The 57,671-nt window shown below is 72.7% G+C and carries 45 protein-coding genes; 28 read left to right on the top strand and 17 right to left on the bottom strand.

All coding sequences use genetic code 11. The features are described 5' to 3' along the window. Positions 1–3 precede the first annotated feature (3 nt). Entirely contained in the window at positions 4–1,473 is a 1,470-nt protein-coding gene (gene der / locus ACWCSV_RS27715) for a ribosome biogenesis GTPase Der (protein ID WP_327174969.1), read from the top strand. A 91-nt stretch (positions 1,474–1,564) separates the two neighbouring features. Here der and ACWCSV_RS27710 read toward each other — a convergent pair whose 3' ends face one another. From ACWCSV_RS27710 to ACWCSV_RS27700, 3 genes are all read right to left on the bottom strand, one after another. After that, on the bottom strand, positions 1,565–2,446 hold the full coding sequence (locus ACWCSV_RS27710; protein ID WP_451146788.1) for an IS30 family transposase: 882 nt from the start codon (positions 2,444–2,446) through the stop codon (positions 1,565–1,567). Between the two features lie 341 nt (positions 2,447–2,787). Then, the gene (locus ACWCSV_RS27705; RefSeq protein WP_451146729.1) at positions 2,788–3,108 is read right to left on the bottom strand and encodes a hypothetical protein; all 321 of its coding nucleotides are present in this window, start codon (positions 3,106–3,108) and stop codon (positions 2,788–2,790) included. A gap of 137 nt (positions 3,109–3,245) precedes the next feature. Next, positions 3,246–4,028 (bottom strand): hypothetical protein, encoded by a 783-nt coding sequence (locus ACWCSV_RS27700; protein ID WP_451146727.1) that lies wholly within the window; start codon positions 4,026–4,028, stop codon positions 3,246–3,248. A gap of 467 nt (positions 4,029–4,495) precedes the next feature. Here ACWCSV_RS27700 and ACWCSV_RS27695 point away from each other — a divergent pair, with 467 nt between their 5' ends. Both ACWCSV_RS27695 and ACWCSV_RS27690 read left to right on the top strand, forming a co-directional pair. After that, a complete protein-coding gene (locus ACWCSV_RS27695; RefSeq protein WP_451146725.1) occupies positions 4,496–5,479 on the top strand; it encodes a helix-turn-helix transcriptional regulator in 984 nt (327 codons plus the stop codon). 371 nt (positions 5,480–5,850) lie between these two features. Beyond that, positions 5,851–6,066: an I78 family peptidase inhibitor gene (locus ACWCSV_RS27690; RefSeq protein WP_451146723.1), complete on the top strand. Its 216-nt coding sequence runs from the start codon at positions 5,851–5,853 to the stop codon at positions 6,064–6,066. Between the two features lie 96 nt (positions 6,067–6,162). Here the strand turns inward: ACWCSV_RS27690 and ACWCSV_RS27685 are convergent, their stop codons facing one another. After that, positions 6,163–7,167 carry a phosphatase PAP2 family protein gene (locus ACWCSV_RS27685; RefSeq protein ID WP_451146721.1) on the bottom strand — a complete coding sequence of 335 codons (1,005 nt, stop codon included), beginning with the start codon at positions 7,165–7,167 and terminating at the stop codon, positions 6,163–6,165. Between the two features lie 477 nt (positions 7,168–7,644). Here ACWCSV_RS27685 and ACWCSV_RS27680 point away from each other — a divergent pair, with 477 nt between their 5' ends. Both ACWCSV_RS27680 and ACWCSV_RS27675 read left to right on the top strand, forming a co-directional pair. Next, positions 7,645–9,408: an MFS transporter gene (locus tag ACWCSV_RS27680; RefSeq protein ID WP_451146719.1), complete on the top strand. Its 1,764-nt coding sequence runs from the start codon at positions 7,645–7,647 to the stop codon at positions 9,406–9,408. Positions 9,409–9,523: 115 nt separating this feature from the next. Beyond that, positions 9,524–10,741, top strand: a complete 1,218-nt coding sequence (locus ACWCSV_RS27675) for an acyl-CoA dehydrogenase family protein (RefSeq protein ID WP_451146717.1) — start codon at positions 9,524–9,526, stop codon at positions 10,739–10,741. Between the two features lie 60 nt (positions 10,742–10,801). Here ACWCSV_RS27675 and ACWCSV_RS27670 read toward each other — a convergent pair whose 3' ends face one another. Continuing rightward, positions 10,802–11,245, bottom strand: a complete 444-nt coding sequence (locus ACWCSV_RS27670; RefSeq protein ID WP_451146715.1) for a cell division protein SepF — start codon at positions 11,243–11,245, stop codon at positions 10,802–10,804. A 313-nt stretch (positions 11,246–11,558) separates the two neighbouring features. Here ACWCSV_RS27670 and ACWCSV_RS27665 point away from each other — a divergent pair, with 313 nt between their 5' ends. Further along, positions 11,559–12,752: a DUF5685 family protein gene (locus ACWCSV_RS27665; RefSeq protein ID WP_451146713.1), complete on the top strand. Its 1,194-nt coding sequence runs from the start codon at positions 11,559–11,561 to the stop codon at positions 12,750–12,752. A gap of 134 nt (positions 12,753–12,886) precedes the next feature. Here the strand turns inward: ACWCSV_RS27665 and ACWCSV_RS27660 are convergent, their stop codons facing one another. Then, positions 12,887–13,819 (bottom strand): ABC transporter substrate-binding protein, encoded by a 933-nt coding sequence (locus tag ACWCSV_RS27660; protein ID WP_451146711.1) that lies wholly within the window; start codon positions 13,817–13,819, stop codon positions 12,887–12,889. Between the two features lie 555 nt (positions 13,820–14,374). On the opposite strand from ACWCSV_RS27660, the gene ACWCSV_RS27655 reads away from it, so the two are divergent. The 8 genes from ACWCSV_RS27655 (at position 14,375) to ACWCSV_RS27620 (ending at position 23,131) form a co-directional block, all read left to right on the top strand. Then, on the top strand, positions 14,375–15,271 hold the full coding sequence (locus ACWCSV_RS27655) for an amino acid ABC transporter permease (protein ID WP_451146709.1): 897 nt from the start codon (positions 14,375–14,377) through the stop codon (positions 15,269–15,271). Continuing rightward, positions 15,268–17,109 (top strand): FAD/NAD(P)-binding protein, encoded by a 1,842-nt coding sequence (locus ACWCSV_RS27650; protein WP_451146707.1) that lies wholly within the window; start codon positions 15,268–15,270, stop codon positions 17,107–17,109. The genes ACWCSV_RS27655 and ACWCSV_RS27650 overlap by 4 nt, the downstream gene beginning before the upstream one ends. A gap of 112 nt (positions 17,110–17,221) precedes the next feature. Further along, complete coding sequence (locus tag ACWCSV_RS27645) at positions 17,222–17,974, top strand: amino acid ABC transporter ATP-binding protein (protein ID WP_451146786.1); 753 nt, start codon at positions 17,222–17,224, stop codon at positions 17,972–17,974. Between the two features lie 85 nt (positions 17,975–18,059). Further along, positions 18,060–19,136 (top strand): LLM class flavin-dependent oxidoreductase, encoded by a 1,077-nt coding sequence (locus ACWCSV_RS27640; RefSeq protein WP_451146705.1) that lies wholly within the window; start codon positions 18,060–18,062, stop codon positions 19,134–19,136. A 14-nt stretch (positions 19,137–19,150) separates the two neighbouring features. Then, positions 19,151–20,431: an NtaA/DmoA family FMN-dependent monooxygenase gene (locus ACWCSV_RS27635; RefSeq protein WP_451146784.1), complete on the top strand. Its 1,281-nt coding sequence runs from the start codon at positions 19,151–19,153 to the stop codon at positions 20,429–20,431. 4 nt (positions 20,432–20,435) lie between these two features. Continuing rightward, positions 20,436–21,221 carry a DUF1684 domain-containing protein gene (locus tag ACWCSV_RS27630; protein ID WP_451146703.1) on the top strand — a complete coding sequence of 262 codons (786 nt, stop codon included), beginning with the start codon at positions 20,436–20,438 and terminating at the stop codon, positions 21,219–21,221. 254 nt (positions 21,222–21,475) lie between these two features. After that, the gene (locus ACWCSV_RS27625) at positions 21,476–22,375 is read left to right on the top strand and encodes a S1 family peptidase (protein WP_451146701.1); all 900 of its coding nucleotides are present in this window, start codon (positions 21,476–21,478) and stop codon (positions 22,373–22,375) included. 276 nt (positions 22,376–22,651) lie between these two features. Continuing rightward, complete coding sequence (locus ACWCSV_RS27620; protein WP_451146700.1) at positions 22,652–23,131, top strand: hypothetical protein; 480 nt, start codon at positions 22,652–22,654, stop codon at positions 23,129–23,131. A gap of 27 nt (positions 23,132–23,158) precedes the next feature. On the opposite strand, the gene ACWCSV_RS27615 is transcribed toward ACWCSV_RS27620, so the two are convergent. After that, positions 23,159–24,058, bottom strand: coding sequence for a DUF4231 domain-containing protein (locus tag ACWCSV_RS27615; protein WP_451146782.1), 900 nt, complete (start codon positions 24,056–24,058; stop codon positions 23,159–23,161). Positions 24,059–24,437: 379 nt separating this feature from the next. Here ACWCSV_RS27615 and ACWCSV_RS27610 point away from each other — a divergent pair, with 379 nt between their 5' ends. The 5 genes from ACWCSV_RS27610 to fxsT all read left to right on the top strand — a co-directional run bounded on the left by ACWCSV_RS27610 (position 24,438) and on the right by fxsT (position 33,293). Beyond that, on the top strand, positions 24,438–25,094 hold the full coding sequence (locus tag ACWCSV_RS27610; protein ID WP_451146699.1) for a hypothetical protein: 657 nt from the start codon (positions 24,438–24,440) through the stop codon (positions 25,092–25,094). Positions 25,095–25,441: 347 nt separating this feature from the next. Further along, a complete protein-coding gene (locus ACWCSV_RS27605; protein WP_451014982.1) occupies positions 25,442–25,609 on the top strand; it encodes an FxSxx-COOH cyclophane-containing RiPP peptide in 168 nt (55 codons plus the stop codon). 51 nt (positions 25,610–25,660) lie between these two features. Then, on the top strand, positions 25,661–27,907 hold the full coding sequence (fxsBH, locus tag ACWCSV_RS27600; RefSeq protein ID WP_451146697.1) for a radical SAM/SPASM protein FxsBH, inactivated beta-hydroxylase extension form: 2,247 nt from the start codon (positions 25,661–25,663) through the stop codon (positions 27,905–27,907). A 149-nt stretch (positions 27,908–28,056) separates the two neighbouring features. Then, a complete protein-coding gene (locus ACWCSV_RS27595; protein WP_451146695.1) occupies positions 28,057–29,364 on the top strand; it encodes a TIR-like protein FxsC in 1,308 nt (435 codons plus the stop codon). Next, positions 29,361–33,293, top strand: coding sequence for an FxSxx-COOH system tetratricopeptide repeat protein (gene fxsT / locus ACWCSV_RS27590; RefSeq protein WP_451146693.1), 3,933 nt, complete (start codon positions 29,361–29,363; stop codon positions 33,291–33,293). Before ACWCSV_RS27595 ends, fxsT begins: the two co-directional genes overlap by 4 nt. Before the next feature lie 73 nt (positions 33,294–33,366). On the opposite strand, the gene ACWCSV_RS27585 is transcribed toward fxsT, so the two are convergent. The 4 genes from ACWCSV_RS27585 to ACWCSV_RS27570 form a co-directional block, all read right to left on the bottom strand. After that, the gene (locus ACWCSV_RS27585) at positions 33,367–34,260 is read right to left on the bottom strand and encodes an alpha/beta fold hydrolase (RefSeq protein ID WP_451146691.1); all 894 of its coding nucleotides are present in this window, start codon (positions 34,258–34,260) and stop codon (positions 33,367–33,369) included. Positions 34,261–34,376: 116 nt separating this feature from the next. Beyond that, positions 34,377–35,471 (bottom strand): DUF3533 domain-containing protein, encoded by a 1,095-nt coding sequence (locus tag ACWCSV_RS27580; protein ID WP_451146689.1) that lies wholly within the window; start codon positions 35,469–35,471, stop codon positions 34,377–34,379. Between the two features lie 105 nt (positions 35,472–35,576). Continuing rightward, on the bottom strand, positions 35,577–36,611 hold the full coding sequence (locus ACWCSV_RS27575; RefSeq protein ID WP_451146687.1) for a DNA polymerase Y family protein: 1,035 nt from the start codon (positions 36,609–36,611) through the stop codon (positions 35,577–35,579). Then, entirely contained in the window at positions 36,608–40,060 is a 3,453-nt protein-coding gene (locus ACWCSV_RS27570; protein WP_451146685.1) for a DNA polymerase III subunit alpha, read from the bottom strand. The genes ACWCSV_RS27575 and ACWCSV_RS27570 overlap by 4 nt, the downstream gene beginning before the upstream one ends. 479 nt (positions 40,061–40,539) lie before the next feature. Between ACWCSV_RS27570 and ACWCSV_RS27565 the strand changes: the two genes are divergently transcribed. Both ACWCSV_RS27565 and ACWCSV_RS27560 read left to right on the top strand, forming a co-directional pair. After that, positions 40,540–41,439: a lipase family alpha/beta hydrolase gene (locus ACWCSV_RS27565; RefSeq protein WP_451146683.1), complete on the top strand. Its 900-nt coding sequence runs from the start codon at positions 40,540–40,542 to the stop codon at positions 41,437–41,439. 221 nt (positions 41,440–41,660) lie between these two features. Beyond that, positions 41,661–43,211 carry a methyltransferase domain-containing protein gene (locus ACWCSV_RS27560; RefSeq protein ID WP_451146681.1) on the top strand — a complete coding sequence of 517 codons (1,551 nt, stop codon included), beginning with the start codon at positions 41,661–41,663 and terminating at the stop codon, positions 43,209–43,211. Between the two features lie 67 nt (positions 43,212–43,278). Here the strand turns inward: ACWCSV_RS27560 and ACWCSV_RS27555 are convergent, their stop codons facing one another. After that, a complete protein-coding gene (locus ACWCSV_RS27555; protein WP_451146679.1) occupies positions 43,279–43,860 on the bottom strand; it encodes a DUF402 domain-containing protein in 582 nt (193 codons plus the stop codon). 152 nt (positions 43,861–44,012) lie between these two features. On the opposite strand from ACWCSV_RS27555, the gene ACWCSV_RS27550 reads away from it, so the two are divergent. Then, positions 44,013–44,387 (top strand): GntR family transcriptional regulator, encoded by a 375-nt coding sequence (locus ACWCSV_RS27550; RefSeq protein WP_451146677.1) that lies wholly within the window; start codon positions 44,013–44,015, stop codon positions 44,385–44,387. Between the two features lie 56 nt (positions 44,388–44,443). Here ACWCSV_RS27550 and ACWCSV_RS27545 read toward each other — a convergent pair whose 3' ends face one another. Further along, positions 44,444–45,538, bottom strand: coding sequence for a DUF5925 domain-containing protein (locus tag ACWCSV_RS27545; protein WP_451146675.1), 1,095 nt, complete (start codon positions 45,536–45,538; stop codon positions 44,444–44,446). Between the two features lie 291 nt (positions 45,539–45,829). Between ACWCSV_RS27545 and ACWCSV_RS27540 the strand changes: the two genes are divergently transcribed. After that, a complete protein-coding gene (locus tag ACWCSV_RS27540; protein WP_327174938.1) occupies positions 45,830–46,093 on the top strand; it encodes a hypothetical protein in 264 nt (87 codons plus the stop codon). 387 nt (positions 46,094–46,480) lie between these two features. Here ACWCSV_RS27540 and ACWCSV_RS27535 read toward each other — a convergent pair whose 3' ends face one another. From ACWCSV_RS27535 to hmgA, 3 genes are all read right to left on the bottom strand, one after another. Next, positions 46,481–47,752, bottom strand: coding sequence for a type ISP restriction/modification enzyme (locus ACWCSV_RS27535; RefSeq protein WP_451146673.1), 1,272 nt, complete (start codon positions 47,750–47,752; stop codon positions 46,481–46,483). A 172-nt stretch (positions 47,753–47,924) separates the two neighbouring features. Next, the gene (locus tag ACWCSV_RS27530; RefSeq protein ID WP_451146671.1) at positions 47,925–48,767 is read right to left on the bottom strand and encodes a GntR family transcriptional regulator; all 843 of its coding nucleotides are present in this window, start codon (positions 48,765–48,767) and stop codon (positions 47,925–47,927) included. Positions 48,768–48,975: 208 nt separating this feature from the next. Continuing rightward, positions 48,976–50,382 carry a homogentisate 1,2-dioxygenase gene (gene hmgA, locus ACWCSV_RS27525; RefSeq protein WP_451146669.1) on the bottom strand — a complete coding sequence of 469 codons (1,407 nt, stop codon included), beginning with the start codon at positions 50,380–50,382 and terminating at the stop codon, positions 48,976–48,978. A 172-nt stretch (positions 50,383–50,554) separates the two neighbouring features. Between hmgA and ACWCSV_RS27520 the strand changes: the two genes are divergently transcribed. The 3 genes from ACWCSV_RS27520 to ACWCSV_RS27510 all read left to right on the top strand — a co-directional run bounded on the left by ACWCSV_RS27520 (position 50,555) and on the right by ACWCSV_RS27510 (position 55,117). Then, complete coding sequence (locus ACWCSV_RS27520; RefSeq protein ID WP_451146667.1) at positions 50,555–51,166, top strand: TetR family transcriptional regulator; 612 nt, start codon at positions 50,555–50,557, stop codon at positions 51,164–51,166. 106 nt (positions 51,167–51,272) lie between these two features. After that, positions 51,273–53,453, top strand: a complete 2,181-nt coding sequence (locus tag ACWCSV_RS27515; RefSeq protein ID WP_451146665.1) for a molybdopterin-dependent oxidoreductase — start codon at positions 51,273–51,275, stop codon at positions 53,451–53,453. A gap of 236 nt (positions 53,454–53,689) precedes the next feature. Continuing rightward, positions 53,690–55,117, top strand: coding sequence for an ABC transporter ATP-binding protein (locus ACWCSV_RS27510; RefSeq protein ID WP_451146663.1), 1,428 nt, complete (start codon positions 53,690–53,692; stop codon positions 55,115–55,117). Positions 55,118–55,259: 142 nt separating this feature from the next. On the opposite strand, the gene ACWCSV_RS27505 is transcribed toward ACWCSV_RS27510, so the two are convergent. Then, complete coding sequence (locus tag ACWCSV_RS27505; RefSeq protein WP_451146661.1) at positions 55,260–56,006, bottom strand: helix-turn-helix domain-containing protein; 747 nt, start codon at positions 56,004–56,006, stop codon at positions 55,260–55,262. A gap of 305 nt (positions 56,007–56,311) precedes the next feature. Here ACWCSV_RS27505 and ACWCSV_RS27500 point away from each other — a divergent pair, with 305 nt between their 5' ends. Beyond that, positions 56,312–56,983: a DUF4097 family beta strand repeat-containing protein gene (locus ACWCSV_RS27500; RefSeq protein WP_451146659.1), complete on the top strand. Its 672-nt coding sequence runs from the start codon at positions 56,312–56,314 to the stop codon at positions 56,981–56,983. Between the two features lie 13 nt (positions 56,984–56,996). Next, positions 56,997–57,671 (top strand): ABC transporter ATP-binding protein (locus ACWCSV_RS27495; RefSeq protein ID WP_451146657.1); only part of this gene is annotated, 675 nt, incomplete at its 3' end.

The raw sequence follows: 57,671 nt of genomic DNA, 5'->3' as shown, positions 1-57,671 counted from the left end.
TTCATGAACGACCAGATTCACTCCGACGGCTCGGACCACGAGCACGGAGCACTTGGCGACGCCGAGTACGCGGAGTTCATGGAGCTCGCCGCGCAGGAAGGCTTCGACCCCGAGGAGATCGAGGGTGCCCTCGACGAGGTGGGAGCGGGCCCGCTGCCCGTCCTCGCCGTCGTCGGCCGCCCCAACGTCGGCAAGTCGACGCTGGTGAACCGCATCATCGGCCGCCGCGAGGCCGTCGTCCAGGACAAGCCCGGCGTCACCCGTGACCGCGTCACGTACGAGGCCGAGTGGGCCGGACGCCGCTTCAAGGTCGTCGACACCGGCGGCTGGGAGCAGGACGTGCTGGGGCTCGACGCCTCCGTCGCCGCCCAGGCGGAGTACGCCATCGAGACCGCCGACGCGGTCGTCTTCGTGGTCGACTCCACCGTCGGCGCGACCGACACCGACGAGGCCGTCGTCAGGCTGCTGCGCAAGGCGGGCAAGCCCGTCGTGCTCTGCGCCAACAAGGTCGACGGACAGAGCGGCGAGGCCGACGCCACCGCCCTCTGGTCGCTCGGCCTCGGCGAGCCCCACCCGGTCTCCTCACTGCACGGCCGCGGCACCGGCGACATGCTGGACGCCGTCCTCGAAGCCCTGCCCGAGGCCCCGGCGCAGCGCTTCGGCACCCCCGTCGGCGGCCCCCGCCGCATCGCGCTCATCGGCCGCCCGAACGTCGGCAAGTCCTCGCTGCTGAACAAGGTCGCGGGCGAGGACCGCGTCGTCGTCAACGAGCTCGCGGGCACCACCCGTGACCCGGTCGACGAGCTGATCAACCTCGGCGGCATCACCTGGAAGTTCATCGACACGGCCGGCATCCGCCGCCGCGTGCACCTCCAGGAAGGTGCGGACTACTACGCCTCGCTGCGTACCGCCGCCGCCCTGGAGAAGGCCGAGGTCGCCGTCGTCCTGATCGACTCCAGCGAGTCCATCAGCGTCCAGGACCAGCGGATCGTCACCATGGCCGTCGAGGCCGGGCGCGCGCTCGTCGTCGCCTTCAACAAGTGGGACACCCTCGACGAGGAGCGCCGCTACTACCTGGAGCGCGAGATCGAGACGGAGCTCGCGCAGATCGCCTGGGCCCCGCGCGTCAACGTCTCCGCGGTGACCGGCCGCCACATGGAGAAGCTGGTCCCCGCGATCGAGACGGCTCTCGAAGGCTGGGAGACCCGCATCCCCACCGGACGGCTGAACGCCTTCCTCGGCGAGATCGTCGCCTCCCACCCGCACCCGGTACGGGGCGGAAAGCAGCCCCGCATCCTCTTCGGCACCCAGGCGGGCACCAAGCCGCCGCGGTTCGTCCTCTTCGCCTCCGGCTTCCTGGAGCACGGCTACCGCCGCTTCGTGGAGCGCCGTCTGCGCGAGGAGTTCGGCTTCGAGGGCACCCCGATCCACATCTCGGTACGGGTCCGCGAGAAGCGCGGCCGCAACAAGTAGCCCGCGGCCCCGGACGCGACGGAGCCCCGGACGCTCCCCCCTCACCGGGAGGGAAGGGCGGATTCTGGGGGTCCTCGCAACACCTGATGGCTTACGCGGCTGTCAGCAGATCACGCAGGCGCTCGGCTGGTGTTTTCCAGCCGAGCGTTTCGCGTGGGCGGCGGTTGAGTTTCCGGGCGACGTGTTCGAGGTCTTCGGGGCTGTGCACGGACAGGTCGGTGCCTCTGGGGAAGTACTGCCGCAGCAGGCCGTTGGTGTTCTCGTTCGATCCGCGCTGCCAGGGCGAGTGCGGGTCGCAGAAGTAGACCGGCACCCCGGTGGCCATGGTGAACTGCTTGTGTGCGGCCATCTCGCAGCCCTGGTCCCAGGTCAGCGAGCCGCGCAGGTGGGCAGGCAGGGTCTGGATCAAGGGCACCAGCACGTCGCGGACCTCCTCGGCGGTGTGCCCGCCGTGCAGGTGCCCGAGCAGGACGTAGCGGGTGGAGCGCTCGACCAGGGTCACGATCGCGCTCTCGCTGCGAGTGCCGACGATCAGGTCGCCTTCCCAGTGCCCGGGAATCGCCCGGTCTTCCACCTCCGGTGGCCGTTCGGAGATCATCACCATCTCGTCGACGAGGCCATCGACCGACCGGCCGTCGATCTCGCGCTTGACCGTGGAGGCCGACCGGCCCAGTGCCCGTCCGATCGCGCGCGGCGAGTGGCCTCCACGGCGCATGTCGGCGATCAGCTCCCGCTCGGTCACCGTGAGGAACCTGGGGTGCGGCTCGGCCTCGACCGCTGCGAGGGAGGAGGACTCCGAAGCGGTAGCGCCGGTGGGGGTGGTCACACCGGTCTTGTAGTCGATGCGGCGCCCGTCGGGGTGCAGGCGCGAGTGGCCGATCCGCCGGATACCGCGGTCCCAGTCCTCGGCGGTGCGCTCATGGACGCCGGCCCGCGCGGCGGCCTCACGGCGCCGGACTCCCGCCGCCCGCAGCCGCTCGTACTCCGCCCGACCCGGGTGCCCGGGCCTGCGAGGCTTTCCGCGACCACGGACTCCGGCCTGCCGCGCCCACCCGTTCGCCGTGTTGCGGTTCACTCCGACCGCACGGGCCGCAGCAGTGATACTGCCGTCCGTCCTGACCAACGCCTCGAAGAACCTCGTCCTCAGCACCTCGAAATCCACGATCCCCGCAACTCCCTGAACTCCAGGGTGTTGCGGGGATCAATAGAACCCGCCTCACCGGGAGGGAAGCGGCCGGGGCTCCGTCACGTGTACGGGACCTGGCGCGGGCCGTTCGCGGGACCTCCGCGAGCGACGGGCCACGGCGGTCCGCCTCAGGGCTCCCGGGAGCCAGGGGGCAGCGCCGCCGGCTGCGGACGTCCGGCGTGCCGGCCCACCCGCTGCCAGGCGCCGCCCGCGCCCGCGCCGCCGCTCTGGGCGGCCGTACGCCCCTGCTGCGCGGCGGCAGCGGCGTGCCCGAAGCTCCCCGGGCGGGCGGCGAGCCTGCCCGGACCGCCGAAGCCCAGGAAACCCAGACTCTCCTCGCCGCTGCGGTCACCCGGAAGCGCCCGGAACGACCGCAGATATTCGGAGTACAGCGCGTCGTAGATCGGGGTGGGCGAGGAGCCCCCCGGGAAGTCCCTGGACGGGCGCATGCCGGGAATCGGGCTCAGATGCTGGCGGGGTGGGTCGTATGAGTGCACATAAGGGCCAACGACCCCGGCGTCCGTCGGATGCGGCCCCGGAGGAGAAATCGCCACGCGACGGAGACCGGCGGGAGGCGTGGACACGATCAGGTCCCGGCCAGCGGCATCGAGGCCGCGACGAGCAGACCGTTGACCGCCGCCTTGTCCAGCGCGTCCCTCAGCAGGTCCTCGCGGGGCTGCTGGCCGATCGATCCGGCCGGGGCGGCGAAGACCAGGATCTGCTGCGACTTGTTGGCCGCCGCCCGCCATCCGTCGGTGACCTGGAGCGGCTGGTGCGCCTGCCACCAGGCGACGGGGGAGCCGCCACCGGTGCCCGGCTGCAGCACGGCGTGGAGCTGGCCCATGGCCAGCAGCACCGACCAGCCGGGCAGCGGTCCGGGCAGCCGGTCGAGGTCGTGGGCGTGCCGGAAGCCCTGCTCCAGGAGCAGCTGGAGGAACTCGTCGCCCCCTCTGCCGTCGGTGCCGGGCCGGGCGATCGGGCCGGTCGGCTCGACCACCAGAGCCGGGCGGAGATCGTCCTCGATGAGGACGAGTCCGCTGGTGATGCCGAGGACGGCCTGTTCGGGCATGAGACCCTCCGGGTTCTGCGGTTCGCTGCCGGTGATACTGCGCACCGCGCCCTGGAGCTGGTCCTCGGCGACGCGCACGACCTGGGACGGGATGCAGGAGGCGTGGGCGAAGGCCAGGACGGCCGTCTCGTCCCCCACGAACAGCACGGTGCTGGTGCGCTCCTGCTCCGAGTTGCCGGGGGTGCGGCAGGAGGTGCAGTCGTAGCTGCCCGGGGCGTTGTCGCCGACGAGCAGCCGGTCTGCTTCGGCGTCGCCGATTTCGGCGCGTACGTCCTCGCTGACGTCGAGCATGCGGGGCACGGGGCGCTCCTAGGAGTCGGTGCGTGGCCGGGCGGGTCCCGGCTCATGCAAGAACAACGGACGATCCGCCGCCCGGGTCACGCCCGGAGCCGCACCGAAACGGCGTACCCCCGGGCGCGACGGGTGCCCGGACCCCCGGCCGGGTTCGCCGTACGAGGGGCGGAGTCACGGGCTCCGTGCCCGGTCGGCCCGCTGCCGCAGGGGGCCGGAGGGCGTACGAGGGCGCGTACCGGGGCCGCCGGTACCGGCATCGGGCCCTCGCGCGCGTACCCGCCGCGTACAGCATCGGGGGCAGCATCCGTACGATTTTCGACGGCGGGTCCGCCCCACCGGTCCGTCAGGTGGTCCGGACGGCCCGGGCCGCCCGTGGCAGGTGGCCGTACGGGCCCCGCGCCCCGCACACGCCCCGTACGAGGACGCGGCGACGCGGACAGGAGGTGTCCGCGAGGGCTGGCAGACTCCCGGGCATGTTGGAGACCTCGGCACGACTGCTGCGCCTGCTCTCGCTCCTCCAGGCCCACCGCGACTGGAGCGGACAACAGCTGGCCGAACGCCTCGGCGTCACCCCGCGCACCGTGCGGCGCGACGTCGACAAGCTGCGCGAGCTCGGCTACCCCGTTCACGCCAGCCCCGGTACGGGCGGCGGCTACCAGCTCGGTGCCGGGGCGGCGCTGCCGCCGCTGCTGCTCGACGACGACGAGGCCGTCGCGGTGGTGGTCGGGCTGCGCACCGCCGCCGGCAACGGGGTCGAGGGCATCGGCGAGACCTCGGTCCGCGCGCTCGCCAAGGTCGAGCAGGTGCTGCCGGACCGGCTGAGCCGCCGGGTGGGCGCGCTGAGCGCCTTCACGGTGCCCATGACCCGCGGGCCGGGGCCGGAGGGGAGCACGGTCGACCCCGGGCTGCTGACCGAGCTCGCGGGCGCCTGCCGGGACTGCCGGCGGCTCCGGTTCTCCTACCGGGACCACGGCGGGGCCGAGTCGCGCAGGCACGCGGAACCGCACCGGCTGGTGTGCGCGGAGCGCCGCTGGTACCTGGTCGCCTGGGACGTGGACCGGGAGGGCTGGCGCACATTCCGCGCCGACCGGATCACGCCGACGCCGCCGCACGGCTCCCGCTTCACGCCCCGACCGCCCCCGGCCGAGGACCTGGCCGCCTACGTGTCGCGGGGCGTCTCGACCACCGTCTACCCGGTCAGGGGAGTGGTCCGGCTGATGGTCCCGGCCGAGGAGGCGGCCTCCCGGATCAGCCCGTCGGCGGGCGTGCTGGAGCCTCTCGACGCCGGCAGCTGCCTGTTCACCTCGGGAGCGGCCAGCCTGGACGTGCTCGTCGTCCACGTGCTGATGACGGGGTTCGAGTTCGCGGTCGTGGAGCCCCCGGAGCTGACCGCGCGCATCCTGGCCGCCCGTGACCTGCTGACCTCGGCCTTGCACAGGTCTGGACATTCCGCATAGTGGACGCGCCGTGCGGATGTGAGGGAGAGGTGAGGAAGGGGAGGACCGGCATAAGAACAGATGAATTCCGGGCGGTGCCGTCCTCTGTACGGATATTCCGCAGAAGGCCGTGGACCGGACCCTCCGCCGGGTCCTCGGCTTAATTTCCCGCCGTCACCGAAACGCGCGACGCAAGGCCGTTCACATTACCTTTCGCGCCACACCGGGCCACACGTTCGAGCCAATTGTTCGAGTCGAATACTGATGTGGATCTTGTGACACAAGTGTGACCGATGCCGCACCCGGAGGAGGCTCCCGAGCGGGCGACCGTACGGCTTCCGGCATGGCCGGAGCCTGCCCCGAGGTGCCCCGCACGCTCTACGGTGGAACGTATGACATCCCTACCGACCCCGCCCGCCCAGCCGGACGACCCGCCCGGCCCGTACGTCGGCCTGGACACCACGACCGCCGAGCGAAGGGCCGTGGCGCGCGGCTGGACCACCGTCCGGGCCGTCCCGCCGGGCACGATCCTGACCATGGAGTTCCGCACCGGGCGCATCAACTTCCAGGTCGAGGACTCCACCGTGACCCGCTGCTGGATCGGCTGACTCCGCCGCCGCTGCCCGGCCCTGAGGCGGGTCCCGGGCACGGCGAAGGCCCCGGCCGGAGCCGGGGCCTTCGCCGTGCCCGGGTGCGGGGTGCGGTCAGCCGCCCATCGGGCGGGCCGGGGCCGCGGTGGACCGGGGCGGCCGGTCCGGCTGCGACGGCCGCCGGGAACCGGCCGGTGCTCCCGGGGCGCGCTCCGTACGTACCGGGTGCGGGGCCGGACGGGTACGGGCGGCCGCGCCGGCGGGCATGAGCCCCGGAACGCCGTCGGCGCCCGCCGCCACGGCCTCGTCGGGATCGTCCGCACCCACCGGAAGCACGGGACGGTGCCCGCCCGTGGCGACCGGGACGGAGATGCCCGCCCCGCGGCTCTGCCGCTGCCGCCAGCGCTCGCGCGCGGCCAGGATCAGCTGCTCGGTCTGGGTGATGAGCGGCTCCACCCAGGGCAGGGCCAGGAGGACCAGGAGCCCCGCCGCCCAGCCCAGCAGGACGTCGCTGAGCCAGTGCGTGCCGATGTACACGGTGGTGAGCCCCACGCCCAGCGACACCGTCGCCGAAATGGCCGACAGATAGCGCCTGGCCTTCGGGGTGGTGGCCAGATAGGCGAGGATTCCCCAGGTCACGACGGCGTTCGCGGTGTGTCCGGACGGAAATATATCGCCGCCGGCGAAGAGCTCGGCCGATCCGATCTGGGTCGCGTAGTGCGGACCGAGCCGCCCGAGGAAGATCTTGACGCCGCCCACGGACACGTTGAGGAGCAACAGCGCGGCGCCCAGCGTGAGCAGCGGGCGCAAGGTGTGCTGCCGCCAGGAACGCCAGCCGAGCCAGCTCGCGATCATCACCGCGGTCGGTCCCCGCTGCCCGAGCACGACGTAGTAGTCGAGGAAGGCGTGCAGCGACGGCCACTGCTGGTACGGCCGGAAGAGCATGACCTTCCAGTCCAGAGCCACCAGCCAGGACGAGACCAGGACCAGGTAGACGATGACGAGATAGAACGCCAACGTCCCGCCGAAGAGGGCCACACGGTGACGGCTCATCCGCGGGATCTCTATCTTCGGCGGTTCCGGCTCCCGGTCCAGCCGGGCAAAGATGTCGGTACGCACCCAATCGACGTTACAGCGAGTGAGTGTGTGACCCGGTCGATCCCACGGGTTTGTGATGACGATGTGATGTGACCCAGGTCGCCGGACGTGCCGTTTTCCGGCCCCGGAGGAAAAACAACAGGATCGGGTCTTCTCCTCCTTCCGGGTAGTTCCGTCAAGGCCGCGGTGACGGTCGCTCCATTCCGCGGAAGAAGTCGCCGCCGGTATTTCCCGCCCTTTCCGCGGCTTCCCGCCCCGCCCCGGGAAGGCGGCCGTGCCCTTCCCGGGGCGGGGCGCGGGGGAGCGGGCGCCGGACGGCTGCGGATGTGGCGCACGCCACAACGCCTGTGACGGAGGGTATGAGCTGGGCCACGTGTGACAGCGGTGCACTCGCGTACGCTGACGGCTCACTCGCCCGTCGATGCCGGGCCCCGGGGGCGCCGCGCACCATTGCCGCTCCGGTCCGCCGAGCGCGAGGGACACATGGGAGGTACGCAGATGTCCGGGAGGAACACGGCCCCGAGCGCCCCGCGCCCGGCCACCGGCAAGAGCCCCGCCTCCCGTACGACCCCGGGCGACGGCGGTACGACTCCGGGCGACGGCGGCAGGAACCGCTGGGTCGTGCTCGTCGTCCTCTGCCTCAGCCTGCTGCTGGTCGCGCTCGACTCGACCGTGCTGCACGTCGCCGTGCCCGCGGTCACCGAGGACCTGCGGCCCGGCCCGGTGGCCCTGCTGTGGATCGTGGACGCCTACCCGCTGGTCTGCGCCTCGCTGCTGATCCTCTTCGGCACCCTCGGGGACCGGGTCGGCAGACGGCGGGTGCTGCTCTGCGGCTACGCCCTCTTCGGCGCGGCATCCGCGCTCGCCGCCTTCGCGGGCAGCCCCGGGATACTCGTCGCCGCCCGCGCCCTGCTCGGGGTCGGCGGCGCGATGATCATGCCGGCCACCCTGTCGATCCTGCGCCAGGTCTTCCCCGACCGCCGGGAGCGGGCCGTCGCCATCGGGGTCTGGACGGCGGTCGCCGCCGTGGGCGCGGCCACCGGCCCGGTCATCGGCGGATTCCTCGTCGAGCACTACTGGTGGGGCTCGGTCTTCCTGATCAACGTCCCGCTGATGGCGCTGGTGCTCCCGGTCGGGCGCCGGCTGCTGCCGGAGTCGCGCGGCTCCGGCGAAGGCCCGTGGGACGTGCTCGGCGCGCTGATGGCCGCCGTCGGGGTGCTCGGCGCCGTCCTGGGCGTCAAGCGGATGGGCGCGGGGGAGGGCGTCCTCGATCCGGCCTCGCTCGTCCCGCTGGTGGCCGGGGTGCTCTTCCTCGTCCTGTTCGTCCGACGGCAGCGGCGGCGCACGCACCCGCTGATCGACATCGGCATGTTCGCCCGGCCCGCCTTCGCCACGGCGGTCGGCTGCATCGTCCTCGCCATGCTGGCCCTGGTCGGCCTCGAACTCATCGCCGTCCAGTACCTCCAGCTCGTCCTGGACCTCAGCCCGCTCCGCACCGGCCTGCGGCTGCTTCCGCTGACCTTCGCGGCCATGGCCGCCGGGGCCACCGGCACGTACACGCTGCGCCGCCTCGGCCCCCGCAGGATGGTCGGGCTCGGCTTCGTGCTGACGGCGGCGTCGGTGCTGCTGCTGACGCCGATGGGTGGTCACGACCGCCCCGCCCTGATGACGGCCGGCTTCGTCCTGCTGGGCTTCGGGCTCCAGACCACCCTCTTCGGCGCCTACGAGTCGATGCTCAACGACGCTCCCGCCGACCGTGCGGGCGGTGCGGCGGCGATCGGGGAGACCTCGTACCAGCTCGGCGCGGGGCTCGGGATCGCGCTGCTGGGCAGTGTCATGAACGCCGCCTACGCCCCCGGCCTCGCCGCCCTGCACAAGGAGGGCGTACCGGCCGCCGCGGGCAGCGCCGCCTCGCACTCCCTCGGCGAGGCCTACCAGGTGGCGGACCGGCTCGGCGGCCCGGCCGGAGGGCTGGTGCGCTCCACCGCGCGGCACGCGTTCGTCCATGGTCTCCACCTCACCCTGCTGGTCAGCGCCGGCCTGCTGCTGCTCGGCGCGCTGGCCGCGCTGCGGCTGCCGCGCTCCATGGAGTGCGCGGCGGAGTGCGCCGCGGAACCTCGCCGTACGGGCGCGGAGCCCCGGATCGCCGGTCCCCGCACGCCGGACCACCGGGAGCGGGGCGGCCTCCCGGCCGGCCGCGAGGTGCCTCCGGCGCGACGCGGAACGGCCGAGGCGACCGGCTCTGGACGCGCGTCCCGCTGAGCCGTAGCGTCGGCCGCGAAGCCTGACTACCACCGCTAGTTTTTCGGGGTCCGCGACTGCCGCACAGAGCTGCGGCAGCACGGCCCCGGACACCGCGCGAGCCGCCGGAGGCACCATGCAGAGCACCGAGCACGACCGGCCGAAGCCGCCCCCCTTCGACCCGGGCGACCCGATCGGCATCGACGACCTCCTCGACCCGGAGGACCTTGCGATCCGCGCCGCCGTCCGCGCCTGGGCGGCCGACCGGGTGCTGCCGCACATCGCGGAGTGGTACGAGAAGGGCGAGCTGCCCGTCGTCCGCGAGCTGGCCCGCGAGCTCGGTTCGCTCGGCGCGCTGGGGATGTCCCTGAAGGGGTACGGCTGCGCCGGCGCCTCGGCCGTCCAGTACGGCCTCGCCTGCCTGGAGCTGGAAGCCGCCGACTCGGGGATCCGCTCCCTCGTCTCCGTACAGGGCTCGCTCGCCATGTACGCGATCCACCGCTACGGCTCCGAGGAGCAGAAGGAGCGGTGGCTGCCCGCCATGGCGGCGGGCGAGGTCATCGGCTGCTTCGGGCTGACCGAGCCCGACCACGGCTCGGACCCCGCCGGGATGCGGACGCACGCGAAGCGCGACGGGGACGACTGGATCCTCACCGGCCGCAAGATGTGGATCACCAACGGCTCGGTCGCCGGGGTCGCCGTCGTCTGGGCGCAGACCGACGAGGGCGACGCGGGGCGGGGCGTCCGGGGATTCGTCGTGCCCACGGACAGCCCCGGCTTCTCCGCGCCGGAGATCGGACACAAGTGGTCGCTCCGTGCCTCCGTCACCAGCGAGCTGGTGCTCGACGGGGTACGGCTGCCCGCCGGGGCGGTGCTGCCGGGCGTGACGGGGCTGCGCGGCCCGCTCAGCTGTCTGAACCACGCGCGGTACGGGATCGTCTGGGGTGCCATGGGCGCCGCGCGGTCGAGCTTCGAGGCTGCCGTCGACTACGCGCGGACCCGGGAACAGTTCGGCCGGCCCATCGGGGGCTTCCAGCTCACCCAGGCCAAGCTCGCGGACATGGCGGTGGAGCTCCACAAGGGCATCCTGCTCGCCCACCATCTGGGCCGCCGGATGGACGCGGGCTCGCTCCGCCCGGAACAGGTCAGTTTCGGGAAACTCAGCAACGTGCGGGAAGCGATCGAGATCTGCCGCACCTCACGCACCGTCCTCGGTGCCAACGGGATCTCGCTGGAGTACCCGGTGATGCGGCATGCGACGAACCTGGAGTCGGTGCTCACGTACGAGGGCACCGTCGAAATGCACCAGCTGGTGCTGGGCAAGGCGCTCACCGGCCTGGACGCCTTCCGGTAGGGCCGCCCGGCCGAGCGGGACGGCGGGCCGGAGTCCGGGGCGTGTTGGCGAGCACCCTGCTCAGCTCTGGTTGAAGAAGCCGCCGGCCTGCCGGCCGGAGGCTTCGCCGCTGACCACGTGGGTGTGGGCAGGGGTCAGCAGGAAGACCCGGGTGGCGACCCGGTCGATCGAACCGCGCAGACCGAAGATCAGCCCGGCGGCGAAGTCCACCACGCGCTTGGCGTCGGCGGGGTCCATGGCCGTGAGGTTCAGGATGACCGGGACGCCGTCCCGGAACAGCTCGCCGATGGTGCGCGCGTCCCGGAAGCTGTCCGGGGTCACCGTGGCGATGCGGCGCTCCCGCTCCTCGGCCGCCTCGGAGGCGACCTGGACCCGGGGGTCGGTCACCCATGCCTGGCCGTGCGTACCCGTTTCGGCGCCTTCGGAGTACTCGTCGTCGTAGTAGCGCTCGTCGTTGTCCTCCACGAGGCCCAGCCAGGCGCTCGCCTTGCGTACCGATCCCATGGACGCCTCCTCTCACCGCGGTTCTCTGATGTTCCGCATGTCTTTCGTATCCCTATGGTCGTCCATCATGCGGATAGCGCGCCAAGTGGATAGTCGGCGCGCAGGCGATTCGTGACGCTACTGATGCAGAACATGTGGCGGTTCGTCAGGGTTACGACCGAATAAGGGGGCTTGTAGGAAGAAAATAGGATGCTCGCGACCGTACGGGTGAGGTAGAGGGCGTACGAGTGAACGACCCGATCGGTACGATGACCGACGCGTGGGTGTGCGAGGCGTCGCGGGCCCGTCGTTCAGGTTCTCGGGGGGAACGCTCGTGTTCGGAATCGTCAGGCCCTGTACGCACCGGCTGAGCGAAGGGCTCAGAGCCGAGTGGATGGCCCATCTCTGCGGGCTCTGCCTCGCCCTCCGCGCCGACCACGGACAGTTCGCCCGGATCGTGACGAACTATGACGGCCTGATCGTCTCGGTTCTGACGGAGGCTCAGGCCGGACCGGTCCCGGCCGGACGGCGCACCGCCGGTCCGTGCCCGCTGCGCGCCATGCGGACCGCACCCGTGGCCATGGGCGAGGGGGCGAAGCTCGCCGCCGCCGTCTCCCTCGTGCTCGCCTCCGCGAAGGTGCGCGACCATGTCGCCGACCGGGACGGCCTGCTGGCGCACCGTCCGGTCGCCGCGGCCGCCCGCCGGGTGGCGGCCGGCTGGGACCGGGCCGGGGCCCGGAGCGGCGCGGCCCTCGGCTTCGACACCGCGGTCCTGCTGGACGCGGTGGACCGGCAGGCCGGGATCGAGGCGCTGGCCGTGACGGGCACCCCGCTGCTCGTCGTCACCGAACCCACCGAGACGGCCACCGCCGCCGCCTTCGCGCACACCGCCGTCCTCGCCGGACGGCCGGGCAACGCGGCCCCGCTCGCCGAGGCGGGACGGCTCTTCGGGCGGCTGGCCCACCTCCTGGACGCCGTGGAGGACCAGCGGGCGGATGTCGAGGCGGGGGCGTGGAACCCGCTCACCGCCACCGGAACCCCGCTCACCGAGGCCCGGCGGCTCTGCGACGACGCGGTGCGCGGGGTGCGTCTCGCGCTGGCCGACGCGGAGTTCGGCGACGGCAAGCTGGTGCACGTCCTGCTGGTGCACGAACTGCGCCGCGCGGTGGACCGGGCCTTCGCCACCGACTCCTGTGCGCACCGGGGTGCGTACGGGCCGCCTCCCGGCAACCCGTACGCACCCGGTGGTCCGCACGCACCCGGCGGTCCCGCGGCACCGCCGCCCGAACCCCCGCGACCGCCCCGCGACCGGCGCGGGCTCATCGCCGGCTGCCTGGTCTGGGCCGGACTCGCCTGCACCTGCCAGATGTGCTGCGGCACCTACGACGGCCCCTGGTCGCGCGAGCGGCGCGAGGGTGTCTGCAGCCAGGCGGACTGCGGCGACTGCTGCGAGTGCTGTGACTGCTGCTCCAACTGCTCCGGCTGCGGCGACGGGTGCGGCTGTTGCGACTGCGGTTGCGATTGCTGAACTGCCCGGCGGGCGGCGCCGGTAAGGCCCCGGAGCCGCCCGCGCGGATTCGTTCGGTCCGCGGACTGGTTCGGTCCGCGGACTGGTTCGGTCCGCGGACTGGTTCGGTCCGCGGACTCACCGGATCCGTGGCCTCACTTGATCTCGGGAGGCGAGATCTGCGAGGTCTCGATCGCCGAGTCGGAGGTACCCCACTTCTTCAGGATGCGGTCGTAGGTGCCGTCCTCCTTGAGGCTGTTCACCGCCGCCTGGAAGGCCGGGGCCAGCGGGGTGCCCTTCTTGAAGGCGAAGCCGACGTCGAGCCGCTTGAACTCGTTGAGGAAGCGGACGTCCTTCTGCTGGGTCACCGCGTAGCGCAGCCCGTTGATGGTCGACATCACCACGTCGATCCGGCCCTGCTGGAGGCCGATCCAGATGGACGTCTGGTCGGCGAAGGTCTGCACGGTGTAGGGCTTCTTGCCCGCCGCGTCGCACAGGCCCTTGTTCTTCTCCAGCGTCACCTCGAAGGTGGTCCCCGCCCCCGTGGCGACCTTCAGGCCGCAGAGCTGGGTGAGGTCGGTGACCGCCTTCAGCTTGCTGTCGTTCCGTACGGCGAAGCCCTGGCCGTCGTTGATGTAGGTGACGAAGTCGATCGTCTTGCGCCGCTCCTCCGTAACGCCGAAGTTCCCGGTGCCCAGGTCGTACTTGCCGCTGCCGAGCGCCGGCAGGATCGCCTCGAAGGAGGCGATCTCGCGGTGGAGTTTCAGGCCGAGCTTGCGGGCCACCGCGTCGGAGAAGTCGACGTCCGCGCCGGAGAGCGTCTTGCCGTCCGCCTCGTAGAACGAACTCGGTGGGGATCCCGCGGTACTGGCGATTCTCAGCGTGCCCGCCGAGCGGACGTCCGCGGGCAGCAGGGTCGCAGCGGCGTCGTCCTTCTTCACGGAGGACACCACGTCGTTCTTGGGGGTGTCCTGGGCGGGCGCGTCGGCCGCCTTCGCCGTGGTGGGCTCGCCCGTCCCGCACCCGGCGAGGGCGAGGGTGGCGGCGGTGATCAGGGCGAAGGCGACGGTGTGGCGGGTGCGGGGCATGGCGGAGCTGCTCCAGATTCGTCGGGGGCGTGCCGGAACGTGCCGGGCGCGCCGGATGTGCCGGGAGGTGCGGGGAGGTGCCGGGAGTGCCGGATGTGCCGGATGTGAAGGAGTGCCGGGGTGTGCCGACCGGCCCCGCCGGCACGGCCCGGGGGCAGCGCGAGGCGGAGCGGAAGCCGTTCAGTGGTGCGAGGGGAGGGGAGGGTGCTGTCGTGCGGGTGAAGTCACGCGGGGAGGAACGCTCGAAGACGCGCGAGGGCGCGAGCGTGCGGAGAGGAGCAGGGGGTCAGCTCAACAGGAACAGGACCACACACGACCGAAGTCGATGTGGGAGCGGGTGACCAGCCACTGCTGCGAATACATGCGCCCAGTGGAACAGGCATTCGGTGGTGCGTCAACTGCCGCCCGTACGAGGCTCACAGTGTGGACAGGCTTGACAGGGGGGCGCCTGCGCCGCTTATCTCATAGGCGGACCAGTGCTGAGGGGCCTGGTCCGCCTCGTGCCCGCTGTGAAGCCGCGCCCCGTGTTCGATCCCGCATCCACGGAGCCCCAGCATGTCCGCGCAGACAGAATCCCTCACGCCCGCACCCTCCTCCTCCGACACCACGTCCGCGGCGGACCCACCCGTCCCCGAGGGCGCCGTCAAGGACGTCGTACCCCGCATCGTCCCGGTGCGCCGCACGGGCCAGTGGGTGGCCGCCGCCGTCGTCCTCGTCCTCCTAGGCCTCGCGCTCGTCTCCGTCGTGCGCAACAAGGCGTTCCAATGGGACGTCGTCGCGCAGTACTTCACCACCGACTCCGTGCTGCGCGGGCTCGGCCTCACCCTCTGGCTGACGGCCGTCGTCATGGTGCTCGGCTTCGGCCTGGGCACCCTGCTCGCGGTGATGCGCCTCTCGGGCAACCGCGTTCTCCGGGCGACCAGTTGGGGATACGTCTGGCTCTTCCGTTCCACCCCGATCCTGGTCCAGCTGCTGTTCTGGTTCAACATCGGCGCCCTCTACCCCACGATCCTCGGCGTCAACACCGTGAACCTCCTGGGCCCGGTCACCGTCGCCGTCGTCGGGCTCACCCTGCACGAAGCCGCGTACGCCGCCGAGGTGGTGCGCGGCGGCATCCTCTCCGTGGAACGCGGGCAGCTGGAGGCCGCGCAGTCGCTCGGCCTCGGGCCCTGGCGCCGGTTCCGGCGAATCGTGCTGCCCCAGGCGATGCGGTCCATCGTGCCGCCCGCCGGCAACATGCTGATCGGCACCCTCAAGGGCACCTCGATCGTCAGCATCATCGCCGTGCAGGACCTGCTCTACTCCGTCCAGCTCGTGTACCACCGCACCTACGAGATCATCCCGTTGCTGCTGGTCGCCACCATCTGGTACGTCGTCATCACCTCCCTCCTCAGCGTCGGCCAGCACTACGTCGAGCGCTACTACGCACGCGGAACGGCGGACGCCCGATGACCCCCGCACCCACCCTCGTCGTCATCGGCGCCGGACCCCGCGGCACCGGACTGATCGAGCGCATCGCGGCCAACGCCGCCGAGCTGTACGCGGGCCGGCCGCTGGACATCCACCTCGTGGACCCCCACCCGGCCGGCGGCGGCCGCATCTGGCGCCACGACCAGTCCCCGCTGCTCTGGATGAACTCCATGGCCGAGGACGTCACCGTCTTCACCGACGACACGGTGCGCCAGGAAGGCCCGGTCCGCCCGGGACCCGCCCTGGACGCCTGGGCCGAGGAGGTCAGAGCGGGCCGCATCACCATCGACGCCGAACCCGCCGTCCTCGCGGAGATCCACGCCCTGGCCGGTCAGGACTTCCCCACCCGCCGGCTCCAGAGCACCTATCTGCGCTGGTTCTACGAGGAGTCCGCCGCCGCCCTGCCCGCCGGGGTCACCGTGCACGAGCACCCCACCCGCGCGCTGCGCGTCACCGGCCCGCGCGACGGCCGGCAGCGGGTCTGGCTGGAGGGTCGCACCGAACCCCTCGTGGCCGACCTCGTCGTCCTCACGGTCGGCCACCTGGACGCCGAACTGGATGACGAGCAGAAGGAGTTGTCGGCCTTCGCGCTCCGCCACGAACTCGTCCACCTGCCGCCGGACTTCACCGCCGACACCGACCTCGGCGCGCTCCGCGCGGGCGAGCCCGTCATCGTCCGGGGCTTCGGGCTGGCCTTCGTGGACCTGATGGTGCTCCTCACCGAAGGCCGGGGCGGCCGGCACGAGGACGGCGTCTACCACCCCTCCGGGCGGGAACCCGTCCTGTACGTCGGGTCCCGGCGCGGCGTCCCGTACCACTCGAAGATCGGCTACGGCTGGGAGGGTGAGCGCCCGCCGCTCCCGCACCACCTCGGACCCGAACGCATCAAGGAACTCCTCGCGGCCCCGGGCCCGTTGGACTTCCGGCGCGACGTCTGGCCGCTCATCGCGAGCGAACTCGCCCACGCCCACTACCACCGGCTCTTCACCGCGCACCCCGAGCGCACCACCACCTCCTGGGACGAGTTCCAGCGGAGTTACGAGGCCGCCGGGCCGGACGGCCCCGAACGCGCCGAGCTCGTCGCCCGGTCCGTCCCCGACCCCGCCGACCGGCTCGACCTGGACCTGCTCGACCGGCCTCTGAAGGGGCTCACCCTCCCCGACCAGGATGCCCTCCAGGAGGCCCTGCGCGACTACATCACCGCGGACCTGACCCGGCGTCACGACGCGTCCCGGTCCTCGGATCTGGCCGTCTTCTTCGGACTCCTCTCCGCGTACGTACAGCTGGTCGCCCTCGGGGACACCGGCGACAGCTGGCACGGGTTCTTCAGCTACCTCGCCTCCGGCCCGCCCGGCCCCCGGCTCGAACAGCTGCTCGCGCTCTCCCGCGCGGGGGTCGTGCGCTTCCTCGGCGCCGACATGACCGTCGAGACCGACGAGGAACACGGCGTCTTCCGGGCCGGCAGCCCCACCGTTCCCGGCGCGCACACCGAGGCCCGGGCGCTCGTCGAGGCGCGCCTCCCGTCCCCCTCCCTCCGGCACACCAGCAGCCCGCTCCTGCGCGGACTGTACGAGGACGGGGCAGCCGTCACCGACAACGGCCTCCTCCAGGTCACCCCGCAGGACGGCCGCATACAGGACCGCGACGGCACCCCCCACCCCCGCCGCTTCGCCCTGGGCCCCTTCACCACGGCCCGCGCGTCGGGCGCCTTCACCCGGCCGCGCACCGGAGGCCCCGCGTTCGGCCAGAACGACGCCACCGCCCGTACCGCACTCGCCTTCCTGCGCGCCCTCTCCGAACGCCCCGTACTCGCGAGCTGACCCGCCCGGGCCGCACGCGTCCCCCACCGCGTGCGCCGCCCGAACCGCGTCAGCCGCCCCGAACCGCGTCCAAGGAAATGCCATGTCGCTCACCACCACCGAAACGCCACCCATGGTCGAGATCCGCTCCCTGCACAAGAGCTTCGGCTCGACCGACGTGCTGCGCGGCATCGACCTCACCGTCCGGCCCGGCGAGGTGACCGTCGTCCTCGGCCCCTCCGGCTCGGGCAAGTCCACCCTGCTGCGCACCATCAACCACCTGGAGAAGGCCGACCAGGGCTGGATCACCGTGGACGGCGAGCTCATCGGCTACCGCAGGGACGGCGACAAGCTGTACGAACTGCGCGAGCGCGAGGTGCTGCGCCGGCGCACCCGGATCGGCTTCGTCTTCCAGAGCTTCCACCTCTTCCCGCACCTCACGGTGGTGGAGAACATCATCGAGGCGCCCGTCTCCGCGCTGCGCCGCCCCCGGGACGAGGCGGTCGCCGCGGCCGAGAGCCTGCTGGAGCGGGTGGGCCTGGCCGACAAGGCGCAGGCGTACCCGCGGCAGCTCTCCGGCGGACAGCAGCAGCGGGTCGCCATCGCGCGCGCCCTCGCGCTGGAGCCGAAGCTGCTCCTCTTCGACGAGCCGACCTCCGCGCTCGACCCCGAACTCGTCGGCGAAGTCCTCGACGTGATCAAGGACTTGGCCGATCAGGGCACCACCATGATCGTGGTCACCCACGAGATCGGCTTCGCCCGCGAGGTGGCCGACACCGTCGTCTTCATGGACGAGGGGCGCATCGTCGAGCAGGGCCCGCCCACCGAGGTGCTCGACCACCCCGCCCAGGAACGCACCCGCGCCTTCCTCTCCAAGGTCCTGTGAACGAGAGCCCCTGAACAAGGCCCCGTCCCGGGCCCTCCGACCGTCCGCCCGCCCAACACCCCCCCATTGATCCCGGAAGGCCCGCATGACCACCGGCAGACCCCTCCACCTGGCCGCCGAGATCGGTGGCCCGCCCCGATACGAGCCGGACCACTACCTCGGCCTGGCGCGGCTCGCCGAGGGCGGCGCCCTCGACTACGTGACCCTCGGCGACTCCTTCGCCCGGCCCGGGCCCGACGCGCTCTCCGTACTCGCCCGGATCGCGCCCGCCACCGACCGGATCGGGCTCGTGCCGACCGTCGACACCACGCACACCGAGCCCTTCCACGTCTCGTCCGCCGTCGCCACTTTGGACTGGGTGAGCCGGGGCCGGGCCGGCTGGACGGCCGACGTCTCGACCACCGAGGCCGTGGCCCGGCTCTTCGGCCGCCGCGCCGCCGAGCCCGCCGAGGCCCTGTGGCCCGAGGCGGGCGAGGCCGCCGACGCGGGCGCCAGGCTCTGGGACAGCTGGGAGGACGACGCCGAGATCAGGGACACCGCCACCGGCCGGTTCATCGACCGGGACAAGGTGCACCACATCGACTTCGAGGGCGACGCCTTCTCCGTCCGGGGCCCCGCCATCGTGCCGAGGCCCCCGCAGGGCCGGCCCGTCACGGTGATCGACGGCACCACCGCCGCCGCCCGCGCGGTCGCGGCCCGCCACGCGGACGTGGTGCACATCCGGGCCACCTCGCCCGGACAGGCCGCCGCCGCCCGTGCGGACGTCCACCGGCTCGCCGCCGCGCACGGGCGCTCCGCGCGCGAGCTGCGGGTGCTGGTCGCGCTCGCGGTCGACCTCGGCGACGCGGAGACCGCCCCCGAGCCCGGGCTGGCGAGCGGGCCGCCGCTGGCCGGCCACGGCACCTACTTCCGGGGCGGGCCGGTGGACCTCGCCGAGCTCATCTCCCAGTGGTACCGGGCGGGCGCTGCGGACGGGTTCCACCTCACCCCCATCACCCCGGCCCGCGACCTCGAAAGGATCGTCAACGGCACCGTGGCCCTCCTCCAGCACCGCAGCCTCTTCCGCACCTTCCACCCCGGCCACACCCTCCGCGAGCACCTCGGCCTCGCCCGCCCCGCCAGCCGCTACGCGCTCGCCCGGACGGCGGGGGAGCAGCGATGACCGAGCACCGGCAGATGCATCTGGCCGCCCACTTCCCGGGTGTCAACAGCACCACGGTCTGGTCGGACCCCCGGTCCGGCAGCCAGATCGACTTCGCCTCCTTCGAACACCTGGCGCGGACCGCCGAGCGCGGCAAGTTCGACTTCTTCTTCCTCGCGGAAGGGCTCCGGCTGCGCGAGTACGACGGGCGTGTCCACGACCTCGACGTCGTCGGTCGGCCGGAGTCCCTCACCGTGCTCAACGCGCTGGCCGCCGTCACCGACCGGCTCGGGCTCGCCGCCACGGTCAACGCGACCTTCAACGAGCCGTACGAGCTGGCCCGCCGGTTCGCCACCCTCGACCACCTCAGCGGCGGTCGCGCGGCGTGGAACGTGGTCACCTCCTCGGACGCCTTCACCGGCGAGAACTTCCGCCGGGGCGGTTTCCTCGACCGGGCCGACCGCTACACCCGGGCCGCCGAGTTCGTCGCCACCGCACGCGAGCTCTGGGACTCCTGGACGCCGGACGGGACGCCCCGGCCGTTCGCGCACCGGGGGCAGCACTTCGACATCTCCGGCGAGTTCACCCTCCCCCGGTCCCCGCAGGGGCATCCGGTCGTCATCCAGGCCGGGGACTCGGACGAGGGCCGCGAGTTCGCGGCCTCCGCCGCCGACGTGATCTTCACCCGGCACGGCACCCTGGAGGCCGGACGCACCTTCTACGCGGACGTCAAAGGGCGGCTGGCGGCGTACGGCCGGGGCCCCGAGGACCTGAAGATCATGCCCGGGGTCCGGGCCGTGGTCGCCGACACCGACGAGGAGGCCCAGGAGTACGCCGCCGGGATCCGCCGCCTCCAGGTCTCCCCGCAGAACGCGATCCTCGCCCTCGAACAGGTCTGGGGCCGCGACCTGTCCTCGTACGATCCCGACGGGCCGTTCCCCGCGTTCGACCCGGAGCCGGACTCCGAGTTCGCACAGGGGCGGGTCAGGATCGCCGACCCGTTCGCCGTGGCCGCGCGGTGGCGGGCCCTGTCGGAGGAGAAGGGGCTGTCGATCCGGGAGACCGTGCTCGAGACCACCACCCGGCAGTCCTTCGTCGGCAGCCCGGAGACCGTCGCCGCCGAAATGACCGACTTCGTCGACCAGCGCGCGGCGGACGGCTTCATCCTCGTCCCGCACCTCACGCCCGGCGGCCTCGACGACTTCGTCGACCGGGTCGTCCCCCTCCTCCAGGAACGCGGGGCGTTCCGGTCCGAGTACACCGGTTCCACCCTGCGGGCACACCTCGGGCTGGCCGAACCCGTATGGAAAGGTTGAGCACATGAGTACGAACGCAACGCAGGAGTGGCAGAGCTGGCACGAGGGTCGCGTCGCCGCGGCGGCGGCGCCCTACGGACCGCTGGCACTGGCCGGTACGCACTGGTTCGCCGACTACCCGGAAGGGCGAATTCCGGCCGTCCCGGGAGAGTGGCGCGAGGACGGCGACGACGTGGTGCTCAGCGCCGGGGCCGAGGACGGCCTCACCGTCGACGGCAAGCCGCTCACCGGGGAAGTACGCCTCCGTCCCGACAGCGGGCCGGCCGACGACGCCCGCGTGGCCCTCGGTGAACGGCGGTTCGTCGTACTCCGCCGCGAGGGGCTGTGGGCGGTGCGGGACTTCGACCCGGCGGCGCCGAACCGGCACGCGTTCAGGTCGATCGAGGCGACGCCGTACGACGCGCGCTGGAGCCTGGCCGGCACCTTCCGCCGGTACGAGGACCGCACCGTCCGGGTGAAGAACGCCGACGGCGTCGAGCGCGGTCTCCAACTCGCGGGCGAGGCGACGTTCGTCGTGGAGGGAACCGAGCACACCCTCCAGGCCGCGGTCGAGCCGGACGGCTCGCTGTGGATCGTCTTCGCCGACGCGACCAGCGGTGACAGCAGCTTCCGGTTCCGCTTCCTGCGGCCCGCCGCCCCCGCCGCGGACGGCTCGGTGACGGTGGACTTCAACCGGGCGCTGCTGCCCCCGTGCGCCTTCGCCGACCACTTCATCTGCCCCTTCCCGCCGCAGGGCAACACCCTCCCGTTCGCCGTCCCGGCGGGGGAGCGGAAGCGGCTCGACGGCTGAACCGGCGCATCCGCCCCGGCCCCGGCAGCGCCCACGCCGCCGGGGCCGGGGCGTTCCCGTGTCCCGTACGGCCCGGGTCGGCCGAAAGGCGCCCTTGCGCCACGCGCGGCCGGTCCCAAATACTCCCCATCAGCGCTTGTCAGGAACACGGCATCCGCATAGCGAACGCATGCCGGAAGGCCGACGCCCGACTGCGCCTCACGGGTCCGCCACCCCACGGACGGATCCCTGATTCCCCTTTGGAGGAACGCGAAGTGAGGATCAAGCGCACCACCCCCCGCAGCACCACCGCCAGACGCGGCAGGGCCGTCGCCGTCGCGGCCGGTCTGGTCGCCGTAGCGGCGCTCGCCGTCCCCGCGGCCAACGCCGAGTCGGCCGGAACGTTCAGCACCGCCCAGCTCACCGCCGCGAGCGACGCCGTGCTCACCGCCGACGTCCCGGGCACCGCCTGGAGCGTCGACCCCGCCACCAAGCACCTCGTCGTCACCGTGGACAGCACGGTCACCCAGGCCGAGATCGCGAAGATCAAGGAGAGCGCGGGCGACGAGGCGGGCGCCCTGCGCATCGAGCGCACGGCCGGCACCTTCAGCAAGCTGATCTCGGGCGGCGACGCGATCTACGCGAGCAGCTGGCGCTGCTCGCTCGGCTTCAACGTCCGCAGCGGGAGCACCTACTACTTCCTGACCGCCGGTCACTGCACCGACGGCGCGGGCACCTGGTGGTCCAACTCGGCACACACCACCACGCTCGGCACCACCTCGGGATCCAGCTTCCCGGGCAACGACTACGGCCTGGTGACCTACACCAACAGCAGCGTCACCAAGAGCGGCACCGTCGGCAGCGTGGACATCACCGGTGCGGCCAACGCCACCGTCGGCCAGTCCGTGACCCGCCGCGGCTCCACCACCGGCATCCACAGCGGTACGGTGACCGGCCTCAACGCCACCGTCAACTACGGCAACGGGGAGGTCGTCTCCGGCCTGATCCGCACCAACGTGTGCGCCGAGCCCGGCGACTCCGGCGGCCCGCTCTACTCCGGGACCCTGGCGATCGGTCTCACCTCGGGCGGCAGCGGCGACTGCACCTCGGGCGGCACGACCTTCTTCCAGCCCGTCACCGAAGCGCTGAGCGCGTACGGAGTCAGCGTCTTCTGATCCCCGGCCCCTGACCCCGCGGTCCGCCGGAGCCCACGGGCGTCCAACCGCCCCGTGGGTCCCGGCGGCCCCACGGACCCGGCCCGCGGCTCGGTCCCGTGGTTCCGCGAGCCTCGTCGAGCCCCCGTTCGCTCCGGACGGGGGCTCCCGCGCGCCCCCCGCCCTGCGCGATGATGGCCCCTGCGGTCGGACGCAGAGGAGCGACGGGGGCGGACGCCATGTCCGTGCGGAGGCACGTCCTCCGGTCCCCGCAGACACCCAGGGGGTTCCAGGCCCGTGCATCGCATCGGAGTGACCGGACACCGTTCCATCCCCCCGGAGGCCTACACCCATGTGTGCGAGGGCCTGCGCGCGGCGCTGTACGAGGCCGGGGACCCGCTGGAGGCGCTCTCCAGCCTCGCCGTGGGGGCGGACCAGCTCTTCGCCCGGCTGGCCCTCGCGCGCGGCGCACGGCTGACGGCGGTGATCCCCAGCGACGACTACGACGAGTGCTTCGACGAAGAGGCCGAACTCAAGGACTATCTCGCCCTCAAGTCCCTCGCCGGGCGGGAGGTGCGGCTCGACTTCCGGCACTCCACGGACGAGGCGTACTACGCGGCGGGCACCTGGATCGCCGACCACTGCGACCGGCTCGTGGCCGTCTGGGACGGCCTCCCGGCCCGGGGCCTGGGCGGCACCGGCGACATCGTCACCTACGCACGCGCCCTGGGCCGCCCGGTCACCGTGATCTGGCGCGACGGCGTACGCCGCGACTGACCCCGTGCGGACGTGACTGACGAACTGTCACATACGGTGCCGGGCCAGCCAGTCCGTGTGCTCGGGGGAGACGATCCGCTCGGTCTCGAAGACCGCCGCCGGCCACTGCCGTTCGGTGAGCGAGGTCTCCATCGCCGCCTGCATCGACTCCAGGTCCTTCTCGACCACCGAGTGCGCCGAGACCAACGGGTGGTGGCGGCGCATCTCGTTCCAGGCCAGGCACGCCGCGGCGGCGGCCGACAGCACTCCGGTCAGCCCGAAGGACCGGCCCGTCCCGAAGGTCTGCGCGAGGCAGAGGGCCAGCGCCGGCGCCGTCAGCGCCGCGACCGTGCTCGACCAGACCAGCGCACTCCGCCGGGAGGCCAGCTGCCGCCTCCGGTACCAGCGGCGCTGCTCGATGAGCCGGTCCCGTACGTACGTCTCCTTGCGCACGGTGAACGCCTTGTCCCGCAACTCCCGCATGGACTCGGTGATGATGCCCCCGTCCGGCCCGTCCAGGCCGTCGCGGGGATCGTCCCAGCCGGCCTTCCGCAACTCCTGGAGCCCCTCCTCCAGCCTGTTGGCGAACACCGCCTCGGGATGCTGCGTGGTGGTGTCGTACGGGGAGCCGTGCACCGCGTAGCGCCAGCAGTTCGACTTGATGAACTCCGCCGCTGAGCGGTTGAGTTGCCAGTGCGACTTCGCTTTGCGCTGTGAGGCGAAGAGGGTCGCGACCAGAACGCCCGCGTAGGCCAGCGCCCCGAGCAGATCCAGGAGTTGCAGCGAGTCCCCGACCTCCACGCTCCACGGCAGTGCGGCGGGTATCGCCCCGAGGACGAGGAGCACGAGCTGGAAGCGGGTCGTACGGATGGCCTCCCGCTGCCGGGCGACGGCGACGGCGTCGGTGCGGTGGAAGAGTTCGGGCAGGTCGTCGGTACGGAACACCATGGACCGGAGCGGTCCGGGAATCGCCATCTTGCTGCCCCCGCCTGCAGTGTGTGGGTCGTCGGTCCCTCTCCCGGCAGGGTTCCTCGCCGGCGACCGGCCGCACGCCCGTCGCGTTCCGGTCCGGTGCGTCGTGCGCGTGCGACCGGGTCCACGAGAGTAGGGGGCCTTCCGGTGGCCCTGCAACGGCGTCTTCCAGCCGCTCGGCTCCCACTGGGGACCGTGGGCCGCATGAGGTCCACTCACGTTCGAACCACTGAACTGATATGCAAAACAAGGGAGTTGCAGCACAATGCTGTCCCGTGACGACTATGGGGCGGCGGATCGGATGAGTCGGAGACGGCCTGGAGGGAGCCTTCGGGATGCGGCCGCTCAGCGCAGGGTGCGCCGCAGCCCCCTGCTGTTCGTCACACCCCTGGTGCTGCTGGGCGCTCTCATCGTCCTGCTCGTGTGGGAGACGCTGCGGGTCAATGTGTCCGCCGGTGCGCGGGAGACCTGGCCCTGGCGCCTTCATCTGCTCGACATGGAGGTCCTGGGCAGCCTGCTGGCCGTCGCTCTCGGCGCGGTGCTTGCCAGGGCGCAGTACGCCCGCTCGACGCGGCCGCATCTCGGGTCCCGCTGCGTCTGGACCAAGGGTCTCCTCAAGGACGACGCCACCGCTTGGCGGGTCGGCCTGTTCAACGGCGGACCGCACGTGGCGCTGATCGAACGGTGCGACTACCTCGTGGTCCTGTCCGGCGAGGAGGATGCGCGGGAGCGGCGCTGGGTGAACGCCGAGGAGGCCATGGCGCGGCTGGTCGCGGCCGGGTTCGTCGTGGCGGAGGACTTCCAGTTCGTCGAGTTCGGTGCCGGGTTCCCGCTCGTCGGAGGCACCGGTTACGAGACGCTCCTCGTGGGCGCCTTCTCCGTGCGCTTCGTCACGGAGGTCGAGGAGCTGTCCATCCGGTTCAGAGTCGGCGACGTGGTGGGCGACAGTCACGAACGGGCCATCGACTGCGTGCGGAACGCCCGCGCCCGGTTCCATGCGCCCCTCGAATGACCTTTCTGCCGGCCGTCTCCGAGGGGCGTGCGGTGCGGGACCGTCCTGCGCCGCACGGGTGTACACGCAGTTGCGTGGAGGACCGATCCGTGCAGCCCCTCCCTCCCGGCTCGTGCGCTGGTCGGACCCAGGGGCCTCCCGGCCTTTCCGGACCCAGGCATTCCTGTGCGCGAAAACGCTTCTCTTCCGATCACTCCGGCGGATGAATTCGACTTGATTTCGCGGGTATTAACCTTTGTCGCGCCGAGTGCGCACCTGTGCCGGATGAGAGTAAAGTCGTCCCGCCGGGCTGCATTGTCGCAGGCGGCAATCGACTGACTGTCCGTCACCAAGCCCCAAGGATGGCCGTGAAGATCAACGCAACGACCCTGTCCTTCGCTGCTGCGAAGAAGAGCCGTACGCCCCTCGTCGAGATCGACGCGCGAGGTGCCGAGGCATCCCGGAAGTTCGATCGGGTATTCGGTTCCTCCGAGGGACGTGCGACGCAGGCTTCGACTTTCAGTTCGGCACTCTGAAGTCTCGTCGCGGGGCCTTGGCCGTCCCTCCGGGACGGCTAAAATGGCGGAATGACAGGACCCCTGGTCCCCTTCCGTGAGATCGTTTTGAAGGTCCACAGCAGGTGTGATCTTGCATGCGATCATTGTTATATCTATGAACACGCTGATCAGAGCTGGCGCACAAGGCCGAAAACGATCTCTGACGAAGCGATTTCATGGACCGCCCGACGCCTGGCCGAGCATGCTGCCACGCATGGACTCCCCTCCGTCTCAGTGATCCTGCACGGAGGGGAGCCGCTCCTCGCGGGACCCGCGCGTCTGCGCAAGGTCTGCGAGGAACTCGGCTCGGCACTGAACGGTATCGCTGAGCTGGACCTGCGTATCCATACCAACGGTGTTCAGCTCAGCACCCGGTACCTCGACCTCTTCGACGAGTTCCACGTGAAGGTCGGCATCTCGCTCGACGGTGACCGTACGGCGAACGACCGGCACCGCCGGTACGCCGATGGACGTACGAGCCACCCACTGGTGCTCAGGGCCGTCGAACTCCTCCGGGAGGACAGGTACCGCCATCTGAACCTCGGGCTGCTCTGCACCGTGGATGTCCGCAACGATCCGGTGGCCGTCTTCGACGCTCTCGCGGAGCTCGAACCGCCTCTGATCGATTTCCTGCTTCCGCACGCCACCTGGGACACACCCCCGCCGAGGCCGGACGGCTCGCCCACCGCGTACGCCGACTGGCTCCTGGCGGTCTTCGACCGCTGGCAGGGGCAGGGGCGTCCGGTGCCGGTCCGGTTCTTCTCCTCCATTCTCTCCAGCCTCTGCGGTGGCCCCAGCCTGACGGAATCCCTCGGGCTCGCTCCTACGGACCTCGTCGTCGTCGAGACGGACGGGAAGCTGGAGCAGGTCGACTCGCTCAAGAGCGCCTACGACGGTGCGGCGGCCACCGGGTTCGACGTCTTCACCCACTCCTTCGACGAGGTGGCGGCACACCCAGGGGTCCGGGCCCGCCAGCTCGGCCTGGCCGGGGTCGGCGAGGAATGCCGCGGATGCCCCGTCGTGCGCTCGTGCGGCGGCGGGCTCTACACCCACCGGTACCGCTCCTCCAACGAGTTCGACAACCCCTCCGTCTACTGCGCCGATCTGGAAGCACTGGTACGGGGGATCGAGGACCGGACGGCGTCGGCGCTCGTCTCTCCCGCGTTGCTGGGGCCGGCCGGACTGGCCGCCGAGCAGCAGGAGCTGACGCGGACGCTGCTGGCCGGTCTCCACGCCCTGCTCGACGGCCGGGCGGGCGAGCCGTGGGCGCGCGCCTGGCAGGCGGTGGGCGCCCTGGAGTCGTCCGAGGCGGGGGCCGAGGGCCTCGACCGGGTCCTCGCCCACCCGTACGCGCGGGCCTGGCTCCAGGAGACGCTGGAGGAGTTCCGCAGCGCCCCGGACCGGGCCGCGACGGACGCGCTGCTGCTCACCTCGTACGTGGCCGCCGGGACGCTCCGGGCCGGCCTCGGGGACGAGGTGCCCGTGACCTACCGGGACGGCCGGCTCTTCCTGCCCACCCTCGGCGAACTCGCACTCGGCGGCGCCGGCGACCACGGGACGGCCGTCGTGCGGGGTGTCCCCGGCGGCTTCGAGGTGGAGCGCGAGGAAGGCGGAGCGCTGCACGTGACCCTCGGGGGCCCCGACACCGCCGTCTGGCGCGGGGTACGCCGTCTGGACGTGGGCGGACTGCCCGGTTGGGCCGTCGACGACCTCGACCCCTATCGGAACCGGCACACGGCCCCCGCTGCGGACCGGCTGGACCCGGAGGCGGTCGACGCGTTCGGCGGGACGCTCGCGGGTGCCTGGGACCTGATCAGGGAGCTGTCTCCGGCGTCCGCCGACGCCATGGGGGCAGCGGTGACCACCGTCACGCCGCTCGCCGACGGGGCGAGGGCGGAGCTGCCGTGCGGATACGGAGCACTCGGAATTCCGGCCACCGCCGACTGCCGCGAACTGGCGGTCGAGCTCGTGAGCGCTTTCCGCAGGAATGAACTGCGGGGCCTGAGCGACGTCACGGACCTGTACGCGGCGGACGGGGACTGGGAGTATCTGTCGCCCTGGGGAGGAGAGGCTGTTCCGTTCTCACGCCTGCTGGCCGAGACTTACGAGCGAGTGGGTGTCGGACCGCTCGATGCCGAGTTCCCCGCCGGCGTGAAGGAGGCGCTCGACATGATGGACGGTGCGGCGGAGCCGACCGTTCACGGGAAACGGCTGTTGGACGTACTCCGGAAGGAACTCAGCGGAACACCGGGCGCGGCTGGCACACCGGCCTCTTGAGTCACGAGCAGGAATGACCGAGAAGGGCCGATGAATGACCGAAGCGCAGGGGGATGGGGTGCCTACCGCTCGGGAATGATGAATTCGCTCGCATTCACTCCGTAGTGTCGGACGTGGGTGCTCACACAGGACGGGGGTCGTGTGCACGCATGACGCATCAGCGAGCGTCGGACCATCGGCCGTACTTCTTTCTCAGTTACGCGCACACACCGGGGTACGGCGGTGGAACGGACCCCGATATGTGGGTCGAACGCCTTTTCCAAGATCTCTGCGGCCATGTGATGGCCATGACCGATCTTCCCGCGGGCACGCCCGCGGGGTTCATGGACCGGGAAATACGGTCCGGCGAGGGCTGGTCGGAACGGCTCGGCGCGGTGCTCGCCACCTGCCGGGTATTCGTTCCGCTGTTCTCGCCGCGGTACTTCGCCAGCGAGATGTGCGGCAAGGAGTGGTATGCCTTCGAACAGCGGGCGATCCATCATCGCGCCCGCTCCAACCAGCCCGCCGAGGCGATCGTCCCGGCGCTCTGGGTGCCGGTGCCGCCCAGTCAGTTACCGGGCTCCGCGGAGCGCATCCAGTTCAACCACCGGGACTTCGGGGAACGCTACGTCAGTGACGGGCTCTACGGCCTGATCAAGCTCCGGCTCTTCGCCCAGGAGTACGAACGAGCCGTGTACGAGCTGGCCAAGCGCATCGTCACCGTCGCCGACACCGTACGGATCGACACCGGCAGACCCGTCGACTACCGCCTCGCTCCCAGCGCCTTCGGTTCCCGCAGCAGCGGCGCGGGGGCACCGAAGCCCATGCGGATCACCATCGCCGCACCCAGCCGCCACGATCTGCCGCCCGGGCGGGACTCCGCCTACTACGGCGACAACCCGCAGGACTGGAACCCCTACCATCCGGCCGCCGCGCGTCCGCTGGCGTACGTCACCGAAGAACTCGTCCGCTCGCTCAACTACCAGGCGGTCATAGGCTCGTTCGACGAGGACTTCGGGCAGTCCGAGGGCAAGCGGGCGCCCACCACACCGGAAATCCTCATCCTCGACCGATGGGCGCTCCAGGACGAGGACCGCCGCCGCAGGCTCGCCGCGTTCGACGCCGAGAACAGCCCCTGGGTGACCCTGGTGGTGCCGTGGAACCGGGACGACCCCCAGAGTGCGGCCGAGGAGGCGGAACTCACGGCGATCCTCGAACGGACCCTGCCGGTGAAGATGAGCCAGGGACGCGCCTTCTGCCGCGTCGCCGCCAAAGGAGTGCCCACCATGGAGGCGTTCGGCCAGATCCTGCCGCAGGTCGTCGAAGTCGCCGCGCAGCAGTATCTGCGCAACGCGACCGTCTACCCGCCCGGCAGCGGCGGCGGGCACAGCGAACGCACCCGACTGATGGGGCCCATGGGCAACACACAGTTCATACCCGACACGCTCGACCCTGGGACGCAAGCGGAGGACGTATGACAGCCGGTCGTGACGGGCGGATCGTCACTTTCTACTCCTACAAGGGAGGCACGGGGCGCACCATGGCCCTGGCCAACACCGCCTGGATCCTGGCCGCCAACGGCAAGCGGGTACTGGCCGTCGACTGGGACCTGGAGGCACCGGGCCTGCACCGGTTCTTCCACCCCTTCCTCGATCCCGCCACCCTCGGCGCCACCACCGGCGTCATCGACCTCATCACCGACTACGCCTGGGCCGCCACCAGCCCCGCGCAGCGCCCCGACGACTGGCACCGCGACTACGCGCGCATCCAGCAGCACGCCGTCTCCCTGACACCTGAGGCGCTCGGCTGGGAGTTCCCCAGGGGAGGCACGCTCGACTTCGTCTCGGCCGGGCGACAGAACCGCGAGTACTCCGCGGCCGTGTCCACGTTCGACTGGGACAACTTCTACGACCGGCTCGGCGGCGGGAACTTCTTCGACGCCCTGCGCGACGACATGAAGGCCAACTACGACTACGTCCTCATCGACAGCCGTACAGGCCTCAGCGACATCGCCGACATCTGCACCGTCCACCTCCCCGACGTACTGGTGGACTGCTTCACCCTCAGCGACCAGTCCATCGACGGAGCCGCTTCCGTGGCACGCCAGATCGCCGAGCGCTACACCGGGCGGCCGATCGCCATCTACCCCGTCCCGATGCGCATCGACGAGGGCGAGAAGGAGAAGGCGGACGCCGGACGGGCTCTCGCCCGCTTCAAGTTCGACCGGCTGCCGCGCGATCTGTCCGGCGACGAACTCACCGCCTACTGGGGTGCGGTGGAGATCCCGTACCGCCCCTACTACGCGTACGAGGAGACTCTCGCGACCTTCGGCGACGAAGCCGGGCTCTCCAACTCGCTGCTCTCCGCCTTCGAGCGGCTCGTGGCGGTCGTCACCGAGCAGGAGGTCACCGCCATGCCGGCGGTCGCGGAGGACGTCCGGCTGCGCATCCGCGACGCCTTCACCCGGCGCCGGCCCGCCCTCCCCGCCGACATCTTCCTCAACTACGTCGCGGAGAACCGGATGTGGGCGGACTGGATCGAATCCGTCCTGACCCGGTCCGGCTTCCGCGTCGTGCCGCGCGACGTCTCCACCGAGCGGGAGGACCGGGAACCGCCCGTCACCGCGCCGGACACCGCCGCCCGCACCGTCGTGCTGCTCTCCAGCGCGTACCTCAAGTCCCAGCGCGCCACGGATCTGTGGCAGCGGGCCGCCGCCGAGGACCAGGGCGGCGGGCGACGTCAGATCCTCTTCCGCGTCGGGGACGTCCGGCTCTCCTCGGCGTACATCGACCGCAACCCGGTGGACCTCTTCCGGCTCGACGAGACCCATGCCGTGGCCGCCCTGCTGCGCGCACTGGACCGCCCGGCACAGCCCGCCGACGGGGCGGCGCCGGGGCCCAGGTTCCCCGGCACGGTCCCGAAGATCTGGAACGCCCCGCCGCGCAACCCCGGATTCACCGGCCGCTCCCTGGTGCTGGAACGCATGCGCGACCAGCTCGGCGGCGGCCTGGCGGTGGTGCTGCCCCAGCCGCAGACCCTGTACGGCCTCGGCGGCGTCGGCAAGACGCAGGTGGCGCTGGAGTACGTGCACCGCTTCATGGCCGACTACGACCTGGTGTGGTGGATCTCCTCCGAGCACACCGACGACGTGGTCGCCGGACTCGCGGAACTCGCCTCGCGACTGGGCGCGCAGGGCGGCGACGACATGGCGGCGGCCTCCAAGGAAGCGGTCGACCTGCTGCGCCGGGGGGTGCCCTCCGACCGGTGGCTGCTGGTCTTCGACAACGCGGACGACCCCGAACGGATCAGGCGCTACTTCCCGCAGGGCGGCTCCGGCCACATCCTGGTGACGTCCCGGAACCAGACGTGGTCGCAGCACGGCGACGCGCTGCCCGTCGACGTCTTCCTGCGCGAGGAGTCCGTCGAGCATCTCCGCCGCCGCGCCCCCGGTCTCAGCGAGGAGGACGCCGCGCGGGTGGCCACGGCGGTGGGTGACCTGCCGCTCGCCGTCGAGCAGGCCGCCGCCTGGATCGCGGAGACGGCGACCCCCGTCGACACCTACCTCGACCAGCTCGCCGAGCAGGCCGCCCAGGTGCTCTCCCTCAACCAGCCCGCCGGCTACCCCGAACCCGTGGCCGCCACCTGGAACGTCTCCATCGAGCGGCTCAAGGAACGTTCGCCCGCGGCGGTCCGGCTGCTCCAGCTCTGCGCGTTCTTCGGCCCCGAGCCGATCAACGCGAACCTGCTCTACAGCAAGGAGATGATCGAGGCGCTCAAGCCGTACGACTCCTCCCTGCAGGAGAAGCTCGTCCTCGGCAGGGTCATCCGGGAGATCGGCCGTTTCGCGCTGGCCAAGGTCGACCAGGTCTCCAACTCGATCCAGGTGCACCGGCTGGTGCAGGCCGTCATCAAGGCGCAACTCGGCGAGGAGGAGCAGCGGGTGGCCCGGCACGTGGTCCACCGCATCCTGGCGGGGGCCCGGCCGGACGACGACGAGCCGATCGACAACCCGGAGAACTGGGCGCGGTTCGCCACCATCTGGCCGCATCTGGGGCCGTCCGGAGCGCGCCACTGCGGGGAGCCGGAGACCCGCAGGCTGCTGATCGACCGGGTCCGCTACCTCTGGAAGCGCGGCGACGTCCGCACGGCGGGCGCGCTGAGCGCCGAACTCCGGGCCACCTGGGCGGAGACGCTGGGGAAGGAGGACATCCAGTACCTCTACCTCTGCTTCCACATCTCCAACATCCTTCGCACCCGCGGGCGTTACGTGGAGGCGAAGGAGCTCGACGAGATCACCTTCCAGCGCCAGCGCGACGTTCTGGGGCCGGAGCACCCGCACACCTACATGACGACCAGCAGCCTGGCGACCGACCTCGGCATGCTCGGCGAGTACGGCCGTGCGATCGACCTGGCCACCGAGGCCCGCGACGGATTCAGCCAGATCTTCCACGACGCGCATCCGCGGACCCTCGCCGCGGCCAACAACCTGGCCCTCAACCTACGGCTGATCGGGCAGTACTCCCGGGCCAGGGAGATCGACCAGGAAGTGTACGACCGGCGCAGCGAGGTGCTCGGTCCGGAGCACCCCTACAGCCTCCAGTCGGGTCAGAACCTGGCGCGGGACCTGAGGGACGTGGGCCGGTACGAGGACTCGGTGGCGCTGCTGAGCCGGGTCTACGACAGCCTCAAGCGGACGCTCGGCCCCTCCTTCCCCGGTACGCTCTCCGCCGCCAAGGCGCTCGCGGTGGCGCTGCGGCGGGCGGGGCAGCTGGAGGACGCCCGCAGGCTGACGCTGGCCACCCGCGCGAGGTACCGGGCGAAGTACACCTCCGTCAACCCGGAGTCGCTGGCCTGCGACCTGAACCTGGCGGCCGACTTCTACGCGATCGGAGAGTCGAGCCAGGCGAGGGACACGGCGCGAGAGGTGGTCGAGCAGTACCTGGTGGTGCCGGGGGAGAGGCACCCGTACACGCTGGCCGCGCAGAACAACCTCGCCGTCTACCTGCTCGGCTCGGGGGAGGCGGAGGAGGCGGCCAGGACGTCGAGGCGGGTCGTCGACCTGATGCGGGAGCTGTTCGGCAGGGATCACCCGCACACGCTCTTCTGCGTGATGAACCTGGCGAACGCGACCGCGGCGCTCGGTGACGGGGAGCTGGTACTGGAGACGGAACAGATCCTCGCCGGGCAGCTCGGGGAGGCCATCGGGGCGCAGCACCCGGAGACGCTGGCCATGGTGGGGAACATGGCGGTCACGCTGGAGGATCTCGGCCGCCGGGACGAGGCCCAGAAGGTGCGGACGAGGATCGTCGGGGAGCTGGCCCGCCAGCTCGGTGACGACCATCCGATGACGCGGATCGCACGGGACGGGAGAAGGTTCGAGCGCGAGCTGGAGCCGATCCAGGTCTGAGCGCACGGGAGGGGTGGGTCACCACTCGGGTGGCCCACCCCTCCCGTGCGGTCGAACGGGGCGCGGGGTTGGATCAGTTCATCGAGCCGACGCCGGCCTCGCGGTCGTCCAGGAGCCAGCTCAGGACCCGCGGGAGTACCGACAGGGCGTCGAAGTGCGCCGCAGCCGGCTCCAGGACGGTGGTCGCGCCCGGAATCCGGCCACCCAGCCAACGGGAGTGGCTGGCCGGTGAGAAGACGTCCTTCTCGCCGTGCCAGAGCATCACCGGGCAGGTGATGTCGGCCGGGTCGAAGCCCCACGGCCGGCTGAACGCGAGCGCGTCGTCGATCCAGCCGTAAGCCGAAGTCCTCAGGCCCTCACTGTAGTTGCGCAGCAGCAGCGAGCGGATTCCGGCGTCGTTCACCACCACCCGGTCGGAGTCGGTGAGTTCGCCCCGCAAATCGTCCAGGAGCCGTACCGGGTCGATCCGGATCTCGGCCGAGCGGATGATGAAGGACTCCGTGAGGCTGTCCGGGTCGGCTGCCGCGGTGGAGTACGCCAGTACGTTGGAGGCGGCCATCCCCTCGAACCAGTCGAGCCCCGGCGCACCCCAGGGGGCCAGGGTGACCAGGGCGGCCGCCCTGGTCACCCGCTCGGGCATCAGCGCCGCGCAGGCCAGGGCGTGCGGGGCGCCGCCGGAGCGGCCCACCACGGCGAACCGCTCCAGGTCGAGGGCGTCGGCGATGGCCCGTACGTCCTCGACGACGTCGCTCACGCGGCGGCCCGGATGCCGGTCGGACTCGCCGTAGCCGGGCCGGTCGTAGGTGATGAGCTGGGTCTGGCGCTGGTACATGACCATGCCGCGCGGAGCGGGTCCGAGCCGGCTGCCCGGGGTTCCGTGCAGCAGGAAGACGGGTCTTCCGCGCGGGTCCCCCTGCCGCTCCACGATCAGGTGACGTCCGTCCGCCACGCGCACCCGGTTGCGCACCCGTACCTCCTCAGGTCGCCCGGCCGCCCGGGCGCGGCGCGCCCGGTACATGCTGCCCCTTCGATGATGAGCCATCAACGGGCTTGTGCGCACTACCTGTTGGGGGAGGAACGGGGTCATACGGTAGGTGCGCCCCCTGGAGGTGCTCCTGGGTTTCCTGGTGCGCCGGGACCTGCGCCCGCGGCGCCCCCCGCGCCCCCCGCGTCCCCGGCGGGCTTCGTCCGGGGGTGCCGCAGGGAGAGCAGCAGGGTCAGGGCCGTACCGGCGACGGCCCAGGCGGAGAGGACCAGCAGGGAGCCGGTGACCGCGTTGCCCCGGAAGTAGGCGATCGAGCGGGCGACCCAGGTGCCCGCGCCCGGGGGCAGGGCCGGGCCGATCGTGCGCCAGAAGTCCGGCAGCATCGGCAGCGGGAAGGCGCCGCCCGCGCTCGGGTTGCCCGCGATCACGATGATCAGGACGGCCAGCCCGATGCCGACGATGCCGGTCAGCGCCTGCAGTGCGAGGGTGATCATCCCGGTGGCGAAGACGACCAGCGCGCCCAGCCCCGCCAGTCCCCAGAAGCTGCCGGGCAGCGCGCCGAGGACGGGGCCGATGATGAGCGCGCCGCCGATGCCGCCCAGCACCGCGTACACGGCCATGACCAGGGTGCGGATGAGGGCGCGCCGCGCGTTGGCGGGGCGGGAGCCGGCGCTGATCGCGAGGATCGAGGCGCAGAGGTATCCGCCCACGCACCACCCGACGACCAGGTAGAACGACGAGAGCCCGTCGAAGTCGTCGGAGGAGGCCGGGGCCACGTCCACGACCCGGGCGGTGCGCTGCTGCTGGGCCAGGACCTCGGTGGTGATCTTCCCCAGGGAGTTGGCGAGCGCGGAGCCGCCGCCGGAGGCGACCAGCACGGTGTCGGTCGTGCCGGAGGGGTTCAGCAGCAGCGCGCCGTCGATCTCGCGGTTCATGATCTGCCGGCGTGCCTCGGCGGCGTCGTCCACGGCGCGCGGGTCCAGCGGGCCGCCCGGCAGCTCGTCCAGCGCGGTGATCAGCTGCTCGGACACCTGCGGGGGCGCCACGACGCCGAAGGGGACGTCGGTGGCCACCGGCCGGTGCAGGGCGCCCACGTAGGAGGCGATGAAGAGCAGTTGCAGGACCAGCGCGCCGAGGACGAGCAGGGCGGCCCGGGGGGTGACGGCCTGTTTGACCTCTCCGGCGAAGTTCATGCCCTCCACGCTCGGCGCGAGGGGCGATTCGCGCAGGCGGGGCGGGCCGAATGGCGCAAGGGACGGACGTACCCCGCTCCCCGCGCCCCGCCCGGCCCTCCCAGGTCACGCGGCGGGCGGACGCCTGCGCGGTGTCGGTGTCCCCGCCGGTGCCGGTGCCAGGGTCGCGGGCCGTACGGCCCCGGCGCCGAAGCGGCGGCGGGCCCGGTCCGAGGCGGCTTCGGCGGCGCGGGACCGGTCGTCGACCGGGTCCAGGGAGAGCTGGCGCGGGGCGTCCCCGGCCGGCGAGAGGCCGTCCGCGCGCAGCGTGTAGGCGCGCACCCGGGCGCGTTGCAGGCCGAGCGAGTCCAGCAGCCCCAGGGCGGTGGCGGCGAGGAGGGGGGAGTGACCGGTGGGCTCGGGGGAGGTACGGGTACGGGTGCTGGACGTCCGGTCGGCGTACCGCACGGTGAGCGTCAGGCGCCCGGCGACCTGGTGCCCGGCGCGCAGGTGCCGGCCCAGCCGCTCGGCGAGCCCCAGCACCGCCCGGTGGTGCTGGCCGGGATCGAGGCAGTCCCGGTCGAGCACCCGGTCGACGGAGAGATGGGCCGCGGGCTCCTGCGGCACGACCGGGCGGGGGTCGTGGCCGTGCGCGCGTTCGGCCAGCAGCCGGGCGGGACCCGCGCCGAGCAGACGCTGGAGGGTCAGCGGCGGCAGGTCGGCGATCTGGCCGATGGTGTGCACGCCGTACCGCCCGAGCGTGGTCGCGGTGGCGCGGCCGATGCCGGGCAGCGCGGTGACCGGGCGGGGGCGCAGCCACGAGTCCGCCCGGTCGCCGGGGACCTCCGTGGTCTGTCCCGGCCCGGACGCGTCGGCCGCCATGGCGGCCAGCATCCGGTTGCCCGCCAGCCCCGCGCCGCACTCGATCCCGTACAGCGCGAAGAGCCGGAGCATGACCAGTTGCACCAGGTCGTACGGGGTCAGCCCGAAGTAGCGCAGCGCCGAGGTGAGGTCCAGCTGGACGGCGTCGGGCGGTACGGCCTGGACGTGCGGGGTGACGCCGGACATCAGCTCGACGATGTCGGCGTACCGCTCCTCGTCCGGCACGGCGTGCAGGTGGAGGTGGGCGATGTGGCGTCCGGCCGGACGAGGGGGCGTCATCCCGCGCTCCCCTGGCTGGTGTGGCCGAGCTTGCGCAGGTCGGCCGAGCGGCTGCCGGCGGGCTGGAGGTCGGCGTACGGGTGCAGCCGGGCGCCCGAGGTGCCGTTGGCCAGGGTGCGCCCCGGCTGCGCGGGCGTCGGGTGCGGGCGCTCCCCGCCGAGCAGCGCGAGCGCGGCGGCGGGGCCGTCGTCGCGGCGGGCCGCCGCGATCCGGTCCAGGTCCCAGGCCATGGTGCCGACGACCGACCGCCGGTTGCCGCGCACCTGCACGGTGCCGCGCACCAGCAGCAGCCCGCTGTGGAAGACGGTGTGCGCGCACGCCGGGTGGGAGTCCTCGAAGAAGACCAGGTCGACCATGCCCGAGCCGTCCTCCAGGGTGACGAAGATGATCCGCTTGCCGCTGGCGATCGGCGGGGTCTGGGTGGAGGCCCGCACCCCCGCGACGAGGACCTGCTGCCCCTGGCGCACGTCGGCCAGGTGCGCGGCGTCCGTCGCGCCGATCTCCCGCAGCAGCCGGTGGTGGTGGACCATGAGGTGCCGGGACACGTCGATGCCCAGCGTGTTCAGCTCGGCGTCCAGGGCCTCTCGGCCGGTCATCTCCGGCAGACCGCTCGGCTCCGCCCCGCCCGCCGTGCCCGCGTCGAGGGCGAGCTGCCCGTCACCGGCGGACCGGGCGCGGGACTGCCGGTGCAGTTCGGCGACGTGCAGCAGCAGGTCCCGCCGGGTGAGCCGGCCGTCCCCGAGCCCGCCGAACGCACCGATCTCGACCAGGCGTTCGGCCAGCGGCCGGCTGGGGCGGGCCCGCTGCCAGAAGTCCGACAGCGAGTCGTAGGGCGCGCCGGCCTCGATCCGGGCGCTCTCGTCCTCGGTGATGCCGCGTACGGAGGAGAGCGCGAGCCGCACCCCCCACCGCTCGTCGCCGGCCCGCTCCACCACGTACCGGGTACGGGAGCGGTTGACGTCCACGGGCAGCACGGGCACGCCCCGGCGGCGGGCGTCGGCGACGATGACGCGCCGGGGCCACATCCCGGGGTCGTGTTCGAGCAGCCCGGCGAGGAGGAACGCCGGGTGGTGCGCCTTGAGCCAGGCGCTCTGCAGGGCCGGTACGGCGAAGGCCACCGCGTGCGCGCGGCAGAAGCCGTAGGCGCCGAACGCCTCCACGGTCGCCCACACCTTCGCCCGGACCTCGGGGCCGTACCCCCGGGCGGACGCGCGGTCGTGGAACCACCTGCCGATGGCGGGCAGCCGCTCGCGGTCGCCGAGCGCCCGGCGGGCCACCTCGGCCATCGCCCGGTCGCAGCCGGTCATCACGGAGAGGGTCTCGATGATCTGCTCGTGCCAGATGGTCACGCCGTAGGTGTCGGCGAGCACCGGTTCGAGGTCCGGGTGGGCGTAGGCGGGGGCCCGCCCGTGCCGCGCGGCGACGTACCGCTCGGGCATGCCCCCGGCGACCGGTCCGGGGCGGAAGAGGCTGATGTCGGCGATGACGTCCTGCGGGTTGCGGGGCTGGAGGCGGGAGAGCAGGTCCTGCTGACCGGGCGATTCGAGCTGGAACAGCCCGATCGTCTCGCTCTGCTGGATCAGCTTGAACGCGAAGACGTCGTCGAGCGGCACCTGCTCCGGGTCGTCCAGGTCGATCCGGTCGCCGGTCGCGCGTTCGATCTCGTCGACGGCGTGGGCCATCGCGGACTGCATCCGCACCCCGAGCACGTCGAGCTTGATGTTGCCCAGCGCCTCCACCTCCTCCTTCGCCGCCATGGCCATCGGGTAGTCGCCCTGCGGGGTGGGCTGCACCGGCAGCCGGTCCAGCAGACCCGCGTCGCTGATGATCACGCCGCACGGGTGCATGGCCATGCCGTGCACCAGGGAGTCGAGCCCCTCGGCGAGCTCCCACAGCGGCCCGTACCGCTTCGCCTCCGACGCCAGCTGCCGCAGCTCGGGCAGCTCGGCGAGGGCGCTGGTGATGTCCGAGGCCCGCAGGTGCGGGAAGCTCTTGGCGATCCGGTCCACCTCGTCCGGGGCGATGCCCAGGGCGAGGCCGGTGTCCCGCAGCGCCCGGCGGGCCCGGTAGGTCTCGGGCATCGCGGTGACCGCGACCCGCTCCTTGCCGAACCGGGCGAAGACCGCGTCGTAGCACTCCAGCCGCCGCGCCGACTCCACGTCGATGTCGATGTCCGGGAGCGAGCCGCGCCGCTCGCTGAGGAAACGTTCGAACAGCAGCCGGTGCTCCAGCGGGTTGGCGGTGGCGATGTCCAGGGTGTGGCAGACCATCGAGCCCGCCCCGGAACCCCGGGCCGCGACCCGGATGCCCAGCTCCCGGATGTCCGCCACCACCTGGCCGACGGCGAGGAAGTACGAGTCGTACCCCAGCCGGGAGATCACCCCGAGCTCCATGTCGAGCCGCTCCCGGGCGTCCGCGTCGCGGTCCAGGCCCCGGCGGACCAGCCCCGCCTCGGCGCGTTCGCGCAGCAGCCGGGCGGCGCCCCCGGCGTCCGGCCCGGCGCCGAACAGGGACGCCTCCGGGAAGTGCGGGGTGCCCAGCCCGAGGTCCGCCACCGGGTCGAGGACGCATCCGGCGGCCGTCGCGGCGGTGTCCGCGAGGAGCCGGCGCGCCCGGCGGTCGTCCAGCCCCGCGGACGCGGCGACCGCGCGGGCGACGGCGATCATGGGGCCCTCGCCCTTGAGCCAGCGCTGCCCGCTGTCCAGACTGCGCCGGTCGACGGGGCGCAGCAGCCGTGCGGCGTCCAGCACGTCGGCCAGCCGGTGCTGGGCGGGGTCGGCGTAGCGGACCGCGTTGGAGAGCACGGCGGTGACGCCGGTACGGTCGGCCAGCGCCAGGGTACGGGCGGCCAGCCGCAGCGACCCCGGACCCGTGCCGGCCCGCCGGTACGCCACGGCCTCCAGCCGCAGCCCGGCCCCGAAGAGCTGCCGCCACGGCGCCAGCAGCTTCACCGCGACGTCCTCACGGCCCCCCGCCAGCGCCCGTACCGGCTCCGACAGGGGGCCCAGCAGCACGGTCAGACCGGGGCCGCCGTGCTCACGCAGCGCCGCCCACGGCACCACCGGCGCCGTACCGGACACCGCGCCGGCGTGCGCAGCCGACGTGATGCGGCACAGCCGCGCCCAGCCCGCCCGGTCCTGGGCGAGCAGCACCACGCGCAGCGGCGGTTCCACGACATGGGAGCCCCCGCGCGCCGGGGTGCGCGGGCGCTCGGCCGGAGGCGGCGGGGCGAGGGCCTCCACCGCGAGGTCGATGCCGAAGACCGGCCGTACCCCTTCCCGGGCGCATGCCTGAGCGAATCGAACAGCGCCGGTCACGGTGGACCGGTCGGTGAGCGCGAGCTCCGCCATGCCGAGCTCGGCCGCCCGCCGCGCGAGGTGCTCGGGGTGGGCGGCGCCGTAGCGGGCGGAGTAACCGGACGCGACGTGCAGATGGGTGAAGCCCGCCATGCCGCACCTCCATTCCGCCACCCCATTTCCGACCTTTGCCCGATACGTTCCTCGTACGTTCGTTCGATTACCTTAACTCCATCACCGCTGGTCGGCGAGCGGGTAAGGACCCGGTCGGTGCGGAAGTATTCGAACAGGGGGTGCGGAGGTGGGATGCCGGTCCGTCACCCTCGCCGCCTGGTGCGGCACTTGGGGTCGAGACGCCTTCCGGGCCCTCGTCCGGGGCGCGGTGCATGACCTTCGCCACCCGGGGGCGGGGTGTGGTGTTCGATTTGAACGCGCCCCGGTGCGCGGAGGTGCGGCCCGTCGCGGGGGAGGGGGCGGGGTGGGTGCCGGCGCGGCGGGGCATTTTTTACCGACGCGTAACTTCCCCCGCGAATCTACTGGTGCGTAATTTGGCATGAGCACATAAAGCTTGTGGTCCGGGCCACAGGGCACACCCCCACATCGCACTCCCTGAGCCGCAAGGAGATCCCACGATGCTGCCCTGGACCCGTACACCGCGAGCCCCGCGTGCGCGCAGAACGTTCGCCGCGCTGCTCCTCGCCGTCGCCGCCCTCGCCGGCCCCTCGGCCGCCGCCGCCTCGGCCGCTCCTTCGGCCGGTGAGGCCGCGGCCACCACGAGCGGCTGGAACGACTACTCCTGCAAGCCCTCCGCCGCCCACCCGCGCCCCGTCGTCCTCGTCCACGGAACCTTCGGGAACTCCGTCGACAACTGGCTCGTGCTCGCCCCCTACCTGGTGGCGCGGGGCTACTGCGTCTTCTCGCTCGACTACGGACAGCTCCCCGGCGTGCCGGTCTTCAACGGTCTCGGCCCCATCGACCAGTCGGCCGCCCAGCTCCGCACGTTCGTCGACAAGGTGCTCGCCGCCACCGGCACCTCCAAGGCCGACCTCGTGGGCCACTCGCAGGGCGGCATGATGCCGAACTACTACCTGAAGTTCCTCGGCGGCGCCGCCAAGGTGAACGCGCTCGTCGCACTAGCCCCCGACAACCACGGCACCACCCTCCTCGGGCTGACCAAGCTGCTGCCGTACTTCCCCGGCGCGGAGCCCCTGCTGAACGCCGCCACCCCCGGCCTCGCCGACCAGGTGGCCGGATCGCCGTTCGTCACCAAGCTCAACTCCGTTCCCGACACGGTGGCCGGAGTGAAGTACACCGTCATCTCGACCCGGTACGACGAGGTCGTCACCCCCTACCGCACCCAGTACCTGAGCGGCGCGAACGTCCGCAACGTCCTGCTCCAGGACCTGTGCGCGGTCGACGTCTCCGAACACGTCCTCATCGGCACCACCGACAAGATCGCCTTCCACGAGGTGGCCAACGCGCTCGACCCGGCCCACGCCACCCCGACGGACTGCACCTCGGCCCTCGGCTGACCGGCGTTCCCGTACCGCACCCGGCGCTCGGCGCGGGGCCGGGTGCGGTACGGAGCGGATCGCCGGAGGCCGGGAGATCATCCGGTGGCGGGCGGGCCGGGCGGTGGAACCTCGCGCCGGCCGCCCGCCCGGCCGCAATCCTTGCCGTGTACGGCTCCGACCGGTCGCAATTCGTACCGTCCGCACCGTGGGGGCGGGTACGGGCTGGGACCATGGAGGCCATGACGACGATCAGTTACTGGGACGAGGCCGCCGACTCCTTCGACGAAGAACCCGACCACGGACTGCTCGACCCCGTCGTCCGCGACGCCTGGGCACAGCGCCTGCAGAACTGGCTCCCCGTCACCTCCTGCGAGATCCTCGACCTCGGCTGCGGCACCGGCAGCCTCTCCCTGCTCGCCGCGGGCCAGGGGCACCGGGTCACCGGCGTCGACCAGTCGCCCCGCATGGTCGCGCAGGCCCGAGACAAACTCGCCGGCACCGGCGCCGAGGTGCTGATCGGAGACGCCGCCCGCCCGCCCGTGGGCGACCGGCGGTTCGACACCGTCCTGGTCAGGCACGTCCTCTGGGCGCTGCCCGACCCGGTGGCCGCCCTGGACACCTGGTTCGGCCTGCTGAAGCCCGGCGGGCGGCTCGTCCTGATCGAAGGGGTGTGGAACGGGGTGGGCGTCTCCGCCGCCCTGCTCACCGCCCTGCTCGCCCCGCACACCGAGCGGGTCCACCACGAACCGCTCTCCGGGGACTCCCGCCTCTGGGGCAAGGACGTGGACGACGAACGGTACGCCGTCGTGGCCCGCGCCGAACCCCGCTACCGCCACACCGAGGTCGTCGACGTCCACCTGATCATCCGGCGCGGCCCCCGGGTGCTGCTCGCCCGCCGGGCCGGCACGGGCTACGCCGACGGCCTCCTCCACCTGCCCTCCGGTCACCTGGAGGACGGCGAGGACGTGCGCGAGGCGATGATCCGCGAGGCGGCCGAGGAGACCGGTGTCACCCTCCAGCCGGAGGAACTGCGCGTCGCGCTCGTCATGCACCACCGGGGTCCCGGCGGCAGCCCGCGCACCGGCTGGTTCTTCGAAGCGGAGTACGACCCCGAGCGGGTGCCGTACAACGCGGAGCCCGACAAGTGCTCGGAGCTGGACTGGTACCGGCTGGACGCGCTGCCCGAGGACATGGTCGCGTACTGCCGGGCCGGCCTCGACGGATACCGGTCGGGCGAGCGTTTCCTGATCCACTGGCACGAGGACGGCGACCCGGTCGCCCACGACCCCGCCGTCCCGCGCCGCGCCGTCCCGCTGCCGTCCGCCGGGGCCGGTACCGGACGGGTGCACCACGTCGAGCTGTGGGTCTCCGACCTGGCGGCCGCCGCGCCCGGATGGGACTGGCTGCTCGGCCGGCTGGGCCACCTGCCGTACCAGCGCTGGTCCCACGGCCGCAGCTGGCGGCGCGGCGACAGCTACGTCGTGATCGAGGAGTCGCCGGACGCCGTCGCGCGGACCCACGACCGCCTCCGCCCCGGCCTCAACCACCTGGCGTTCCACGTCGAGGACCGGGAGGCGCTCGACACGCTCGTGGCACAGGCCCCCGACCACGGCTGGCGACTGCTCTTCGCCGACCGGCACCCCTACGCGGGCGGCGAGGGGCACCGGGCCGCCTACCTGGAGAACGACGCGGGCTTCGAGGTCGAACTCGTGGCCGGCGGCCCGGCCCGCGAGGCACCCGCGCCGTGCGCCGGCGAACCGGCGGCCGGGAGGGAGGTCCCGGCCGTCTGACGTGTTCTCAGGGGCGACGCCTCGGCGGGCGGCGGCGCGGAAGGGATGGCGGGGGGCGGGGCGGAGGTCACGCGCCTGCGGGGGCGAGCAGGTCCGGGAGACGGCCGGCGCGGGCGAGGCGTTCTAGCGCGTCCAGGGCGTCGGCCGCCGCCGCGGCCGCCGCCGGATCACGCTCGGCGAGCCCGCTCTCCGCGAACTCGTCCTCGTCCAGGCGCAGGACCTCCGAGGCGTCCGCGGACACCCAGAGGTCCAAGTCCAGGTCCTCGACCAGCACTTCTTCGCCGGTGACGGTGCAGGGGCGGGTGATGTCGCAGTACCAGCCCTTCAACAGCCCTCCGCCCGTACGGACCTCCTTCACCGCGTACCACCGGTCGCGCCAGTAGTGCTCGGTGAACACGTCGCCCGGCGCGAACGTCACGAAGCCGAAGTCCCGTACCCCGGGGGCTGCCCACGGGGCGAGGACGGTCACCCGGCTGCCGTCGTCGGCCAGCCTGCGGGCCGGGTAGCGGATCTTGGTCCGCCCGGCCTTGGTCAGGACGACGGTCACCTCGCCGGTCGTCCCGCCGGTCACCTCGGCGGTCCTTTCGGCGGCGCCGTTGCCCGCCCCGTCATCGGCTCGGGCGGTGGGCGATCCCGGGTGTGCGGACATGGCGTACCTCCGTCGTGCGCGCCCGGTGATTCCGGACCAGGCGCCGATGGCGCGGCCCTCTCCCGGAGAGGGGTGTGGACGGGACCGACCCTATGCGGGGGAATCGACGGGCCGCCTCCGGGTTTCCGGGCGGGAGGTGCAGAATCTGCACCGTGACTCTGACGATCGTGATCGACCCGGACACCGGCACCGCCCCGTACGAGCAACTGCGCGCGCAGATCTCCGAACAGGCCCGCTCGGGCGCGCTCCCGGTCGGGTACCGGCTGCCGACCGTGCGCGGGCTCGCCGGGGAACTCGGCCTGGCCGCCAACACGGTGGCCAAGTCCTACCGCGCCCTGGAGGCCGACGGCGTCATCGAGACCCGCGGCCGCAACGGCACCTTCGTCGCGGCGGCCGGGGACGCGGCGGACCGCAGGGCCGCGACCGCCGCGCAGGCGTACGCGGACGAGGCCAGGCGCCTCGGCCTCTCCCGCGCCGACGCCCTCGCCCTCGTCGAGGGCGCGCTGCGGGCGGCGTACGAGGAGTGAGGGCGGGGCGTCACGCGGCAGGCACGTGCCCGGGTCCGCCGCGCGCCGCCCGCCGCTCACAGGTACAGGCCCGCCTCCGCGCCCGCTTCCTGCTTCGGCACGGAGGCCGGGCCGCTGCCCCGGCGCAGCGCGAACAGCTCGGCCAGGGTCGCCCCTTCGCGGCCGACGCCCTCGTCCGTACCCAGCCAGGACACCGCCTCGGGCCTGCTCAGCGGGCCGACCTCGATCCGGGCCAGGCAGCGGCCGGGCCGGACGACCGCCGGGTGCAGCCGCTCCAGGTCCTCGTTGGTGGTGACCGCCACCAGGACGTTCCGGCCCTGGCCGAGCAGGCCGTCGGTCAGGTTGAGCAGCCGGGACAACGCCTGGCCCGCCGTGTGCTTTGCCTCGCCCCGGATGAGTTCGTCGCAGTCCTCCAGGAGCAGCAGCCGCCACCGCCCCTTCTCCGAGCCGTCGTCCTCGCCGATCGCGATGTCCATCAGGTAGCCGACGTCGTTGAAGAGACGCTCCGGGTCCAGGACGCAGTCCACCTGGCACCAGTCGCGCCAGGCGCGGGCCAGCGTCCTCAGCGCCGAGGTCTTCCCGGTCCCGGGCGGGCCGTGCAACAGCAGCAGCCGCCCGGAGATGTCGTCCGGGGTGACCTTCATCAGCCCGTCCATCGCCCCGGCCACCCGCGCCGAGTAGTTGGGGCGGACCTGGTCCCAGGTACCCGCGGAGATCTGGCGCGTGGTGCGGTGCGGCCCGCGCTGCGGCGAGACGTACCAGAAACCCATGCTCACGTCCTCGGGCTGGGGTTCGGGCTCGTCCTGGACGCCGTCCGTCGCCTCCTTGAGGACCCGCTCCGCCAGCTCGGCGCTGGTAGCGGTGACGTTGACGTCGGCGCCCCGGCTCCACCGCCGCGCGAGCAGGGTCCAGCCCTCGCCCTCGGCGAGCGTCGCGCTCCGGTTGTCCTCGCGGGCGGTCCGTACCACCGTGGCGTCCGACGGTACGAGCGTCTTGCCCGGCTTCACGCGGTCCAGCGAGGAGCTGTGCGCGTACGGCTGCTCGCCCGTCGTGAAGCGGCCGAGGAACAGCGAGTCCATCACGTCGGAGGGGGAGTCGCTGTCATCGACGGTGAGCCGGATCGGCAGCGCGGACTCGAGGTTGGCAGACATGCGCCCATGATCCGCCAACGTACGGCCCGGCGCACCGGGTTTCCCCGACGGGTGTGGTCCCTCGTCCCGGTGGAGTGCGCCGGGCGCAGGGAACGTGAGGGGGGTGGGTGCGGCCGGGCGCGGGGACTTCACGAATCCTCCAAGTCCCTCCCGTATCAGGCGAATCGCGTGACGCACCGTCAACCACCGCATGCGTGTACGTAATCCTGCGCCCGGGATACGCGTGTGTCCTCGCGGAGCGATAGGGTTAACCTGCCCGCACCGGGTGCCCTCGTACGGGTGGGGAGTGACATGGAACAGATAACGGTCCGCAGCAGGCCGCGCGTGCCTGCCATCACATGTGGAAGCAGTGCGACCAGTTCGCGGCTCGACCGCCATCTCGCGGTGCTCGGCGGCCCTGCCGTCCCGCAGCGCGAGGCGGCCGAGGCGACGCTGCTGATGCGCGAGCTGACCTCGCGCGACGCCGCGCACCGCCACGGCAGCAAGAGCGCCCGCGTATCGCTCTTCGCCCCGCTGCGGAGACTGCGGCGCTCGCTCTTCGGCAGTCGCCACTGACGGGTCGGCCTGCCGGACCGGTCCTGCCGAAACAGGCCCGGCCGCCACCGGGTCGGCCCTCGCGCGGGTCGGCCCGGGAGATCGCTCTGCCCGGAAGTCTCCGCCCCGATGTCCTGATGCGATGCTGCCGCCTGCCCGCCCGTCCTCCCCGGGCGTCCGGCGGCATCCGTCGGATGCGGACACGGAGACCCGGATGAAAGGCGTGCGTACGCCGGGCCCCCTCCCCGCCCGGCACTCCGTGCCCGTACTGGTTCTCCCGCGCCCGCACCCCCGTCGGCCGGCCCGTACCCGGCCGACGGTCCTAAGGGCCTGCGGGGAAGCAACACCTTGATTCCCCGCAAGCCCCTGGGGCCGCGTCTTCGAACTGCCGTCTGCCGGGCACGGTGCTCACACCAGGGTGAACTGCCCCTCGGGCCCCTCCTCCTGCCCGCCGAGCACCGTCGCCGGGCGCCGCGCCGCCGCCGGAACCGGCAGCACCCCGGCCGCCCGCAGTTCTTCCCGCTCGATGGTGCGGGCCGCGCCGATCCGCTCGGCCAACTCCCGCTGCCGGTCGCGTACTCCGTCGAGCAGGGCCAGTACGGTGATCAGCTCCAGCAGCTCCGAGGTCCATTCCCGGGGCCAGGCGGCCGGTCCCACCGCGTCCAGCCCGACCCGCTCCGCGCCGGTCCACGCGGCCGCCCGCCGGCCGAACCACACCTCCAGCATCCGTGCGCCGCCCGCCCGGAACTCCCAGGCCCCGGCCGGCACCGGGGCGATCCGCCCCTCGTCGAGCAGCAGCGTTTCGCTCCCCGCGTCGTACGCCACCGAGCCGGGCCGGGGCGGCACCGCGGACCGCACGTAGGGCCGCCGCCCGCCCGGCAGCCGGGGACGCTCCCCGCCCCGAGCCCCGCGCAGATGGAGCCGGAGCAGCTCGCGGCCCAGCTCCACCCCGGCCGACCAGAGTGCCCCGTCGCGGGGCAGCGGTACGAGGCATCCGCCGGGGGAGGGGCGCGCGGCGGCCAGGGTCCAGGCGAGCAGCGCCTCGGGGGTCGCCGGCTCCCCGCCGCCCGGGCCCGGACCGGCGCCCCCGCCGAGACCGGCGGACCCGAGTGCGGCGCGCAGCCCCGGGGCCAGATTGGGTTCGGCCCCGCCCGGACGCCGGAAGAGCGGCCGGACGCGTCCGGGCCGGCCGGCCGGCGCGTACCCGTCGGGGAGCAGCGCGGTCACCGACAGGACGGGGCCGCAGTCGCCGGGGAGGTACCCGTGCTCGACGGTGAAGAGCTGGTGGGCGTCGGCCACCCGCCAGAGTTCGGGGCGGGCCGCGTCGATCAGCCGATGGTCCGGAATCAGCCACTGCTCGTCGAACGGCCCGTGCAGGACGCGCACCGGCTCCGGGTAGGCACCGGGGTCCCGGGCGAACCGTGCGGTGGAGGTGGCCTGTCCGGGCAGCGCGGCGGCCGGAGTGCGCGGACCGCGGAACCGGGTGGGCCGGAACAGCCGTTCCTGCTCCTCGCCGCCGGCCCGCGCCAGTCGCTCCCAGCGCGCTTTCAGGGCCGCCGGGTCGGGGCCGGTGACCCAGGACCTGCCGGTCCGCATCGGGCGTACGGACCACGGCATCAGCTCGTCCAGGGTGAGGTGGGCGGCCTCCGGGCCGGTGTCCCTCCGGGAATCCGCTGCCACGGTGTCGTCCCCCCGCTCGCCACGTCCGCCGCTCCGGGCATCGTAACGGGGCGGCGGGGCGTCCGGCCGGGCTCCCGGCCACTCCCGGCGTACGCGCGAACCGCCACGAGCCCCCGCGGGGCGCCGTGTCCGGTCAGGGGCCGCCGTACCCGGCCAGGGGCGCCGTGTCCGGTCAGTCCGCGTCCACCGTCACCGAGAAGGAGAACCGGTCGCCCCGGTAGTGGATGCGGGCCACGTCGACCACCCGGCCGCCGGTGTCGTAGGTGACGCCGGTGAAGTGGAGGATCGGGCTGAGCAGCGGCACCCGCAGCAGCTCGGCGGTGGCCGGGTCGGCGAGGCGGGCCTCCACCGTGTCGGTGATCCGGGATATCGGCACGCCCGCCGTGTCCCGCAGGATCTTCGTCATCGGCCACCGCTCCAGCTCGGCGGCGTCGACCCGGGCGGCGACCTCCGGACGCACCATGTTCTCCGCCCAGTTGACGGGCTCACCGGTCACCGCGTCGCAGCGCAGCCGCCGGTAGCCGACCACCTCGGCGCAGTCCGGGAAGTGGTGGGCCAGTTCGCCGGGCACGGCGGTGGGGCCGTGGCCGAGGACCGTCGTCCGCTCGCCCGACTGCTGGGCCACGATCGCGTCGACGGACCCGAGCACCCGTACCGGCGAGACCCGCCTGGCCCGGGGCTCGATGAAGGTGCCGTGCCGCCGCTGCCGGCTGATCAGTCCCTCCGACTCCAGCTCCTTGAGCGCCTGGCGCATGGTCAGGACGCTCACCCCGTAGTGGGCGGCGAGCCGCTCCTCGGTCGGCAGCCGGGGAGGGGCGTCGTGCGGACGGCCGAGTATCGAGGCGCGCAGGGACTGCGAGACCTGGTACCAGAGCGGGAGCTTCCCGTTCAGCACCAGGGAGTCGGGGGCGAAGGCGGCCGTCCCCGTCTCCGTACCCCGGTCGCCCGTGGTCCCCTCCGGGGCGGCCGGTCCGCCCCGTCCGGTCCGGCCACGGTCCGTACGTCCTGCCTGCATCCGGTCCACCTCCTGGTCTCGCGCCGGCTCGCCGGACATGGAAGCCAGGCCGTGTCCGACCATTCCCGTCGGGCGGGCGGCGCCCGGCACGGCACCTCGCTGCGTTGTCGGACCGCCCGTGTACATCCAGTACACGGGCGGCCCTCCGCCTTGCGATGCACCGCACCGGACACCGCCCGCCGATCCGACGCGCATGGTCGGACACGGCCTAGGGCCGGAAGTTGCTGTCCAGACCCTGCCACACCCCGTCGTAACCGCGCTGGAGATGGGGGGCGGAGGCGGCGTGACCGGTGAGCGTCAGCGGGCGGCGCGTCTCGAACATGAACGCCAGCCCGTCGTCGATCCGCTGCGGTACGAGCTCGGCCGTGCTCGCCCGGTCGAAGGTCTCCCGGTCCGGACCGTGCGCCGACATCATGTTGTGCAGCGAACCGCCGCCCGGGACGAACCCGCCGGCCTTCGCGTCGTACGCGCCCTCGATCAGCCCCATGTACTCGCTCATCACGTTCCGGTGGAAGTAGGGCGGCCGGAAGGTGTCCTCGCCGACCAGCCAGCGCGGGGCGAAGACCACGAAGTCGACGTCGGCCAGCCCCGGGGTGTCGGTCGGCGAGGTCAGCACGGTGAAGACCGACGGGTCGGGGTGGTCGTAGCTGATGGTGCCGATCACGTTGAAACGGCGCAGGTCGTAGACGTACGGCGTGTGGCTGCCGTGCCAGGCGACGACGTCCAGCGGTGAGTGGTCGTACGTCGCCGTCCAGAGGTTGCCGCAGAACTTGTTGATCACCTCGACCGGCCCCTCGCGGTCCTCGTACGCGGCCACCGGGGCGCGGAAGTCCCGTGCGTTGGCCAGTCCGTTGGCACCGATCGGGCCCAACTCCGGGAGCTCGAAGGGGCTTCCGTAGTTCTCGCAGACGTACCCCCGGGCAGTCGCGTCGAGCAGCTCGACCCGGAAGCGCACCCCGCGCGGGATCAGCGCCACCTCGCCGGGAGCGGCGCGGAGCAGGCCCAACTCGGTGCGGAGCAGCAGGGAACCCTGCTCGGGGACGATCAGCAGCTCGCCGTCAGAGTCGCTGAACACGCGCTCCGTCATGGAGGAGTCGGCGTGGTACAGGTGCACCGCCATGCCGGTGCGGCCGGCCGCGTCGCCGTTGCCGCCGAGGGTCCACAGCCCGGCGACGAAGTCGGTTCCGGGGGAGGGGGCGGGCAGCGGGTCCCAGCGGAGCCGGTTGGGATCGGGCACGGTCTCCGTGAACGGCGCCGAGCGGAGCGAGCCGTTGGCGGAGCGGACGAACGCCGGATGCGCGGCGGAGGGCCGGATCCGGTACAGCCAGGAGCGGCGGTTACGGGCCCGGGGCTCGGTGAAGGCGGAGCCGCTGAGCTGCTCCGCGTACAGCCCCAGCGGTGCGCGCTGGGGGGAGTTGCGTCCGTGCGGCAGTGCGCCCGGCACCGCCTCCGAGCTGTGCTCGTTGCCGAATCCGGTGGAGTACGCCAGGCGCCCGCCGGACGCGGTCCCGCCCCCGCCCCCGCTGATGCCCGCGCCGCCCGGGGTGTCCGTGCCGGGCGGGGTGTCCGTGCCGGGCGTGTTCCGTGTACCGCGTGTGCCGTCCGTGCCGCCCATACCGCCGCTCCCGGTGCCGAGACGGGCCCCCGGCGGCCCTCGGGGGCGCGCGGGAACCGTGGAAGGTGAATCCTATGGACCACCGTAGGAATGGAGAAGGGGCCCGTCAACGCCAATCGCCGCGCGTCCGGGGGCCGGGTGGGGACCGGGCGGGCTCCGGCATGATGGGGCCGTGTCCCACCCGAAACCGAGACTGCGCCGCACCCCCGTCCAGCAGCGCAGCGCCGAACGGCTCACCCGGATACTCGACGCCTGCGCCGCGCTCCTCGACGAGGCCGGCTACGAGGAGCTCTCCACCCGGGCCGTCGCCCTCCGCGCCGAGGTGCCCATCGGGTCCGTCTACCGCTTCTTCCCCAACAAGCGCGCCCTGGTGGACGCCCTCGCGGTGCGCAACCTCAACTCCTACACCGAGCACCTGACCACCCGGCTCGCCGCCGTACCCGCGGCCGACTGGCGGGGCGCGATCGACGTCGTGCTCGACGAGTACCTGGCGATGCGGCGTACGCTCCCCGGCTTCGCCCAGGTCGACTTCGGCGCCGCCGCGCACGCCGACGACCCCCAGCACCAGGCGAACCACCGGCTCGCGGACCGGCTCGCCGAACTCCTCGCGGGACACCTGGGCGGCAGCCCGGACGAGGACCTGCGGCGGGCCGTCCTGGTCGGCGTGGAGGCGGCCGACGCCACGCTCCAACTCGCCTTCCGCGAGGACCCGTCCGGTGATCCGGCGATCGTCGCGGAGGTCCGGGTGCTGCTGCACGCCTACCTCGCGCGGGTGCTCGACTGAGGGGGCTTCCCCGTCCGGCGTCCCGACCCGTCCCGTTCAGGGGCTCCCCGGCATGCGTACCGGTCGGTATGCTCGCGCTGACCCAGTCGCTCCCCGGGGAGGTCCCGTGTCCGCCAACTCCCGTACCGCACCCCGCATCTGCCCACTCTGCGAGGCCACCTGCGGACTGACCCTCACCATCGAGGGGAGCACCGTCACCGGGGTGCGCGGGGACCACGACGATGTCTTCAGCCGGGGTTTCATCTGCCCCAAGGGAGCCGCGTTCGGCGGCCTCGACGCCGACCCCGACCGGCTCCGCACCCCGCTCGTCCGCCATGAGGGAGTCCTGCGCGAGGCGACCTGGGAGGAGGCGTTCGACACCGTCGCCACACGCTTCCGCGAGGTCACGGAGGCTCATGGCCCGCAGAGCGCCGGGCTCGTCCTCGGCAACCCCAACGTCCACACCATGGCCGGCGGCCTCTACCCGCCCCTGCTCGTCGCCGCGCTGCGCACCCGCAACGTCTTCAGCGCCAGCACCCTCGACCAGATGCCCAAACACGTCTCCAGCGGGCTGCTCTTCGGGGACGCCAACGCCATCCCCGTACCCGATCTCGACCGCACCGACCACCTGCTGCTCATCGGCGCCAACCCGCTGGAATCCAACGGAAGCCTCTGCACCGCCCCCGACTTCCCCGGCCGGCTCAAGGCGCTCCTCGCCCGGGGCGGCACGCTCACCGTCGTCGACCCGCGCCGCACCCGTACGGCCAAGCTCGCCGGACGCCACCTCGCGATCCGGCCCGGCGCGGACGCCCTGCTGCTCGCCGGCCTCGCCCACGTACTCGTCGCGGAGAAGCTCGCCGCCCCCGGAGCACTCGCCGATCACCTGGACGGACTCGACCGGCTCGCCGACGCGCTCGCGGACTTCACCCCGGAAGCGGTCGCAGGACCCTGCGACCTCGACCCGGCCACGGTCCGTGCCGTCGCGCGGGAACTCGCCGCCGCGCCGACCGCCGCCGTCTACGCCCGCATCGGCAGCTGCACCGTCGCGCACGGGACTCTGGCCAGCTGGCTGGTGGACGTCCTCAACATCCTCACCGGCAACCTCGACCGCCCTGGTGGCGCCCTCTTCCCGCTCGCCGCCACCGCACGCGCCCCGCGCCCCGCGGGCCCCGGCAAGGGCTTCGCCCTCGGCCGCTGGCACAGCAGGGTCTCCGGACACCCCGAGGCCAAGGGCGAACTCCCCATGGCCGCACTGGCGGAGGAGATCGACACCCCCGGCGAGGACCGCATCCGCGCCCTCGTGGTGCTCGCCTCCAACCCGGTGCTCTCCGCCCCCGACGGCGACCGGCTCGACCGGGCGCTCACCGGCGGGCTCGACTTCATGGTCAGCGTCGACCCGTACCTCAACGAGACCTCCCGCCACGCCGACGTCGTGCTGCCCCCGCCGCCGCCCTCCCGCTCCGCCCACTTCGACTTCGCGCTCAACACCCTCGCGGTACGCAACCAGGTCCGCTACACCCGACCGGCCGTGCCGCTGGACGAAGGGGCCCTCGACGAGAGCGAGATCCTCGCCCGGCTGATCCTCGCCGTCGGCGGCAACCACGGTGCACCGCCGGAGACGGTCGACGCGTACGCCGTCGCCGCCGCACTCGACCGGGCCGGAGCACCGGGGGAGCTCGCCGAACGCCTCTCGGGAACCACCGGACCCGAGCGCCGGCTCGACCTGATGCTGCGGCTGGGCCCGTACGACCTCACCCTCGACGACCTGCTCGCCCACCCGCACGGCATCGACCTGGGCCCGCTCCGCCCCCGGCTGCCCGAAGTCCTCAGGACCCGCAGCGGCCGGATCGAGCTGCTCCCGGAGCCGCTCGCCGCCGACCTCCACCGGCTGCGGGCGGCGCTCGGCGACACCCCGGCCCCGCTGGTCCTCGTCGGCCGCCGCCACCTGCGCTCCAACAACAGCTGGATGCACAACGTCCCGGCGCTCAACCGGGGTACGAACACCTGCACCCTCCAGATCCACCCCGAGGACGCGCACCGGATCGGCCTCGTGGACGGCGCCACCGCCCGGATCGAGGCGGCGGGAGGAGCGGTCGAGGCGCCCGCCGAGATCACCGACACGGTCCGCGCCGGGGTGGTGAGCCTGCCGCACGGCTGGGGGCACGGCCGCCCCGGCACCCGGCAGTCGGTCGCCGCCGCCCGGCCCGGGACCAACGTCAACCAACTGCTCGACGGCACCCTCCTCGACCCGCTCTCCGGGACCGCCGTGCTCAATGGCTTCCCGGTCCTGGTGACCGCGGCCCAGTGACCCCGCGGGCGCGGTCGCGGGGCCGTCGCAGCACCCCGCCGCACCCGTCAACTCCCTTGCCGCCAGGGCGAAAAAATTGCGACAACCGGAATCAACCCTGGCACTTCCGGCTCCGCCGTCCTCTCCCGTCGCAACCTTCGCGCGAGTCATTCACACGCCCCGCACCGTGGGCTAACTTCAGGCCACGCAGCCGCTCCCACAGTGCAGCCGCATCACTTTTCCATGGGCGGAACCTCATGACTCGCGCGATCTCTCTGCAGGACATCAGCAAGGCGTACGGACGCGGTCCGCGCGCAGTGGACCACTTCTCGCTCGACATCGCACCCGGTGAGTTCGTGGTGCTGCTCGGCCCCTCGGGCTGCGGCAAATCCACCGTCCTGCGGATGATCGCGGGGCTGGAGGAGGTCACCGAGGGGGAGATCCTGCTCGACGGCGTGCCTGCCTCCCATCTCCAGCCCCGCGAACGGGGCATGGCGATGGTCTTCCAGAACTTCGCCCTCTACCCGAGCATGACCAACCGGGGCAACATCGGCTTCCCGCTCAAGCTCCAGAACCCGCGCGAGGACGCCACCGAACAGATCGAGGCCACCGCCCGGATGCTCGGCATCGAAGGCGTCCTCGACCGCTACCCCGGCCAGCTCTCCGGCGGCGAACGCCAGCGCGTCGCCATGGGGCGGGCCATCTCCCGCCGCCCCTCGGTCTTCCTGATGGACGAGCCGCTCTCCAACCTCGACGCCAAGCTCCGCAACCACCTGCGCGCGGAAATCGCCCAGCTCACCAAGGAGCTGGGGGTCACCACCGTCTACGTCACGCACGACCAGTCCGAGGCGATGTCCCTCGGCGACCGGGTCGCCGTGCTGCGCGGCGGAGTCCTCCAGCAGGTCAGCTCACCGCGCGAGGTGTACGCGCTGCCCGAGAACGTCTTCGTCGCCGCCTTCATCGGCACCCCGAGGATCAACCTCCTCCAGGCCGTCGTGCACGCGCCGCTGGAAGGCCGGATGTCGCTCGACCTCGGCCGCCAGCGCCTCGCACTGCCCGAACCGCTCAGCCCCGACCACCAGTTGCTCCGCATCCAGCAGGGCCGCCGGATCATCGTCGGGCTGCGCTCCGAGGCGGTGCGGATCGCCCCGCCGAGCCAGGCCCGCCCCGGCGAGGTGGCGCTCGGCGGCATCGTCCAGCACGTGGAGTACCAGGGCCACGAGGCGCTGGTGCACCTCAACACCGGATCGCAGCCGGCCGTGGTGCCCGACCTCGAATCCGCCCGCCCGGAAACGTCCGTCCGCCGGCGCCGCGCCGCGGGCGGACGCGCGGGAGGGCCGGACCACGGGGACTCCGCGCGCCGCGGACGCCGGGAGGGCACGGCCTGGGCCCGGGGCGGCGGCCTCGGCGTACTGGAACGCCTCCGGGAGAAGGCCGGCCACATCAGCGGACCGGTGGTGGCGCTCGGCGACCCTCCCCGCAACGGAAAGGGGCACCCCATGAGCGGCCCCGACCGCCCCGCCGTCACCCCCGGCGACCTGGTCGTACGTACCAGCCCGGACATGCGGCTGCGCACCGGCGGCCAGGTGCCCCTGCTGGTGGACCTGGCGCACCTGTACGTCTTCGACCACCAGGGCCGGCGGATCTGCCCGCTGCCGAGGGACGTGCCGGGGCTGGACGTCTGAGCCACCCCCGCCCCGAGCCCCCGCCCCGAGCCCCCGCCCCGCGCGCCCGTCCGCGCGTGTCCTCGCGCATCTCCCCGCGCGGAACGTCCCGGGGGCGGTGGCCGGCTCCGCACCGGCGCCACGGCCTCCGGGACGCCGTCCGTCAGCCTTCCGTGCCGCTGCCGGAGGCCGTCCCCGCGGGCTTGGCGGCGAGGATGTCGCGGGCCTGTTCGGCGGCGCGGGTGATGCTCTCCGAGACGAAGCCGGTGAAGCGGGCGATGTTCTCCAGGCGGTGGGCGGCCGGGGTGCCGGAGCCCAGCACGCCGACGCCCACCCTTGCCACCTCGGCGAGTTGGGCGGTGGAGCGGGCGCTCGCCATCACCGACTGGTACCAGACGTCGTCGTCGGCGACGTACCGTTCGCGGCGCCCCTCGTCGCGCTCCCGGCGGACGAGCCCCTGGCTCTCCAGGAACGCGATCGACTTGGAGATGGTCGCCGGGCTGACCTGGAGGCGCCGGACGAGTTCGGCCGCGGTGACACTGCCCGCGTCGGTGGTGAAGAGGCAGACCAGGACCCCGGCCATCATCCTGGACAGCCCCGACTGGACGAGGACGTCCGTGAACGTCTCCTCGTACGCGCGCACCGCCTCCGCGTCCCGCCCGTGCTCCAGGGGCGCCGGCGCCTCCGGCTCCCGGGCCTCGGCCTGCCGCGGGCGCTGCGCGCGGCGCCCGGTGGCGCGCTGGGCGAGATCGGCGCGGTAGCCGGCGGGGCCGCCGTTGCGCATGACCTCGCGGGTGATGGTCGAGGTCGGGCGGTCGAGGCGCCGGGCGATCTCCGCGTAGGCGAGGTCGTCGGCCAGTCCCAGCGCGATCTGCTGGCGCTCCTGCTGGGTGAGTCTGCCTCCCGGCATCGCGTTCTCCTTCGTGGTGCGTGCGAGGCCCCGGTCCGCGCGGAGCCCTCATGTGCGTGCGAGGCCGCGGTCCGCGCCGAGCCCTCATGGTGCGACCCTAGCGTTCGCACTCAAGCCATTGCAACGACGATGGAACTGTTCGTTGCGTTCGATTCAAATCCATTGCAATGAAATCCCTCAATCCACCTGCGGAGACGGGAATTTTGAGGATTACGTCGTTGCCAGGGCTGTGAATGCAACGTAGCGTTTCTCATGTCGGAAACGGCGGGCCGCAGGGGCTCGCCCAGCAGACGCAGGAGAAAACGATGCAGAAGTTCACCACCCCCGCCCCCATCTCGGCCGTCGTCGACATCCCCGCCGGGCACATCCGGTTCATCGCCGCCGACCGGGCCGACACCGTGGTCGAGGTCCTGCCCGCCGACGCCTCCAAGGGGCGCGACGTCAAGGCGGCCGAGCGGATCGAGGTCATCCACACCGACGGAGTGCTGCGGATCGGGACCCCCGAGGCGGCCAACCGGATCCTCGGCCCCTCCGGGTCGGTCGAGCTGACCGTCCAGCTGCCCGCCGGCTCCCGCATCGAGGTGAAGGCGGCCGCCGCCGAACTCCGGGGCGTCGGACGGCTCGGCGACGTCGTCTTCGAGGGCCAGCAGGCGACCGTCAAGCTCGACGAGACCGCGAGCGCCCAACTCGCCGTCCTCGCCGGGGACATCACCGTCGGCCGCCTGGGCGGACCCGCCGAGATCAGCACCGGGAAGGGCGACCTCCGCATCACCGAGGCCGTGCGCGGAACCGTCACCCTGCGCACCTCGCACGGGGACATCGCCGTCGGCGCCGCCCGCGGAGTCTCCGCCTCCCTGGACGCCGGCACCACCTACGGCCGGGTCCACAACGCGCTCGCCAACACCGACGGCGCCGCCGCCGCCCTCAACCTCCACGCCACCACCGCCTACGGCGACATCACCGCCCGCAGCCTGTAAAGGAGCACCTCCCATGGCGATCCCCACCACCGGCCTGGCCATCGCGGCGAAGGGTCTGCGCAAGTCCTACGGCGACAAGACCGTTCTCGACGGCATCGACCTGACCGTCCCGGCAGGCACGATCTTCTCCCTGCTCGGCCCGAACGGTGCCGGCAAGACCACCGTCGTCAAGATCCTCTCCACCCTCATCACCGCCGGGGCCGGCGAGCTGAGCGTCGGCGGCCACGACCTGGCCGCCGCCCCCCAGGCGGTACGGGCCTCGATCGGGGTCACCGGCCAGTTCTCCGCGGTCGACGGACTGATCACCGGCGAGGAGAACATGCTCCTCATGGCCGACCTCCACCACCTGCCCAAGGCGGAGGGCAAGCGGGTCGCCGCCGAACTGCTGGAGCGGTTCGACCTCACCGAAGCGGCGAAGAAGCCCGCCTCCACCTACTCCGGCGGCATGAAACGCCGCCTCGACATCGCCATGACCCTGGTCGGCAACCCGCGGATCATCTTCCTCGACGAACCCACCACCGGCCTCGACCCCCGCTCCCGCCACACCATGTGGGGCATCATCCGCCAACTCGTCACCGGCGGCGTCACCGTCTTCCTCACCACCCAGTACCTCGACGAGGCCGACGAACTCGCCGACCGCATCGCCGTCCTCCACGACGGGAAGATCGCCGCCGAAGGCACCGCCGAG

This window comes from Streptomyces sp. NPDC001770 (genome assembly GCF_053596135.1).
The sequence above is the reverse complement of the archived record's forward strand: the minus strand, read 5'-3'. Positions and strand labels throughout refer to the sequence as shown.

Excerpts from the sequence above, each read along its gene's own strand:
- der (WP_327174969.1), top strand. The coding sequence starts at position 4 with ATGAACGACCAGATTCACTCCGACGGCTCGGACCACGAGCACGGAGCA.
- ACWCSV_RS27705 (WP_451146729.1), bottom strand. The coding sequence starts at position 3,108 with ATGCGCCCGTCCAGGGACTTCCCGGGGGGCTCCTCGCCCACCCCGATC.
- ACWCSV_RS27695 (WP_451146725.1), top strand. The coding sequence starts at position 4,496 with ATGTTGGAGACCTCGGCACGACTGCTGCGCCTGCTCTCGCTCCTCCAG.
- ACWCSV_RS27690 (WP_451146723.1), top strand. The coding sequence starts at position 5,851 with ATGACATCCCTACCGACCCCGCCCGCCCAGCCGGACGACCCGCCCGGC.
- ACWCSV_RS27680 (WP_451146719.1), top strand. The coding sequence starts at position 7,645 with ATGTCCGGGAGGAACACGGCCCCGAGCGCCCCGCGCCCGGCCACCGGC.
- ACWCSV_RS27675 (WP_451146717.1), top strand. The coding sequence starts at position 9,524 with ATGCAGAGCACCGAGCACGACCGGCCGAAGCCGCCCCCCTTCGACCCG.
- ACWCSV_RS27670 (WP_451146715.1), bottom strand. The coding sequence starts at position 11,245 with ATGGGATCGGTACGCAAGGCGAGCGCCTGGCTGGGCCTCGTGGAGGAC.
- ACWCSV_RS27660 (WP_451146711.1), bottom strand. The coding sequence starts at position 13,819 with ATGCCCCGCACCCGCCACACCGTCGCCTTCGCCCTGATCACCGCCGCC.
- ACWCSV_RS27655 (WP_451146709.1), top strand. The coding sequence starts at position 14,375 with ATGTCCGCGCAGACAGAATCCCTCACGCCCGCACCCTCCTCCTCCGAC.
- ACWCSV_RS27650 (WP_451146707.1), top strand. The coding sequence starts at position 15,268 with ATGACCCCCGCACCCACCCTCGTCGTCATCGGCGCCGGACCCCGCGGC.
- ACWCSV_RS27645 (WP_451146786.1), top strand. The coding sequence starts at position 17,222 with ATGGTCGAGATCCGCTCCCTGCACAAGAGCTTCGGCTCGACCGACGTG.
- ACWCSV_RS27640 (WP_451146705.1), top strand. The coding sequence starts at position 18,060 with ATGACCACCGGCAGACCCCTCCACCTGGCCGCCGAGATCGGTGGCCCG.
- ACWCSV_RS27635 (WP_451146784.1), top strand. The coding sequence starts at position 19,151 with ATGCATCTGGCCGCCCACTTCCCGGGTGTCAACAGCACCACGGTCTGG.
- ACWCSV_RS27630 (WP_451146703.1), top strand. The coding sequence starts at position 20,436 with ATGAGTACGAACGCAACGCAGGAGTGGCAGAGCTGGCACGAGGGTCGC.
- ACWCSV_RS27615 (WP_451146782.1), bottom strand. The coding sequence starts at position 24,058 with ATGGTGTTCCGTACCGACGACCTGCCCGAACTCTTCCACCGCACCGAC.
- fxsBH (WP_451146697.1), top strand. The coding sequence starts at position 25,661 with ATGACAGGACCCCTGGTCCCCTTCCGTGAGATCGTTTTGAAGGTCCAC.
- ACWCSV_RS27595 (WP_451146695.1), top strand. The coding sequence starts at position 28,057 with ATGACGCATCAGCGAGCGTCGGACCATCGGCCGTACTTCTTTCTCAGT.
- fxsT (WP_451146693.1), top strand. The coding sequence starts at position 29,361 with ATGACAGCCGGTCGTGACGGGCGGATCGTCACTTTCTACTCCTACAAG.
- ACWCSV_RS27580 (WP_451146689.1), bottom strand. The coding sequence starts at position 35,471 with ATGAACTTCGCCGGAGAGGTCAAACAGGCCGTCACCCCCCGGGCCGCC.
- ACWCSV_RS27575 (WP_451146687.1), bottom strand. The coding sequence starts at position 36,611 with ATGACGCCCCCTCGTCCGGCCGGACGCCACATCGCCCACCTCCACCTG.
- ACWCSV_RS27570 (WP_451146685.1), bottom strand. The coding sequence starts at position 40,060 with ATGGCGGGCTTCACCCATCTGCACGTCGCGTCCGGTTACTCCGCCCGC.
- ACWCSV_RS27565 (WP_451146683.1), top strand. The coding sequence starts at position 40,540 with ATGCTGCCCTGGACCCGTACACCGCGAGCCCCGCGTGCGCGCAGAACG.
- ACWCSV_RS27560 (WP_451146681.1), top strand. The coding sequence starts at position 41,661 with ATGACGACGATCAGTTACTGGGACGAGGCCGCCGACTCCTTCGACGAA.
- ACWCSV_RS27555 (WP_451146679.1), bottom strand. The coding sequence starts at position 43,860 with ATGTCCGCACACCCGGGATCGCCCACCGCCCGAGCCGATGACGGGGCG.
- ACWCSV_RS27545 (WP_451146675.1), bottom strand. The coding sequence starts at position 45,538 with ATGTCTGCCAACCTCGAGTCCGCGCTGCCGATCCGGCTCACCGTCGAT.
- ACWCSV_RS27540 (WP_327174938.1), top strand. The coding sequence starts at position 45,830 with ATGGAACAGATAACGGTCCGCAGCAGGCCGCGCGTGCCTGCCATCACA.
- ACWCSV_RS27530 (WP_451146671.1), bottom strand. The coding sequence starts at position 48,767 with ATGCAGGCAGGACGTACGGACCGTGGCCGGACCGGACGGGGCGGACCG.
- hmgA (WP_451146669.1), bottom strand. The coding sequence starts at position 50,382 with ATGGGCGGCACGGACGGCACACGCGGTACACGGAACACGCCCGGCACG.
- ACWCSV_RS27510 (WP_451146663.1), top strand. The coding sequence starts at position 53,690 with ATGACTCGCGCGATCTCTCTGCAGGACATCAGCAAGGCGTACGGACGC.
- ACWCSV_RS27505 (WP_451146661.1), bottom strand. The coding sequence starts at position 56,006 with ATGCCGGGAGGCAGACTCACCCAGCAGGAGCGCCAGCAGATCGCGCTG.
- ACWCSV_RS27500 (WP_451146659.1), top strand. The coding sequence starts at position 56,312 with ATGCAGAAGTTCACCACCCCCGCCCCCATCTCGGCCGTCGTCGACATC.